Raw genomic sequence first — 57,671 nt, forward strand, 5'->3', positions numbered from 1 at the left:
TCTGTTTCAATTTTTGCAATTAGCATCATCCTACCCATTTTTATATTTAATGCGATTTTTATAGACGCTATAAGGGTAATGACAGCAGAAAGACAAATAGAGAATGCAGTAGAAGCAGCAATTAGATCAGCAATGTCAAATTATGATACTTCTGTAGCACAACACGGATTATTTGTTACAGACGACTCAGCTATTACAACATTCAATGAAGTTATGAATAAACAACTTTACTCTAGTGATGAGCTAAGTGGGTTCAATAATTTATCGCAAATCAATATAACAAGTTCTTCAGCAAACTTTCAACCGCAAACGGATATTCTTCAAAAAGAAGTTTTTGAATATCAGGTAAATGAATCAATGAAGTATCAAGCCCCCATTCAAATGGCTGGTGAATTTGCACAATTTTTAAAGTTAGCAAAATCTGATAAGTCTGATGTAGAAGAAATAGATAATGTCGAAAAATTTGTCGAAAATTTTGAAGAAATAATGGACTTAGTGAAAAAAAGAAATGATTTATTAAAAGATTACACTAAACGTGTTGAGCATCTAGAACGTGATACTACAAAAAAATATACCGATGATATTATTGGTAAAGAAACATCTGGACCAGCAGATGAAATACCAGAAAATATTCAAGCTAATATGAGTGATTTAACTAAGTATTTCCCTGAGTATGTGAAGCTGGTTAAGCAAGAAAATGAAGATGATGAAGATAAGGAATTAAGTAAAGAAGAAAAAGAAAAACAAGAAGAAGAATCCAAAAAATCAAAAAAAGAGATTGACTATTACGAAAAAGCGAGAAGTAAATTCAATGGTGAAGGTATTAAAAATTCTATTAAACTAATCGGAACTTATGAAACAGCAAAGGAAGATATACCTAAAGCTGTGTTTGGAGATGGTGGTACTTCAAAGAATCCAAAAAAGAACTCGGCAATGTATTATAATCAAGAAGCAAAAAAATTAATTGGTGACGATAGTGAGCTTTCTGAACTAAAAAAATTAATTTTAGAGGATTCGTTTTTTACATCCATAGAAAGTAGCTTTGAGGAAATGGATAAACTCTTTAAAACAGAGTCAACTAATTATAAAGGTATTACAGATTTCACTACTGCACGTAATTATGGGCTCTATGTGCAAGGCTCAATATTTAGTCTAACAACGGTCTTTGACACTGGCGCAGATACTCAGCTACCAAAAGTTTCTAAAACAAGTACAGAGGCATTGATAAAAGACATAAATGTAGAAATAAAGAAACTGACGGATGCATGGAAAAAATTTGAGGACTCATTAAAAGTCTATAATGAAAAAAATAAAGATGGTAAAGACATGGAAGATGCTGAAAAAGAGCAAGAAAAAAGTCTAGGCGATTTGTTTGATAAAATAAATTCTATAACAGATACTGCAAATCTTATTGGATCAGATCAAGAAACTTACAATACATTGTTAACCTATACTGAAAAATATATGGGTTCTAGTTCAGATGGAGAATTTTTACTTGAAAATAGTAAAAAGGATTTGTTCGCTCAAGCATTTGGTAAATTAAAAGAATTATATAGCTTACTTACTGACCCAAAACAGATAAGATCTGAGATATATATGAATGAATATGCAAAAGCTAACTTTTCAATGGAAAAACCTTATGAATTAACAGATCCACATAGTTATTCATATGATTCTAAAGCACTTCTTTATGTGGTTTATGGTCATTATATGCCTGGAGCAAATTATGTTCATTTTCTAATGGAAGTGATTGCAATTATGTTGGCATTAAATTTAATGGATAAACTGATGAATAATCCACTTAGTAGATTAGGTTGGGTTGGTGTTGCACTTGCTATAGGGTTGGCAATTTTAGATACGATAGATGACCTAAACGATTTTATTAATGAAAGATATAATTTCAAGTTCTTTAAAGGGAGAGCAAAAAATTTAAAAATGACCCCAAGTACTTTTGCATCCGTATTGTTCTCTGTTAGAACAATAGATTCCGGCTTTAATGCAAATAAAAGAATTAGAATTCTTTCAGGTATTTCAGAAAAAACAAGTGTAGACTTTACTGAGACAGGGAATACGATTCTTACAGGTAAAGCAACAGCTGAAGTAAAACTATTGTTCTTACCACAGCTATTTCCTGGTGAAGTAAGTGGAAATAGTAAAACGTTTGATGTATCAAAATATTATAACTATTAGTGAGGAGAAAAATTATGAACAAAAAATTATTACTTTTATTACTTAGTGGAGCATTATTTTTATCCGCATGTAATGACGAAGAATCTAACAATAATTCTGACAAAGAAACTACAAGTGAGGCTACAGAAGACACAAATAGTGAGTCAGAGGAATCGAATGAAGAAACAAATAATGAAGAAAAAGTGTTTGACATCGGGGAAACGATTGATTTAGAAAGTTATGAATGGGAAGTTCCTTATCAAGTGACTGTTAAATCAGTAGATGTTACTAGAGAATACAATGGTGAAGATATAAATGACTATATTATAAATGCTCATGAGGCAGATAACTTTTTTGTAGCTAAAACAGTTATAAAAAACACAAGTGATGAACCTATGATTCCAGGTGAGTATGTAGTACCAACACTTGGAAGAAATATGAATGGTAATGGTGAAGACTTTGTATTTGAATTATCTGAAGAACAGCTTTCAAAGGAACTTGCTTCAGGAGAGGAAATTGAATTGGATTTTGTATTCCTAGAGAATCTAGAAAGTGTTGAGGATCCTGACGGAAACTTATTTTTACACTTTGAAGGTTATACTGACAACCAAAAATCTTATGTAGTACCAACAAAATAACTTATGTAAATATCCATGTTTAATGGATGATTTATATCCAGGGGGTAAACATGGATATTCAATTTATTTTTTTAGCAATTTTTTTATTAGTAGTATTTTACTATGACGCATTTAAACAAGTGATTCCTAACTGGTTAAATGTTATAGGAGTCTTAGGTGGTTTAGTAATTAACTTATTAGTAGGAAGTATAGATGGGTTATTATTCTCATTTCTAGGTGGATTAGTTTGTGGACTAATTCTCCTAGTCCTTTATATTTTTAAAGCATTGGGGGCAGGGGATGTTAAACTCTTTATTGCAATTGGATGTATAAGCGGGGTGCTGTTTGGGCTATATGCGCTGATGTATTCAATTATATTTGCTGGTGTTATTGGTGTTCTTTATCTAATATTCACAAGAACAATTTTCAAACAAATAACTCTAAGTGTAATACACATGAAGGAAAGTCTCCAAAAAAAATCTTTAACACCAATGGATGAATTCAAAAAAAATGTTGCTACCAAGTTCCCATTTATTTATGCGGTATTACCTGGAGTAGCAGTTACATATTATTATATGATCATACTAGGAGGTAACTAATGAATATTGGTCCAATAGAATTTAGTAGTGAAGAAGATATTATAAAACTAAAATGTACAAACGTTGATTTGAAGATACAAGATCTAGAATCATTAGCATATAAAATGTTAGACCACAATGATATACCTCAGTTACTTCCAATAAATTTCAATAAAAAAAATCATCAGGTAAATATTGAGTACAATAAAAAAGGATATATTTCATTATCAGAATATCTTGAAAAAAATACTATAGAGTACTCTCGGTTTTATGAAATTTCACTAGCAATAATCAATGCAATAAAATCCGCACCAAATTATCTTTTAAACAAAGAGAAGTTTATTTTAGATCAATCAAAAATCTATTTAGGTAAATTAATGTCGGATGTTAGAATTTTATATGTTCCTATAAATGAGTATGATTCGAAAGAAAATGTTGAAATTTCATTTAAGAGGTTGATGTTCGATCTTTTAAAAAATGTAAAAGATATTTCTAACAGTAATTTCATAACACTAACAGAATTTTTAAAAGATGATAACTTTACGTTGGACAATTTTAGAAAGCTTCTTGTTGATGTATCACAGGGAATTAATACAATTACCAACTCTTACATTGATGAAAATGAAAAAGTTGATTATAAAACAGTTAAGGAACTACCTGCCCCTAGTAGAAAAGAAAAGTTATACTCATCTTTAATTGCAGCTATACTTATTGCCATTATTTGGAGTCAATTACCTACTGGAACTGACCTACAGCTAGCAATTGCTTTCCTATTAACAGTTGGGGTACTTGCTCTACTTTATGTTTATTTTAAAGTGTGGAGACCAGGTGTCGAAAAGATTGAAGTTAAAAAGAAAACAAAACCTAAAAAACAAAAAAATGTTGAGCCGTCTATAGATTTAAGCCCATTAGATTCAAAGGCAGAGCAAATTAGAGAAAAAGACTTTGATTCATTCTATTTTAATACAGAAATTGAAGCGTCTGTAGAGCCTAAAGAGTTAAAATCTGAGGTTACAGAAAATGAAACAGAACAAAGCCTAGTTGAAACAGAAGATTCATTTGTACTATCTGATAAAACAACCTTACTGGATGATGAAGAAGAATTAAAGAGAAACGTAAAAATGAATACTCTATCAGAGTCATACGGAAATTTATATGTAGGAGAAAGCAGAATCACTCTTCAAAATGATTTCGAACTCATTGGTCGAGAAAGACTCGAGCAAATGGTTTCTAAAGAATTTCCAACTGTTTCCAATAAACATCTAGAAGTAAAAAATGAAGAGAATAATATCTTTGTTAGAGATTTAGGATCAAGTAATGGAACTAAGAAAAATGGAGAATCTATAAAACCACTTACATTTTATAAACTTAGTGATGGCGATGAACTAACATTAGGAAATACTCTTGTTGTATTTAAAGTGGATGTGATGTAATGTACGTGGATAATATTGGTATTATTAATGCAAAGGGCAGGTTTAAAGAACAAAATGAAGATTATCATCTAGTAGTAAAAAATACTTTAAATAATGATAAAACTTCCTATTTTGCTTGTATTGCTGATGGTATGGGTGGTTATGATAATGCTAATGTTGCGAGTCACTTTGTTATTGATTCTTTAGAAAATTGGTGGAAAAACTACCTATCTAACCATACAAATGTAGATCATTTGATTAATGAATTGGATTCAGAACTAAGTAAAGAAATTAGTAAACTAAATCATGAATTAATCGAAAAAGGAAAATTGGAAGAGCTTAAATATGGAACAACACTTTCTATACTAATCATCATTGAAAATGTATATTTTGTATATCATGTTGGAGATGGAAGAGTGTATAGATATGATAGTAACTTGAAATTTGAAAAAGGTACAATTCCTTTAGATGAGAAAAATGGTTTGACGCAACTTACCCTAGATCACACTATATCTAATCTTAGTCAATATCCAAATGCAAATACTGGTACTTTGACACAATGTATAGGTGTAAAAGGAGAAGTGGATGTATTTCAGACATTTGGAACTTTCAATAAAAATACATTTTTTATTTTATGTACAGATGGAGTGTATAAAAGTTTTGAGAAAAGTGAGTTTGAACAATTCTTTAGTAGTGAAAAGACTGCTCAAGAAATTGTAGATAATGTGTATAATGAAATAAAAGATAGAGAGTTTACTGATGATATTTGCTTAATTATTATTAATGATTTAATAGACTAATATTGGGGGTGCCTCATTTGAATCTAGAACATAAAGACTTCAAAGTAATAAATCATATTACTGATGGAGGTGCCTCTAAAATATATAAAATTAATTATAATAATGAAATTTGTATTCTTAAAATTAGTAAAGATCAAAACTATATTAATCAGGTTCAAATAGATAATGAAATTGAGGTACACCAGTTGATATCTCATAATCATATTCCTACATTAAAAGGAACTCTAGTTATAGATGAAAGAAAAGCAATAATTTTAAGCTTTATAAAAGGCAATAACCTCGCTCATTTAATTGAGAATAAAAAAGTAAAGTTCAATAATGAAGAAACTAAAAAAATTATTTTAAACTTGGCTAATATTATTAAAGATTTTCACAGAGTAAAACCCTCAATAATTTTAAGAGATATTAAGCCTTCCAACATCATAATTAATGAAATGTTGGAAGTTTTTATTGTTGATTTCGGGATTTCTACAAATGGTATGACAAAAACTGCAAATAAAGCGTTTGGAACAAGGGGGTTTACAGCCCCTGAAGCTCATAACAACGGCGTCTATGGCATAACCTCTGATATTTACTCTATTGGCGCAACATATCAATTTATTGAAACAATAGAGAATCTAAAATCAACAAGAATTATTGATAAGTGTATGAAGCACAATGAGAATGAAAGATATCAAACTATCGATGAACTACTTATAGATTTAGAGTATGAAAATAAAATCTCATTATTCATCAAGAAAATAAAAAGCATATTCTTTAAAAGGAGTTAGACATTATGAAACGTATACTAGCAATGGTTATATTTTGCTTAATTTTAGCAGGATGTGGAAATAAGGCGGCCGACAACTTAACTTCTTATAAAGAAGCTGTTCTAAATGAAGATTCATCAGCACTTATTTCACTAGTAGAAATGGAGGATGAAGAGCTCACTGAGGATGAAGCAGAGGCGTATTTTAAACTTATCAACGAAATGTATTCTGAGGAAGAATTTACTGAGCTTGTTGATAAGGAAATAGAACGAATGGAAGCCAAAGCAAAGTCCGGTGAAATTAAACCAGATTCTGATCTTGGATTTGAATTTTTACTAATTGAAAATGACGGTGAAGTAGAGTTAGAGATTCCGAGATATAAGATTGGTCTAGATTTACCTTCAAGTACTTATCAAATTACTGCTGGAGTAAATGACTTAACAGTAGAAAATCCACATGGTAATAACTATCAGGAAATTGGCGTGTATGTTCCTGGTATATATAAAATTGAAGGAACAGCTACAAAAGATACTGTTGAAGGAGACTACAGTATTTCTATTGACTTTACAAAGCCACAAAATGAACGTGCGTCTATAGATGGTAATGTTTATAGCTTTAGAATTGATCAGGGTTATTCAAATACTACAATCAAAAAAGTATTTGTTAACGGTGAAGAAGTATCAAAAAATGAAAACGATATGTATAGTGTGAAACTCGAAAATAATACTCCTACAATAAAAACTATAATCGATTTTCAAGGAAAAGAAGTTGAGTCTAAAGAAGTTAAACAAGATCTAAAATATATTGGAATTAACAGTATACCTCTTGAAATTGATGAGTCCAAGTTACAAGAAGCAGAAGAGGATAATAAATCTAGTAAAGGTGTTGAAAACACAATTACTTCATTATTCGAGGGCACTGCAACAGGATTATCTCTAACTTCTGCTGATGCAGCTGTTAAAAAAGCGTTAATTAAGAATGATTTCGCAGATAATGATGTACATGCAGAATATGAGAAGTTAATAGATAAGTATGCAGAAAAAGGTGCAAAGTTCGAATTCTCAGTGCCAACAACTAAGAAATTAAGTGAAGATAAAAATGATTTCACATATGAAGTGTCTTCGGAACTAACTAAAGATGGAAAACCTGTAGATTCATTAAAGTTTGAAATGGAATTTGTGAAGAAGAACGATAAGATGCTTATTAAATCTGTCAAAGAAGTTGAGTAAAACTATAGCGCATGCCTAATTATCTTAGGTATGCGTATTTTTATCTTGTTATTATATAAATTTGGAGGTCTTACAGGCTTTAGTGCCTAAAGGGAAATTTTTGGATCTTCCGTGGAGAACGTGGTGAGTATGCGCTCGTCAGCTGCATGGTAGCTCCGGGCTTCGAGTTCGACAACTTTAAACTCAAAAGTATGTTTCCTTTTTTTCATACAAAAGCACCCCTTAAGTTGGATATTAAGTCCAACTTAAGGGGTGCAGATCAATGCGTTCTCTCTTACTTATTTTTTGTATATTCTTTAATAATCATGGTGTCATCTTTTTTAATAAATTTAAATGTAAAGTTATTGGTTTGTAAATGCTCATCGTTTTTAGTGATTTCAACTTCAACGTTATAAGTATAGTCTGAATGCTCACCGATAGGCTCTGCTTTACTTATTTCATAAGTAAATTTAGCATTTGTATCTGCAATTTCATTGATATAATTAATATAATTTGTATTTAACTCATCATCAGCAAATCGATGCTTGAGCATCATATTTCTATCTTTTTCTTTATTACTTAAAGCATTTTCTGATTGAACAGCTAATAGTTTGAGTGCCAAATCAATAGCGCGTTCATCCTTTATTTCTTGTTCTATATTAGCGAGAGATTCTTCTGGGACTTCCAACTCAAATATAGTTGTTTCAAAGAAATCAGGATTGAAATTAATAGGATCTAGCGTAAAATCTTTTCCTTTATACTCAGACATGACTTCAAGAACAACTTCTTTTGAATCTGACTTGAAATAGTAAATATTTTCATCATATTTAGTGTCAGTTATATCGTTCCCGTCAACAGAAACTGATTTTATGGGCAACCGTGTATTATCTAAATTAATTTCCACAGCGTACAGATCACCTGATAATGTCACACGCTCATCCGCATTCTTATTGAAATCAATATCAATAGTAAAGTTTACATCAGTGTCCCCTTTGTTCCCTTTACCACTATAGTTCATGATTATAGGTACAGATTTACCTAGAACTTTTTCATACTTATACGGTTGATTAACTGTCAGGTCATTAATACCAAATTTTACAGGAAACTGACCTTCTGGGAAATTAGTAGCAAGTTCGTACCTAGGAATTGATAAGCGAATGTCCTTGTTTTCAATTTTTGTTACAGTTAATAAGGAGTAATCATTCTGTTTTTTAGGTGAAAGTACCACTTCTTCTGTCCCTTTTTTTAGAGTATCAACAAGTTCTGTTAACTCTTTTGTTAAAGATTCCTCATCATATTGTTCGTGAATTAGCTTAAGATACCCCTCTGCTTCATCTTCAGTAAGTGGTTCGTCTTCCATTTCGATAATGTCAATTAAAGCTTCTGTGTCTTTCTCTAGAACTGCTGTTTTATATGTATCTATTTTTGTGTCATACGTATTACTACAACCTGCTAATATGAACACAAAACCCAATAATATTAGTAATTTTCTATACATATTTCCCTCCTGAAATGATATAAAGTTTAACCACACAAAGAAATCTACTTCTCTGTGTGGTTAGAAAATACATGTATCTTAAAGTTCTACAATTACACGATCATCTTCGGGATTGTTGAAGTTTATTTTTAGAGTGTATGGGAATTCCTTATCTTCATATCTTACTTTAGCTGTTGCCTTATATTCAGTAATACCAGGTGCAATTTTTCCAATGTGAATTCTTTTTGTAGTATCAGTCCATTCTTGAACCTCTAATGGGCCATACTGAATCGTATAGATACCTGGTGGGAATTCCGCAGTCACACTATATCTTGGAATGCGTACTTGTAGTTCCCCATTTCTAGTTTGGAAAGAAGCAATTTCGTATCTTTCCCCTTTTGTTGAAGACAACGAGCTACTGTTTGCATCATCTTTAAAATCATCAATAATCGCATCTATGGCTTCTTCAAATTCTTCTTCACTATAGTTATCTTTTATTAAAGCAAAATAGCCTTCAGCTTCTTCTTCCGTGAGATCAGTCATTGACATCTCCGCCATGTTAATAAGCGCTTCACTATCTTCATCTAAAACTGCTTTTTTAAAATCTTCTACTACAGCTGTTTCTTCACTGCTACCACAACCTGCTAATAAAAGAGTGAATCCTAGCAAAATAAGAAGTTTTTTAAACATAATTTTCTCCCTTCAGATTTAATAGATAAGCTAAATTTATCATATTATGTAAGTGGTTTCCATAAAATGTAGAAACTTTAACATAGAATTAATGGTACACATAAAACATTAATATTATAATGAAAAGAATAGTGAAATTTGGAGGTCATTCATGAAAACGAGTCAGTATTGGATTGATCATTTAAAGTTAGAGCGTCATGTTGAGGGTGGGTATTTTAGACAGGTGTTAAAGTCAGATTCTCATCACGGTGATCGTGCGCTCTACACGAGTATTTACTTTCTCTTAGAGCACGGCAATCCGTCGCATCTGCATCAATTAACTGCTGATGAGGTGTGGTATTACCATGCCGGGCATTCTCTCACTGTTCATACAATTTCTGAAAGTGGAGAATACGAGGCAATTAAACTCGGTACGGATCTCGAAAATGGTGAGGTTTTACAGGCTTTAGTGCCTAAAGGGACAATATTTGGGTCTTCTGTGGATAATGTGGGTGAGTATGCACTCGTCAGCTGCATGGTTGCTCCCGGGTTCGAGTTCGACGATTTTAAACTATTCACTCAAGATGAACTCATGGAAAAGTTTCCACAACACGAAGCGGTTATCAGAAAATACGCACTTAAAGAGATTGAATAAAAAAACTGCCGGAGCGATATCATCTCCGGCAGTTTTTTTAATTCTTCATAATTTCTTCTAAAAATCGACTCACACGCGTGAGCTCTAACGTATAGTTCTTAATGACGTATGGATTTTCAAGCATCTCTCTAATATTGTCGTCGATTTCACGCACAATATTTGGTGTCAGTGCTTCGCCTAGAAGTGCGTTGTTTTCATCGACGAGTGTGCCGACTTTATTCATAACCCCAACATCTGTCTTAAAGATCATAAACGTGTTTCTAACGATCTCAAGCATCTCATCCGGGCTTGTCGTCGCCACCTCGCGGTCGATTTCTTCTTTCAGGACACTTTCACTACGACGGGCTTCCTCTTGTTTACGTCGTTCTTCTGGGCTTACAATCGTATCTTGGAATCGGTCATCTCGCACAGTCTCTAGTACGTTCGGTATTCCAAATTCTAAGAGTTCATAATTCGATAGCATCGCAAAGCGCTTCGCAAATTCGTAAGATGAAATCCCGCGGTTCACGCTAGAATTGTCAGTACGATATTCTTCCGCTTGCACCATTACGGGTTGTGCAGCTAAAAATCCTTGGAGCAATGCTTCAGTCGTATTATCATTGATGCGCACTGTGCCCAGGTAAAACTCTACTTCGTCAGAGTCAATGTCTTTATCTTTTACAAGCATATACTGCATAATCCCTGAAGTATTGTTTGTTATAAAGTAGTTTACGATATATCCTTTTGGATCCATTCTCTACACCTCACTACTTACTTTAGAACTTACGAGACAGAATTTCAAAAGAAACGGTGAATGTTCTAAAATATGTCAGAAATAGAGAAAACCCTCACAGGAGAAGTGAGGGTTAGATGTAAGTTCTAGATGCATGTATCAATTTTGAAAAAGAGGTACCATAATTTATTTAATGCCAAGTGCAGCAGGTGCTTGGACGAGACCATTCCCATACCAGTTCCAGCTACCAAGATATTTGGCAGAGTTATTGACTCTATTTCTGAGCTCCTGTGCGCTCAGATAAGGATTTTGTTGTCTCATGAGGACATAGACACCAGCAACGTGAGGTGAAGCCATAGATGTACCTGTCATACTAGCGTACGTACCACCAGGCATTGTTGAATAGACATTGTATCCTGGTGCTGAAATCTCCACAGTATTACCTGTAGAAGAAGACCCTACGCGATTATTGTATTGATCGACGTTTGCTACTGCGATAACAGAATCATGACGTGCAGGATAGTCTACAGTATCGCCATAACCATTTCCGTCGTTACCCGCTGCAGCGACGATAATGATGCCTTTTTCGTAATAAGCATAGTCAACCATTTCGTGAATCGCTTGTGAATATGAATTCGATCCAAGGGACATATTGATGACTTGTATACCATTGTTGATAGACCATTCAATCCCTTTTGCAATATCAACGAAACTACCACGACCATCAGCTTTTAATACTTTAACAGCATACAAATCAGCGTGAGAAGCGACCCCAACGACACCGATGTTGTTGTTCAGAGCGGCGATAGTTCCAGCGACGTGAGTCCCGTGACCATTCGGGTCAATATAAGGATTCGCATCCGTCCCGTATGTATACGGAGAATATCCCCCAACAACACGTAGATCAGGGTGATTCGCATCAATTCCTGTATCTAAGACAGCCACTTTGACACCCCTACCGTTGTAGCCATAAGAATAAGCCTTCTCAGCTTGAACATTCTCTATGCCATAAGGAACCGTTTGAGCATTCGACTGATAAGACTCTTGGTTCTCTTCTACGTACTCAACGTGCGGATGTTTCTCAAGTTGAGCAAGCTGTTTATCCGTTAACTCCAATGCGTATAGGTTTAAATAATCAAACTTATAACGATCTTCTTTAGGAACATCATACTTTTCAAGCAATCCGTTGACAGCAGGACCATTAAACTTAACTAAATAAGTATCCTTGTGTTCGTCTGCTAATGCGTTAGGGACGATGAATAGAAAAGCCAGTGTAACCATTAGACATGTAACTATGAATCTTTTCATACAATACTTCCTTTCTTCATAAATTAGAATAATTGAGTGACAGGTAACGAGCCTTCAATGATAGGTTCTAAATCTATAATAAAATAGATTCCTAAAAATAATATGAACTTAGGTGTAAAACGTTTCATAGCTATCTCTCCCTTTTATATTTCTAATACTAATGATAAAGTGGGAATACACAATAGTTCGAAAATTTTCATATTTGAAAAATAGGAGGGTACAGATGACACAAGAAATGTACGGAAGATTACTTAAAGAGATTAGGTTATCCCGAAAAATGACATTACACACGCTATCAAGCGACATTATATCAGTCTCACAACTCTCAAAGTTTGAAAATGGAATAACAAATTTAACAATCGATCGCTTATTACTTCTCCTAGATAAGTTAAATGTTACCTACGAAGAATTTTTTACTGAAGCGAAAGCCTATCAGCGACCAGAAATAGAACGAGTAAGCGCGTTGATTTCCAAGAAGTATATAGAACAAGACGTTGAAGCATTAAAAACACTATATACAGAGCAAAATATGACTTATGAAAAGACTAACATTTATTTTTATAAATTAAATGCCATATTAGTAGCTTCTGTTTTAGAAGATCTAACAGAAGAAATATTTGTGACCAAAGAGATGAGAAATGAACTTGCGGAATATTTATTTGGTGTAGAAAGATGGAGGTATTACGAAGTTGTATTATTTGGCAACTCTATGCGTGCCCTGACGACTGACATGCTGAAGATTGTTACAACTGAGCTGATGAAATCACCTGTGCTGAGTGTACAAATCGCTAAAAGTAAGCAGATGAGAATTCAAATCCTATACAATGTGGCATTAACAATGATAGAAAAAAAAGAATTAGACTTCGCCAAACTACTTATAGAAGAAACGAGAAGTAGCCTTGAAAAAGATGAAACATTGATATTAGAACGCATAAAACTACATTACTTGAATGGATACTATATGTTTAAAAGTGGAAAAACTGAAGCGGGTAAACAATTGATGAAAGAAAGCATCAATACCTTCCAACTATATAACTGTATTCATCTTGCACAAAACTTTGAAGCGCACTACAAAGCGAGTATTCAGTAAAAAAGCTGAGTTTATGAAGGCGAGATGCGGCGAGCGGGACTTTATCTTTTAGTTACTGAGTGATTTTGAGTACTATCTCAAAGATAATGAGTATATCTTTTAGATACTGAGTGATTTTGAGTACTATCTCAAAGATAATGAGTTTATCTTTTAGATACTGGGTGATTTTGAGTACTATCTAAAAGATAATGAGTTTATCTTTTAGATACTGGATGATTTTGAGTACTATCTCAAAGATTAAGGGTTAAATTCAATAAAAAAGTGCACGAGACTCTATGGAGTAGTGTCTGCGTGAGATAACTACAGAGAGACCTCCTATATAATCAAGTGCGCTTTTTTATATTAGGTAAGGATTATCTACTAGCCTTTTTTATTTTCTGCATTCATTAACAAACACTTCAAATAGGCGATTTTTCGCTTCATCTTCAATATATTCCGGGTGCCACTGTGTACCAAGAATGAAATGATTCGTTGTACTTTCAATGGCTTCAATAATACCATCATTCGCGTGAGCAACAGCTTTTAAACCTTTACCGAGTTCTTTAACAGACTGGTGGTGGAACGAGTTGACGCGAATTTCCTCAGTATTATAAATTTCACCAAACTTAGAATCAGGATCAATTGTGACAGAATGAGACAGATGTTCGTTCATAGCTTTTTGAACATGCTGCATTGCAGACTTGCCCACTTGAGTCGGGATATCTTGGTAAAGAGACCCACCAAGCGCGACATTAACCACTTGTGCACCACGACAAATTGCGAGGATAGGTGTGTGTCTATCGATTAACTCCTTGACCAGCGCGAATTCAAAACCGTCGCGACCGGGCGAAATATCCTGGAGCTGTTGAAGCGGGTCCTCGTTGTAAAACACAGGATCCACGTCCAAACCGCCGGTAAAAAGCACACCGTCTATAGAAGAGACAAGATCCTTGATGGCAGTAGCATCCGAAGTCACAGGAAGAATGACAGGAATCCCGCCAGCCTCGATGATGCGATTGTAGTTACTTTTGTGGACAGAAAGATTCTTCTCATCCTCAAAATTTGTAGTAATACCGATAATTGGTTTCATGAGATCACCTGACTTTAATTAGTTATATTTATAATATACTAAATTTTCTTGAAGTATTCATAAGCTAGATTATACTTAAGCTAACGATAATACATAGAGAGGGAGTCATGACGTGGATAAATCACTTCTAAATTCCTATGAGAGAGGGTTTATTAATAAAAACTCTAATAAGCTAACGGTCTATCCTCCCGAACTGATTATAAATAATGAGCATGAAAACTTATTAACTCCAATTTTAGAGGAAATGGATAAGTGTCATGATTTTATGATCTCAGTAGCCTTTGTAACTGAAGGTGGGTTAGCGACACTTAAAGCAATGTTACTAAAATTAAAAGATAAAGGGATAAGTGGCCGTCTTGTAACTTCTACTTATTTAAATTTTAACGCACCTAAAGTGTTTAAAGAACTACGTAAAATAGAAAATTTAGATGTAAGAATTACTGATATAGATGGTTTCCATGCAAAAGGATATGTATTTAAAAATTCAGAGTATACTTCCATGTTCATTGGAAGTTCTAATTTAACCGACACTGCTTTGAAGAAAAATTATGAGTACAATGTAAAACTCACAAGTTTAGAAAACGGTGAGGTAATCCAGCACTTCTATCAAAAGTTTGAAGATCTATGGAAAACATCAAAAATTTTGGATGACAATTGGATACGTTCTTATACAGAAATCTATAAAGAAAATAAAGATAAAAACAACATGATCTCGATTGTAGAAGATCCATCAAGATACCAATATCATCACGTAGAAGAACAAATTATTTCACCAAACTTAATGCAGGCAAATGCGCTTGAATCACTATATCAATTGAGAGACTCTGGTGAACATAAAGGTTTAATCGTTTCAGCAACAGGAACAGGTAAAACTTATTTATCTGCATTTGATGTCATGGCTTTTAAACCTAAGAAAATGTTATTTATTGCTCACAGAGAGCAAATCCTAAAGAAATCTAGAGATGATTATGCTGGATTGTTAAAAGAGAACCATACAGATTTTGGTATTTATAGTGGAAATACTAAAAATACGGAGGCTAAATATTTATTTGCAACTATTCAAACAATCTCACAAGATCATCACTTAAAGCAATTTAGTAGAGATGAGTTTGATTACATTATTATTGATGAAGCACATAGATCAGCAGCTGGATCTTATACGAAAGTTCTTAATTATTTCAGGCCAAAGTTCTTACTTGGAATGACGGCAACTCCAGAGAGAACAGATGATGCAGATATCTTCAGACTTTTTGACTACAATATTGCTTATGAAATTAGATTGCAACAAGCGCTCGAAGCGGATATTCTTACATCGTTTCATTACTTTGGTGTAACGGACTTTGACGTTGATGAAGATAGTGACATCGATGAGTTATCGGAAGAAAGCCGAATTCAAAATATCGTTAATAAAATTAATTATTATGGACACTCTGGAGAAACGCTTAGGGGACTAATATTTACAGCAAATATTAAAGAAGCAGAGATGATTGCTAAAAGTCTTGCTAATTATGGGTTTAGAACAAAGGCGTTAACAGGTTCTACAAGTCCAGAAGAAAGAGAAGCAGCTGTACAAGATCTTGAAGATGGCTTCTTGGATTACATCGTTACTGTAGATATCTTCAATGAGGGTGTAGACATTCCATCAGTAAACCAAGTTGTAATGTTAAGGCAGACACAATCAGCAATTATATTCGTGCAACAACTTGGACGTGGACTTCGTAAACACGATGAGAAAGAATTTCTAACTGTAATTGACTTTATTGGAAACTATAAAAACAACTATCTCATTCCAGTAGCTTTGACAGGAGATAATTCATATAACAAAGACAACTTGAGAAAAAGTATTATTGGTAAAAATATTGTTACTGGAGCATCGACGGTTAACTTTGAAGAAGTGGCCAAAGATCGTATATTTAGGTCAATAACGAGTGCCACAGTAAACTCAATCAGACAGTTAAAATCAGCTTTTCTTAATTTAAAACACAAGATCGGTCATGAACCGAATATTTTAGAATTTTATGAAGACCCTGATACACCAGATCTTAAAGTAGTATTCTCTAAAGTAAAGCACTATCCAGAGTTTTTAAATAAGGTAGGGGAGAACAAACTGGAGTTACCAGAACGTTTTTCTAAAATTCTTCACTTTATTAGTCATGAAATTATTGATGGAAAAAGACTTGGGGAAGTAATTTTACTTGAGGAGTTAGTAAAAGGTGGTATCTCTATAAAGCACCTTCAGATGAGACTAGCCGCATTAAATTTACCATATTCAGAAAAAGACATAGATTCACTAAACCGTTACTTGGACCTTTCTTTCTTTACTTCACAAAATGTAAAGAAGTATAAGTATCCGCTTCTAGTGAGAAATGGAGATGAACTTCTCCCGGGAAATGAGTTAAAAGATATGTTGAATAATGAAAGTTTATCTTTACATCTTGAACATTTAATTCATATAGGCAAAAAGAATGCTGAGCATTATGACCGGACAAATCCGCTGACTCTATATAAGAAATATACGCGTAGAGACTTTTGTCGTTTGTTAAATTGGGATACAGATGAATCATCGACTATTTATGGATATAGAGAGAAGTATGATACTTTACCAATTTTCATTACGTATCATAAAGACAAAACAAAAGTAGACACTCAGTTATATGAAGATGAACTTTTAGATCCATATACATTACATTGGTTTACAAGACCAGGTACATTGAAGAGCAAAGAGATAGAAAGTTTGATAAAAAATCATGAACACCATGGCTTACCAATCTTTATTTTTATCAAAAAAGACGATGATGAGGGAACGGATTTTTACTATTTAGGGAAAGCAGATATTGATATCAAAACAATTACTGAAACAACGATGCCTCAAACAGGAAAAAACGTAGTAACGATGAATATGCAACTACAAAAACCAGTTAAACACGAACTCTATAATTATTTAGAGACTAAAATTGAAAGTTAAAACCAAGGAGTTATTTTTTGATTCAAACAGACTTAAGTTCTTTGCCGCTTTGGCGAACAGGAATAATATTTGTGACAGCTGCTATTTAATAATTCATTTTTTTAAGTATTTCATTATCTCTATACTAGTTGATTTTAATGAGGTTTTAATTAGAGATAGCGATGTTTTCATCTCTTTTCAAAGTTATAGATCACAAGCATGCTAATTGCAGAATTAAAATAAATTATTATTAGCAAATTTCTGAATTTAGATCTTGTGTAAAAGATCATTTAATGATCCAATAGATCTAAGGAGTGGATATTATGGCAATAATTGATTCAAATTTTAAGAGTTTAAAAAAATATTTTGCAGATGCACCTTACCATGTTCCAGAATATCAAAGAGGATATTCATGGGATAAAGAGCAACTGGATGATTTATGGCAAGACTTTATTCATTTACAAGAAGAAGAGAAATTGGAGAAACACTTTCTTGGTCAGGTTGTTATACATAATGATACCAAAGAAGATATCCGTAATATAATTGACGGTCAGCAAAGAACAAGTACAAGTATAATAGTTTTAGACGCTTTTAGAAGAAAATTTTATGAGCTTTCAAGTGAACAAAATACGGAAAGTTTAAATAATAAAATCAGGGATGTAATTGAAGAGATTATTGATGATTTTATTGGTAAGGAAACTTCAAGAAAAGATTCAACAAAGCTATTTTTAGGTGAAGCTGATAAAAAGTTTTTTAGAATATATATCCAAGAACCTATAGTGAGCAAGATTAAAGTTACCAAATCAAGTTTAAGTAACTCTGAAAAAAGAATCTTTGAAGCTAGTAATTTCTTCTTAGCAAAGTTAGAGGAACAAATTGAGGGTTTGTCGAGCAATGAAGAAAAGTATAATAAACTTGATAAGTTGTATGAGAGCTTTATCAACTCAATGCAAGTTATGTATGTAGAAACAAATAATTTAAATGAAGCTTTTATAATTTTTGAAACTCTAAATGCCAGAGGTAAGTCTTTAGAAACATCGGACTTATTAAAGAACCTTATCTTCAGCAAGTCCGGTGATCAGATTGGTGAAAATAAAAATGACTGGAATAGAATGCTAGATCAGTTAGGGAATTCTGATGCAACCAAATACATTAGAAGCTATTGGAATGCTAAGAAAAAGTTTGTTAGGAATTCAGGACTATACAAAGTTATTAGAGCAGAGATAAACTCTCAAAAAGCTGCTAATGACCTAGTATCGGATCTAGCTAAGTATGCAAGTTTATATTCTGCAATTGATAGACCAACTGAGTCTACATATTATAGAAATCCAAAAATTAATGAGAAGCTAAATGACATCAATGATTTAAACGCTAAAACATATTATCCTATTATGCTAGCTCTAGAGCTCAAGGACGCAAAAGAAGATGATGTCTTGAGAGTTCTGGATGCTATTGAAACACTAATTGTGAGAAACTTTGTAGTCTCAGGTAAAACAGCAAACTCATATGAAGTAAAATTTAGTAAAATTGCACAAGAATTTTATAATGGACAAATATCTTCGATACAAGAAATTTTAGAAGAATTGAGAAAAGAAATATTGTCAGATAGCGAATTCCGAAATAACTTCGAAACGTTCTCAATAAAACAAAAACCTGCTGTTCGTTATCTATATAGAAAAATTGCAAATCACAATGAAAAGGAAATTCAAGTTATTAGAGATAATAATAAAGTACACATCGAACATATAATGCCTGAAAAGAAAGGTGCATGGGAAATATCTGAAGAAGTACATGCAGAGTATGTAAACAGATTTGGAAATCTAACTTTATTAGGTGATGAATATAATAGATCGGCATCAAACTTGAGTTTTGATCGTAAAAAGGAAATATACAAAAAATCGAAAATTGGTATAACCTACGAGTTAAGTAAGCAATCTAACTGGACAATTAACGATATTGCGAATCGACAAGAGTATCTTACTGATACAGCTCTAGAGATTTGGAAAAAATAATTTTGTTTACCGGGTTTTTATCTTAAAAATCGAGCATAGCACAACATCACTTTCCTTTAATTCATCTCAATTCACCTCTATACTTAAATTAATAATGGTATAGGGGTGTTTTTATGAGTGAACAATTTTTTAAGCAAGTTGTTTATGTAGATAAACTGACTAATGGTGTGCTTGATCCGAATGTACCTATGAAGTTTCACGTGAAGAACGGTGGAACAATCGTTGCAAATACTGCTCCTGGGTGTTGGGGTCCTATGATTACTCCTGAGTTAAAAGGGGGTCATGAAGTGACTCAGCCGGTTTTTGTAGAGGGCGCTGAGGTCGGGGATGCCATCGCCATCCGCATTAAGTCTATCGAAGTGACATCTGTTGCTACGACTTCTGGTACGGACGCACCTGTCGAGGGTCGATTCCACGGTGATCCTTTCGTCGCTGGGTATTGCGAAACGTGTGACACGGAAAACCCTAAAACGATCGTCGAAGGTACAGGAGATGATTCTGTTAAATGTGCCGCGTGTGGGAATTCTGTTACGCCTTTCCATTTAACTCACGGATACACAATGGTGTTTAATGACGATAAAACAGTCGGAATTACGGTGGATGAGAAAGCAGTGAAGAAAATTACTGAAAATCCTAAGATGTACATGCATACTCCGGATGCGTCGATTCAAAACCCAGTTGTCTCGTTTGCAAAACACCAAATTCCAAATGTTCCTGCGCGTGTCATTCCTTTTTTAGGACAGCTCGGCACAACGCCGTCTAAGGCTTTCCCTGATTCTCATAACGCAGGGGATTTCGGGCAGTTCTTAATTGATGCACCGCATGGTTTTGGAATGAGTGAAGCGGATCTTTCTCACCGTACTGATGGTCATATGGATATTAACCGAGTACGAGAGGGCGCAATTTTAATTGCCCCTGTTAAGGTCGAAGGTGGCGGTGTCTACATGGGTGATATGCACGCAATGCAAGGGAATGGCGAGATTGCGGGCCATACAACAGACGTATCTGGTATTGTGCAACTCGAAGTATCTGTCATCAAAGATATAAATCTAGAAGGGCCAATTCTTTTACCAATCAATGAAGATCTACCCGCCGTTGCAAAGCCGTTCACTGGTAAAGAGTTAGAAGACGCGCGAACTTTAAGTGCAGAATGGGGTATGGAGGGTGCTGTTGAAGAAAGTTATCCGTTAAGTTTCATTGGAACAGGTGCGAATTTGAACGCAGCAACAGATAATGGATTAGAACGTGCAGCTAAACTGTTAGAACTTTCTGTTGAAGAGATTAAAAACCGCGCAACAATAACAGGATCCATCGACATCGGTCGAAATCCGGGCGTCGTCACAGTAACATTCCTCGTGCCAAAAATATTACTAGAAAAATTAAAAATCGGTAAGATTGTATCAGGGTTTTATGGGTAAAAATTTTTAAAGAGTAGATATCTTATCTACTCTTTTTTCATCATTTCTATAAATGCACGTACCGTGTTTAATTCTAAACTTTCTTTTTTATAATATACCCATGTTTTCCTATATACCTTTTCACCTTCTCTCTTTAGTGGAGATGTATATAGTCTAGAGTCTTTGATGCTCATCATAGGGACAATCGTGATTCCAAGACCACGCTTTACCATCTCTATACTTGTGTCTATCCGGTCAACCTGCATGGTGATATTCATAGGTGTATTGTATGTTTCTAACCACCATTTATCAATCGTTGATTTTAAATACGGATCTGTTTGATATTGAATATAGTTTTGTGATGGCAGTGCATCTAAATCAATTTTTTTTGTTGAAATTACCATCAATTCTTCTTTTGAAAGTAATATTTTTTCTCCTGTAGATTTTAAATCCCCTCTAATAAATGCAACGTGAATCGATTCGTCTTGGAGTTGTTCTAAAATATTAGAACTCCAACCTGTAACAAGTGACACTTCTACATTCCTATGTGCATTCATAAAAGCACTCAATTTATCTGGAAGTTCATAATGTGCATAGTTACTAGATGAACCTATACGTAGCGTACCGTATAATCCATTTTTCATATTATGAAGATGGTCTTTTAATGCTCTGTTTTTTATCTGCATTTCTCTCGCATAATGAACCAAATATTCTCCTTCAGGAGTAAACGTGATACCTTTGTTACCTCTATGTAAAATTTCGATATCGAATTCTTGTTCTAATTGTTTAATTCGGTAGGATAACGCGGGCTGAGATGTATACAGTTTTTTCGCAGCACGTGTAATATTCATTTCCTCATGTAAGACAGTCAACATGTTCCAGTCTTTTTCTTCCATAGTGCACCTCTGTCATAAAAATATTCTATTCATTTATATATAATATATATATTTTACTTATATCAATCAATGACATACGCTTAACATAACATATACAGAGGAGTGTATTTTGATGAATACATATGATTTAGTAGTAGTGGGTACAGGTAATGCTGCATTGTCTGCAGCTGTTTCAGCAAGTGAAAACGGTGTTAAAGTTTTAATGGTAGAAAAAGCAAAAGAAGATAATCGTGGTGGGAACTCTTTCTTCACGGATGGGGCTATTCGCTTTGCATACGGTGATTTAGATGGTTATAAGAATGTTATTTCTAATATTACGGAGAATGATACTATCGAGTTACCAAATTATACAGCAGAGGATTTCTATGATGACATGATGCAAGTAACTAAAGGTAAATCAAAACCAGAACTTGCGCGTCATCTTGTGAATAACTCCTACGACACAGTACAGTGGATGAAGTCACAAGGCGTTCGGTTTATCATGAACGAAAACCAGTACTTTGAAAAAGATGGTGTCAAAACATTCTGGGGTGGATTGCCATCAAAAACAGACCGTAAAGGGATTGGTCTCGTCGAGGCACTATTTAAAAAAGCAGAAGAAAACGGAGTTGAAATTTGGTACGATTCACCCGCAGTACGCTTAAAAACTGATGGAGATAAAATTACAGGAATTATTGTGAATAAGTCCGGAACAGAAACAGAAGTAGATTCTAAAGCCGTTATACTCGCATGCGGTGGATTCGAAGCAAATAAAGAGAAGCGTATTGAGAATCTAGGAAATGAATGGGCTGATGCAATCGTTCGTGGAACAAAACATAATACAGGTGACGGAATTTCGATGGCGCTAGAAGTTGGTGCTGTTAAAGCGGGTCAATATGATGGATGTCATGCGCACACCACTGATTTTAATGCACCTCGTTTTGGTGATTTTAATAAACCAGGTGATATTTATAAAAAATCATCGTATCCTCTTGGATTAATCGTTAATGTAGAAGGTGAGCGTTTTGTAGATGAGGGTGCAGATTTCAGAAACTACACGTATGCTAAATATGGAAAAGAAACACTGAAGCAGACAGGGCACAAAGCATTCCAAGTTTATGATAGTCAAGTGAGCCCACTCCTTAGAGTAGAGTATGAATTAGACGAAGCGACAAAATTCGAAGCAGATACGCTATCAGAACTTGCAGAAAAAATGGGTGTAAATAAGGAACAATTCTTGAATACAATAGAGTCATATAACAATGCGGTCCAAGACGGTGATTATGATCCATCAATTAAGGATGGGAAATCAACTGTAGGCATTACACCACCAAAATCTAACTGGGCATTAAAATTTGATAAAGCACCATTTTTTGCTTATCCAGTCACATGTGGAATTACATTTACTTTTGGTGGAGTGAAAGTCAATGATAAGACAGAAGTATTAAATAAAGAAGATCAGCCAATAAAAGGGTTATATGCTGCTGGTGAAATGGTTGGGGAGTTATTTTATCATAACTATCCAGGTGGATCAGGACTCATGTCTGGATCTGTATTTGGGAGGACAGCAGGGAATTCTGCAACACAATATATCAAACAATAGAATGGTCATCCTCTCGGATGACCTTTTTTATGTCTTTAAACTGATATAATGAAATAAATGTACACATAGGAGTCACGATATGCGGAGATTTTTAGATGTAGACTTAGAAACTAAAATAAATGGCATATTACTTGGATTTATTAGTTTAATTATACTGTCTTTATCTGCATTTTATTTATACCATTCGAGTACAGAGTATGTGGATAATGCAGAACGGATTACTTTGCAGTCTTCAAAGACTATATCATTTCTGCCAGGTATTTCCAGTAAGAATAATCTCATAGATACTGAAAGTATTGGCGTACATATGAACCAGTATGTTTATGACAACGACATAGACTTTATTGTGATACAAGATACAACCGGGAAGTATGTCTATCATCCAGATGTAAGTAAAATAGATGAACATGGGCCAATTAATCATGCAATGCGTGCACGTATTTTTGGTGCGTACTATGTAGAAGAGAGCACGTTTGATGAAAGAGATGCATTTATTGCCTATGCTCCCATCTACTCAGGAACTGATGTGCGGGAAATAGTTGGAATGGTCCAGGTGGGCTATTATAAAAGTAAGATTTATTCTGAAATTTATGAAACACTTGTTCAACTCTTACTTATTATTATTGTATTTATTTTAGTCAGTGTGTTTATAAGTCGTTGGTTTGCAAATTACATAAAATCAGAAACACTTGGTTATGAACCAAAAGAAATAACAACGATATTAAGAAATAGAGAAAATATATTCTCAGCTTTAAATGAAGGAATTATCTCCACGAATATAGATGGAAAAATTGAGTATAGTAATAAGGCTGCAAAAAAATTCTTAAATATTAGTCGAATGGAAACGGATCGTACGATTCAATCCTATCTACATGACAGAGCAATTGATGAAATAAAGAATAAAACGTTAAAAACGGATGTTCAATATTTTGAAACGAGCTATGGTGAAAAAGAGTTTATCGTTATCGTAAACAGACTATTTGAGAAAGCTGAACTAAAAGGTTTTGTATTCATCTTTAGAGATATGACTGAAAAAGTCGAATTAACCAATAAACTTCAAATTGTAGAGTCTTTATTTGATGACTTACGCGCACAAAGTCATGAGTATAAAAATAAATTACATCTAATTTCTGGTTTACTTGAGATGAAGAAATATCAACACATTAGAGACGTTCTAACGGTAGAGATGCAAGGAATCGATAATTATCATAGAAATCTTTTAGATATTGATGAAGATAAAATTAAGGCACTTATTCTTGCGAAAATGAACAGTGCAAGCGAGAAGAGAGTTGTACTCACGGTTCAAGAGGGCAGTCACATGTTCCGAGTGAAAAGCCAGAGATTCTTAAATGCATTATTAACGATTATTAGTAATCTTCTTGATAATGCCATTGATGAAGTGGCCTCACTTCCAGTAAAAGAAGTTATTTTTTATATTGGATATTATGATGATTGGCTTGAAATCATGGTGCAAGACTCAGGAAACCGTGTGATTGATACAGAAAAAATATTTGAAAAAGGCTATTCGACAAAATCAGAAGGTATTAACAGAGGGTATGGTTTATATAATGTGAAAACAAGTGTGGATGTAATAAACGGCTTTATTGATGTGCTATCTACAGATGAAAAAACAATATTCACTGTTGAAATACCGATATATAGAAAGAGTGAAAGTAATTGAACATTTTAATTGTAGAAGATGATTTTAGAATTGGTGAAATGTACAAAGAATTTTTAAAAGCAGAAACAGAAGCTAAGAAAATTGAATGTGTGATTAATGCAAAAGAAGCCTTGGAATATTTATCGGCAAATGAAGTGGATATCGTGATTATTGATATTTATTTACCAGATATGATGGGAGATACACTTGCTGAAGAAATACTGAAAAAGTACCCATTTATAAACTTCATTTGCATAAGTGCCAACCAAGACGCACAGATTATAAAGGATTTAATTAATCTTGGTGTGTTACATTACTTGATTAAACCAGTTAAACTCGACACTTTAGGTGAGATAGTGAATAGATTTATAAATATGAATAACGCTCTCTCTACGGAGAAAGAGTTAGAGCAATCGGAAATCGATCAATATTTCACAGTCAAGAAAACGATAGAGAATACAGATTTACCTAAAGGAATCGATCCAGTCTCTCTTGAAAAGATTCGAAATGCATTTGAAATTAAAGAAGAATGGGTATCATCTGAACTCGGACAAACACTCGGGACTTCAAGAACAACTGTGAGAAGGTATCTCGAGTACTTGCGAGAGATTGGTTACTTAAAAGTTACTCAAGAATTTGGTGATAAAGGACGACCTGAAAAAATATATAAAAAGTAAGTCCGTGAACTTTATGTTCTTTAATGACATAAAGTTCTTTATATTTTTAATTTTGATAGCGTTTACAACAGATAACGAATTAATTTAACATGGACTTAATCAAAAGAAAGCGAATTCAAGGAGGAAACACATATGAAAATCAAATTTAAATGGATGGCACTTGCAATGCTTTTAGCAACATTCATTATCAGTGGATGTAGTAGTAGTGGAGATGCAGAGTATCCATCCAAAAATATTGAGATTATTGCACCAGCAACACCAGGCGGTGGTTGGGATGCAACTGCACGAGCGATTCAAAACGTATTAGATAAAGAAGGTATTGTCGAACAAAACATGAATGTAGTTAACAAGCCAGGTGGCGGTGGAGAAGTTGGGTGGCAATATCTAAAAGGTAAAGATGCACATGATATTTCAGTTAACTCTAGCCTTGTAATTGCCAATAACTTACTTGGACAAAGTGAACTCACATATGAAGATTTCACACCTCTTGCAATCCTTGCAACAGAGTGGATTTCAATTGCGGTACCTGAGAAATCAGATATCGAAGATGGTATTGACTTACTAGACAGACTTAAAGAAGATCCAGCATCACTTACGATTGCAGTTGGTCCAGCACTTGGTAATAACGACCACTTATCATTTGTACGAGTAGCAGAAGAGTACGGTGTAGATGTATCAAAACTTCGTTTCCTTGTATATGAAAGTGGCGGAGATGTTTTAACAGCCTTACTTGGAGGTCACGTTGATCTTGCAACATTCTCACTTTCAGAATCACTAGAACAAAATGAAGCGGGTAATATTCGCGTTCTAGCAACTACAGCAGATGAGACAATTGATGGTATTCCATCATGGCAAGACCAAGGTATAGACTTTACTTTCCCACATTGGAGAGGTTTAATGGGCCCGCCTGATATGACTGAAGAAGAAATAGCATATTGGGATAATGCTCTATCAGAAATGGTTGAAACTGAAGGTTGGAAAAATGTGTTAGAAAACAACGGATGGGACAACTATTACATGAACAGCAAAGAAACAAAAGCATTCTTAGATGAACAAAATGAAATGTACAAAGAACTGATCGATAAAGCAGGACTCGGAAATTAAAAATCGATCTAAGTAGGTGAAGAGTAAATGAGGTTTATAATTCCTGGAGCTACAATTTTAATATCAATTGTGTATCTATTTTTAACATATAATCTCCCACAAGCTCATGTGGGAGATCCAGATGCAGCACAGAAATATCCATTATTAATTGGATATGCATTACTTGTTTTATCTGTTTTGTATCTCATTTCAGAACTGAAAAATGAAGAAAAAGTGAGAGAGGCATTCAGAATTTTTTCTGATAAAGAACTCACAATTAAAGTCATTGTTGTGCTAGCTCTATGTCTCGTGTACACATATATGTTTGAGCCACTTGGATTCTTGATTTCAACAATCATATTCTTGGGTGCATTATTGTTCTTAATTAATGGCGTAAAAAAATGGCTATTAAACATAATCATTGCTTTAGTATTCTCATTTGCAACTTGGTATGCATTTGCGGAATTACTGCAAGTGAGTTTACCGTAAAGGAGGATTACGATGGGAGTAGATTGGGGAAGTTTTGCAGAAGGTTTTTCTACAGCGATTCAGTTTGAAAACTTAATATTTATTGTAATCGGTGGATTGCTTGGAACAATCGTGGGAATGTTACCAGGACTTGGGCCAGCTACAGCAGTTGCAGTGTTAATACCTGTGACCTTCGGTATGGAGCCAACAAGCGCACTGATTTTACTTGGAGCAATTTACTACGGTGCAATGTATGGGGGTTCAAGAAGCTCAATACTTATCAATACACCAGGGGATGGTTCTGCGATAGCCGCTACTTTTGATGGTTATCCGATGACCAGAAAAGGGCAAGCCGGACAAGCATTGACTCTAGCAACATTAGCATCACTTGTTGGTGGTTTTATCGCTATGATTGGGTTTGTATTTTTAGCTCAGCCACTCGCACAGTTCGCATTAAAATTTGGACCAGCTGAATATTTCTTCCTACTGTTATTCACACTATCAGCAGTAGTTTCATTATCTAAAGGAAACATGTTAAAAGGATTTATTTCAATGTTCCTGGGACTATTGATTACTACAATTGGAATTGATTCTCAATCAGGTGTTTATCGTTTTACATTTGGTGTACCTCACTTAAGTGAAGGTGTCGACTTCCTAGTTGTAATTATCGGTATTTATGCAGTGGGAGAAGTTCTATATAATATTCTTTTACTAAAAGACGACTCATATAGAATTAAAGAAGATGTAGGAAATAAATGGATTACAAAAGAACAGTTTAAGCGTTCATTTTGGCCAGCACTGCGTCAGTCGCCTGTAGGATTCTTAATTGGTATTTTACCAGGTGCTGGTGGATCAATAGCATCGATGATCAGTTACTCAACTGAGCAACAATTATCAAAGAAAAGTGATGAATTTGGTAAAGGGGCACCAGAAGGACTTGCAGCACCAGAATCATCAAATAACGCAGCAGCAGTTGGTGCATTTATTCCACTATTAACGATGGGTATTCCTGGTTCAGGAACAACAGCAGTAATCCTAGGGGCATTAATTATGCTCGGTTTACAACCAGGTCCAATGTTATTCCAGAACCAACCAGAAGTTGTCTGGACATTTGTTAACAGCCTATTTATCGGTAATATTGCACTTGTTATCATGAACATATTATTAATTGGATTTTTAATTAAAATTTTAAAAACACCTGCTAACATTCTGTACCCAATCATTTTACTCTTAGCATTTATTGGGACGTATACGCTCGGGTATAGCACAATTGACTTCTTTATTCTCATGATTTTTGGTGTTATCGGATTATTTATGAAGATTTTAAATATCCCATCAGCACCATTAATCCTCGCAGTAATTATCGGAAATCAGTTGGAACAAAACTTTAGAATGGCAAGTGTGAGCTACGACAGTGTATTCGGTATGATGACAGCATCACCAATCGCAATTTTCTTTGTGATAATTACAGTATTATCTGTATTCCTACCGATGCTTTTAAACCGCTTAGCTCGTATAAAAAGATAATAAAGGGTGAATCGTAATGGCATGGTTTTTAGAAGAGACTAAGTCTCAAAAAGATCTTGCGGACATGTTTCTAAGCGCGTTAGAAATTAAGACGGCACACCAAATTGTAGGAGCTCATGATGGCATGAGCTCTTTATTAGCTAAAGAGGCAGGTTTTACACACCTTTACCTCTCAGGTGGCGCATTGTCGGCAAGTCTAGGTATACCAGATATCGGAATATTGACGCTTCAAGATGTTGTTTTGAAAGCTAGAGAGTTGATACGTGCATCTAATCTACCTCTTTTAGTAGATATAGATAATGGATTTGGTGAACCGTTGAATGTAGCACGTGCATGTTTCGAGCTTGTAGAGGCACGTGTAGCAGCTGTTCAAATTGAAGATCAGCTTATCCCTAAGAAATGTGGCCATTTAAATGGGAAGCGTATCATTTCAAAAGAAGACATGATGAAGAAAATTAAAATGATTAAGCAAGTGACGCCAAGCCTTGTCGTTGTTGCGCGTTCAGATGCACATTCTATAGAAGGTATAGATGATATGATTGATAGACTTAACGCATATGTTGAAGCGGGTGCAGATATCGTATTTCCAGAGGCGATGAAAACAATTGAAGACTTTGAATATGTTCGAAAGCGTGTGAATGCACCAATTCTAGCAAACATGACAGAGTTTGGTAAAACAGACTACATTCATGTTGATGATTTTAACAAAATTGGTATTAATTATGTACTTTATCCGGTTACATCCCTACGTGCAGCTTCTTTTAACACAAAGAAAGTGTATGAATATGTACGAGACAATGGTTCGCAACAGGGATTCTTAGATGAACTTCAAACACGTAAAGATTTGTATGATGTTTTACAACTTGATGCTTTTGAAGCGATGGACTCAAAAATTGATAAGACAATATTACCGACAGAATGAACAAAAAACAGGAAGTTTATAAATAAACTTCCTGTTTGGTTATTTTGCGATATATGTGTTTGTTTCAAGTATACTTTCGTATTTATTACGCGCAGGTGTATCTACGTATGTTATTTTAAATGAACTCAGATCATCTAGTGATTCTATAGTTGGAAGTTCACTAAGATTAATGACTGTACGTACTTCGTTCATATTTCTGGGTTGTGCAACATACCACGAAATGGTTAATTCTTCATAATCAAAATGGTAACGTAGTGTATAAAAATCTCCGAGTAAGTCTTCTAAATCCTGGACGGTATAATCATTATTCTGTAATTCCTCTATACTAAACTTCTTAAGTATATGCTGAAATGTCTCTTCATTTTCTTGAAGCTTGTCTTTATCATATAAATCTGTAAAGGATTCGCGGTACCTGCGTTCTATAGTACGCAAGTGATTGGTATTGTACTTTTTATTAAATTTTAGCAATACATATTCCTCTGGGCTATATTTAGCTTTACCATCATCATAATAAATCAAATCTTTGTTACTTGGTATTGTCCAACCCATTCTATATACATGTCGTGAAGCCTCTTTGATATCTAGTGTGTTTTCAAAGTTTTCATCAGTATACTGAGTATTGTCACTCGTTCTATTCGAGTGATTGTTAATAGCGGTCAAAAAGATATCATCTAATTCATTACTGTCATAGAAATTGTTATAAAAATCCTCAAGATAAAACGCATCAATGATATCGCCCGTGCTGTGAAAATTTAGAGTAGTATTGTCAATTTTATACTGATGAACCGTATTACCTTCTTGTAATGAAACGGAGCTAATTGTTTCATCTGGTTCATTGAATAGAGTGATCATATTGTCATATGTAATATCATCTATATCTACACTAATTAGAATGGACTCACTTCCTTCATTAATATAGTTATCAATTATTTTTAATCGTTCTAATAGGTCATCTTTTCCGGTGACATCAGAGGAATCGAATTTTTTAATTGCTTTCTTAAATTCTCTATTAGCAATAGCGTGCTGATTATTATGAAAAAGTTCATAAAAATAGCGTACTGGGCTAAAGAACACAATAATGATAACAATAAAAGAGATAATACCGAGTACAATCAATGTTTTCTTCATTACACTTACCCTCCCCGAAAATATTGTATTAATTTAATTTTAGCATATTAATATTTAAAACTTTGTTAAATAACTATAATGTAAATAATAGTAAATTATGAGGTGTAACTGAAGCGTTATTTAAAGGTTATATTGGTTATTGTAGCAGTAGTGTTCTTAGCTGGTTGTGCGAATTCCATCCGTCAGGTATCTGTGGATGACCCGGTAAAAATGGTACAGGACGAGGAGAGATTCGGATTGTTCTAGTGGTCATTGGTATTTTAACATTCATACGACCAGACATTATTTGGTTCTTTGAAGGTGGATATAAATATAAAGGTGCAGAACAATCACGTATGTATTCAGGGGTTAATATAACCAGAGGAATTATCGCTATTGGTCTTTCTCTTGTAGTTTTGTATTTCATATACAGAGCTTTAATTTTATAAACGCAAAAAAACAGGGTAGATACCCTGTTTTTTATTTCTATATTAAAATGGTCCGTACTCAATGAGTTGTGCGATCACTAAGAAGATTGCGCCAACTACGTACCAAATAATAAGTAATGGCCAAATAAATTTGATCCATTCATTGTATTTAATTTTTGCGATTGCAAGTGCTGCCATAAAGTAACCTGATGTTGGATAGAAGATGTTAGAAAAACCGTCTCCCATTAGGAAGGCCAGGACTGCTGTTTGTCTTGTCATATTTGTAAGGTCAACAAGTCCAATCATAATCGGCATCGTCGCCGCGGCTTGTCCACTTCCTGAAGGGATAAGGAAGTTAATTAACCCTTGAACGACCATCATTGCAACGGGTACTAATGTATCTGGTAACAGCGTCACAACCGAGCTCAGTGAGTTAATCATTGTGTCTAAAATCTGACCATCTGCGAGTACAATCGAGATCGCACGTGCTACACCCACAATGAGTGCGCCAAGTAAAATCTGATTCATACCATCATTCATTGACTCTGCAATTTTTGATGGTTTCAGGCCAGCAATCAGTCCTGAAATCACACCCGTTAAAAGATAAAATCCAGCAAGTTCAATGAAGTACCATCCTTGAGCAAAGATTCCATAGAACATAAATCCTAGACTCAGCAAGAAGAAAATACCTGCAATTAAAACACGTTTATTTGTTTTGGATGACATGAGTGCTTCATCTTTTAAGAATGATTCATTCTCATCTGGATTCGAAATCAGCGATCCGTTCGGATATTTATTCATACGTTTTGTATAGAAAATAACGAATAGGATACCAATTAAAAGCATAACGACGAGAATTAACGCGCGATATCCCATCCCTGAGAACAGCGGAAGTTCTGCAATCGTTTGTGCGGTACCTAAGTTAGCTGCAGGTGTGAGTCCGACAGTAAACCCAACGACTGTTGAGATTAAAATGGTTGCAGTCGCCGTTAAGCGGTCATACCCAAGCTTTAAGAATAGTGGAATGAATGCAGGTAAGAAAATGAGTGATGCTTCAATCATACCTGTCAGTGAAACCACCAGTGCGAGTGAAAATGCAATTACTGGTATAATAAGAACTTTCTTTTGTCCGAATGCTTTCATTAATCCATCAATCGCAAGATTAATAATTCCTGCTCTTTCTAATACCTTAAACATCGCTCCAATAGCGAGGATACCAAAAATGATTATAACCGTTTCTTGAATCCCACGTGGAATGGATGTCATAAATTCAAAAAATGTGACTGGGGATGATTCTACAATATGGAACGTATCTGGAATAATTTGTGTCACACCATCTACTTCTTCTCTATCGAATGTCCCAGATGGAATGATGTAAGAGAGAAGTGATGCTAGTCCGATGATTACAAAGAGTATCACATAAATGTGTGGCATTTGAAAATCTTTTTTATTTTTCTTGTTCTTCATCATAAAACCCCTTTCAATGATAGTTCATATTATACAGAAATTTAAATATTCAAACAATCATTGTTTGAATATTTAAAAAACACTCAATCCATTCTAAAGAATGAATTGAGTGTACAGTGCTTAGTTCATTTTATTTTTAAGTACGTTACGTTCACTGTCTGGGACATTATATACCCAAGTGCCAGTCAATTTCGTAAGAACAACCATCGCAATTACGATGAGTACAGATGCAATTCCTGCAATCATCCATTGTCCGCTAATTAAGAGTGCGGGGAAGGTCGACCAAATGGCAATCTCAGCAATATTTGTCGCTGGTGTCATCGCAGTATCTTCAATTGTACCTGATTTGTTTTCAGGGTCTACGATACGGAATAGTACGAAACCAATCGCAAATACTCCAGTGTAGTTACCGAATACGAAAATCGAACGTTCAAACCAATTATCCGTATTGTACGCACGACCGAACGGCCAGATAATAATGGCAACAAGGAAGATACCAAGTAACACAGAAAGGATAATTGGACCTGCATACGCAATTACAACGTCTAATTTAATTGCTGCAATACCGAAGAATACGAGGTAGTCTGTTGACGTTCCCGCGATTCGGTTGTTGATGTTTTTATCTACATACGTATATACAGGCGTTTTACGTAAACATAAGAATACAATTAACGCTACAAGGAACGCGACTGTGAAGTCTGGAATTCCTGAAAGTAGGTTCTCGCCAACCCAAGAGTTCAACATGTACGCGCCACCCGCGACTGCGAGTACTAAACCTAAGTGGAATGTTAAAGTATCGAGTGAAATGGGTGAAATCGTTTCGTTACCAAATGACTTACGTAACTTTTGTGGAATAAGTCCTGTCTTCATTTCTGGATCGATATTTTTGAAATCTTTAAGATATGCTGTTTGCCCTTTTTTAGCAGCGATATTGATGAGTAAAATACCACCGAATACCCCTGTTAAGATACCGATTGTCGCGAATGTCATCGCAATATCACGTGCTTCAGTCCAGCCGAGGTCATAAAACGTCTGTCCGACTGCAGCTGCTGTACCGTGTCCACCGTAGAATCCGGAGTGTAAGAGCATTGCAAATCCGTCATTTAGTGTTGGGAAAAGTGGCTTTAATACCCATATTGTAAAGAATAATGGCACCATAATCTGAAGACTCCAAGTGAGTACTTTGAAAATTTGATACCCTAAAATTCGTTTTGTTTGTTCTTTACCGCTACCTTTCGCTATTTCAAAGCCGTTAATACCTACGACTGTGAATACGAGAATAATTAAGAAACCTGCGTATGTACCGATGTTTTCAGTAAATGGTAGCCATCCAAGGACGTTCGGACCGAAGATTAAGCCTAAGAATCCAGCGAGTACACTAGCTGGTATGAAAAACTTTTGGAAAATTTTCAGTTTGGAACGCATGAGTTGTCCAATTAAAATTAAGACTGAAGCAATACCGAAGTCAATGAGTAAATCAGCGACTGTCATAAAAATCCTCCTCTATCTAATAACTTTAAAAATTTTGAAAACGCTTATATAGCTATTTTTTATAAAAAGCAAACCTTAGTATACCATTTAATTCATTATAACTTCTATAGTTTTTTGTGATTAAAAAGAGTATCATGAATAGTAAGTAAATCAATATTAGGAGGGTTTGTTTTGAAGGAAGCTTTATTAATTGTTGATATGAGTAATGACTTTGTGGCATTAGATGGCGGTTTGACTGTTGGGCAACCAGCGATTGACATTGTGCCATTTGTGCGCGACTTGGCGGACAGGTTTTTATCTGACGGAAAAACGGTTGTAATTTCGATGGACGCACACCAAGAAAACGATCCACACTTTGATTTGTGGCCAGTACATAACGTCGTTGGCACAGAAGGGCAGAAGCCGTATGGCGCCCTCGGTGAATGGTACGATAAAAACAAGGATCACGAAAACGTGCTTTACTCTGAGAAAGAAAACTACAATGCATTCTTCAAAACAGGGTTAGCTGAAGAATTGCGTGCACGCGGTGTAGAGACGGTTCATGTTGTTGGTGTTACAACAGACATTTGTGACTTCATGACAGTTGCCGGTGCTGATGCAGAAGGGTTTAAAACAGTCGTACATAAAGATGGTGTTGCAACATTCACAGACCTCGGAGACACAATGCTCGAACACATGACGCGCTGTTTCCATACGGAAATCGTGTAGAGGTGAGAATGTGGTGCCTGGAAAATACAGCGCAAGTCAATCGTAAGAGAGCGAGCGAGAGCTCTTTCTAGTGAGTGACGCGAATAGGACATGAAATTCTAGAATGTAGGATTACGTGTTCTATTTTTTTGTAGGATGCGACATGTAATTTTTGTTTTAGAGATTACATGTCGTGTTCAGGTCGTGGTTTTATCGAATGCGAGATACCGCACCTTGATTACGTTGTAATCAAGTCGTGGTTTCGTTGAAAGGGAGATTCCACACCCTGATTACGTTGTGATCAAGTCGTGGTTTTATCGAATGCGAGATACCGCACCTTGATTACGTTGCAATCAAGTCGTGGTTTCGTTGAATGGGAGATTCCGCACCCTGATTATGTTGTATTCAAGTCGTGGTTTTATCGAATGCAGGATTCCGCACCCTGATTATGTTGTAATCAAGTCGTGGCTTTATCGAATGCGAGATACCGCACCCTGATTACGTTGTATTCAAGTCGTGGTTTTATCGAATGGGAGATTTCGCACCCTGATTATGATCTAAACGTCCTGTGGTTTCCTGGAAACTCGAAATAGACGTGATGATTACGATCTAAACGTCACTTGGTTTGTTGAAAACCCAAATTAGACATGATGATTAAGGGCTAAACGTTATGTGGTTACTTGGAAACTCGAAATAGACGTGATGATTACGATCTAAACGTCACTTGGTTTGTTGAAAACCCAAATTAGACATGATGATTAAGGGCTAAACGTTATGTGGTTACTTGGAAACTCGAAATAGACGTGATGATTAAGAGCTAAACGTCACTTGGTTTGTTGAAAACCCAAATTAGACATGACGATTAAGGGTTAAACGCCCTGTGGTTTCCTAGAGACGCGTAATAGACATGATGATAAAGCCCATCCCCCGCGCGGTTCGTTAAAAACGAAGACTTTACATACCAATCGGATAGACACCCCATCACTCACGGTTCCGCCATATATTCCATGCTAACCATGCAACATAAACTACGGCGACTGCGATTATCGTGATGGTGACTCGCGTGGTATGGATGTGTTTATCTATTAAATAGAATGAGATGAGTGAGGTCTCGATCATCAGGAATAGAATTAGTGACTGGGCATATTTTTTCAAAAGCATGGGAGCCTCCAAAAATATTTTGTACGATTATCATAACAAATTCGCAAAAATTATGCCGAAATTCGAAACTTTTTTAATTTACAAACCCTTGATATGAGTGGGTTTTGTTTACGGATAAAAACTTTTTATACAATTCGGCTTTACTTTTGTCAAAAAGACTCGTATACTTTAGTTAAGTAATTTTTTCGTGATAGGTTAGTAATTTCGTTATAGAATTCTCTCCGATGATTTATGAAATAGGTTACAAATATTTGTGCAAAAGCACACGGAGGTATTCTTTATGAATAAAGGTACAGTTAAATGGTTCAACGCTGAAAAAGGTTTCGGTTTCATCGAAAGAGAAGACGGAGATGACGTATTCGTACACTTCTCAGGAATCAATGGCGATGGTTACAAATCATTAGAAGAAGGCCAAGCAGTAGAATTCGAAATCACTGAAGGTCAACGTGGCGAGCAAGCTACAAACGTTACTGCTCTTTAATTTTTAAAGACAGTACAGAAGAGTCCCAACATACGTGTTGGGACTTTTTTTATGTCTAATTTCGTAATTCTCATTAGTTATGTGGACAATTTCACAAAAAAATAGCACAATAATTATATATGAACAGAACGGGAGAGTGGGGTCATGAAACGCAGTTTCGTGATTGGTGCAACAATAATTTTGGTGATTGCTTTGGTTGTAATGGGCGTGAAAATCTCTCAGCACACAAAGTACGAGAACGTTTTTGAAGAAATTTACTCGATCACAAAGACGCAAGAGACAAACATTAAGTCGCATGAGGACAAAGTCTATACATATGAAGTTCTGGTTCCGAAAGAGGAATTGTCCAACGGAATCGACAGCACAGTGACGACGTTCCACTTTGAAGAGGACGAAAGACTCGAAACAGTGGTCGAAAAAGGTGACTCAAAACTTGTCGCAACGTATAAAAAAGGCAGCAATGAGCTAGTTCTGAACTTTACCGGTAATGAAGAAGATAAAAACACGCTACACGACGGATTCGAAAATGCGGTAGTTAAGAAGTGGTTCAAAGAGAGAGCGAGCAGATTTTCTCAGAATGAACTTGGAGAACTCGTTATCACAGAAACGAGAGAGTAAAAGGGCACACTTTACCAGTGTGCCTTTTTTGTTTTTATCTTTAAATGGAGTCAGTGGTGTTGTCAAATCAGGTTAAATAAGTGGTAAAATAATAAAGGAAACGAATACATATTGAGTTAGGAAGATGGATTTGAAAGAGTTAAAATTGAAAGTGGCACTCATTGCGGTGTCTGTGATGTTGCTTGCTGCGTGCACAAATAACGAGAAGAATGCTGAATTGAAAAACATACCTTTTGGGAATAAACAGAATGAACCAAAGATTACGGACGTTGCTGAAGACGATAAAGATAAAGAGACAGAGTCTAAAGACGAATCAGCAGACACAGATGAAAATAAAACGGAAGAAGCTGAATCTGACGATGAGACAGAAGAAGAAGTGAACGACAGAATGCCAAACGAGGAGAATGTCTACGATCAGTCAAGTATCTTAGCGATTGTGAACCGCGGAGAGACGCTAGATCCGACCTATGTGCCTCGCGACCTCGTGACAATAGAAGTCCCATACGTGAACGACATTCCGATGGTCAATCAATTGCGAAAAGAAGCGAGCGACGCGCTCACAAAGTTATTTGATGATGCATCGAAAAATGGCTACACTCTTTATGCTGTGAGTGGCTACCGTTCATACGATTATCAAGCGGAACTCTACGATAATTACGTTCTGTCACACGGTGAAGAAGTTGCACGCATGTTTAGTGCACCTGCTGGCGCGAGTGAGCACCAAACAGGATTAGCGATGGATGTTTCAAGTGAAGAGGTTGTTTATCAACTTGTAGATACGTTTGGAAACACGGATGACGGTGTTTGGGTGAACGACAACGCACACCGTTTCGGATTCATTATTCGCTATCCATACGGCAAGGACCATATCACGGGTTACATGTACGAGCCATGGCACCTGCGCTATGTTGGAACAGACCTCTCATACGAACTCTATGAATCTGGGCTCACGTATGAAGAGTACCTCTGGGAACAAGGGATTGACGTGAAAAATTAGTGGAAAACAGACGCAGAAGCGTCTGTTTTTTTATGGAGCACACCATGTTTTTATCAGCATAAATAAGGGGTATAGTATAGAAATAAATGATAGAGGTGAGGATATGTTAGCGTATGTTTGGGCAGAGGACGAAAGTCAATTAATTGGTAAGGATGATCAGCTTCCGTGGAGACTACCTGTGGATGTGAAGTTTTTTAAAGATGTTACAATGCGTGGAGATGTTGTTATGGGTCGCAGCACGTATGAAACGATTCCGAATCGTCCATTGAAAGATCGACGTAACATTGTACTCACGTATCAAGATGATTATGATGCACCGGGAGCAATTGTTGTGCATTCGAAGGACGAGATTTTGAAGTTGCATGAGGATTCTAGTGAGGATTTCTACATCATCGGTGGTGCAACGTTGTTTGAATTATTTAAAGATGAAGTTGAAGAATTGTACCGAACGGTAATCCATGACACTTTCGATGGAGATACGTATTTCCCAGGTGATTTCGATTATTCTAAGTTTGAACGTGTGAAATATTGGAGCGGGGTAGTGGATGATAAAAACAAGTATCCTCACACGTTTGAAGTGTGGAAAAGAGTGTGAAATTAATTCATGAACCGGTCATAAAACTCGCTTATAATGGTTAAGTGAGGTGATTGGATGTTTGAAGAAGCGAAGAAATTTATAGAGTTGATGTATGAGGAATGTGGTCTTACTAAGAAGAATGCCAGGCTATCTGAAATTGAAGCGGAGATTTTAGAGACTGGGATGTACACCCATACCACAGAGGAACTAGAATATGGTGCGCGTGTGGCGTGGCGCAATTCGAATCATTGCATTGGACGCCTATTTTGGGAGACGTTAAGTGTACGTGATCTTCGAGAGATTGATACACCGGAACAATTCATAGAAGAGATTGAAACGCATATTGTTGAGGCAACAAATGCTGGAAAAATTCGCCCAATGATTTCAATTTTTAGAAACGATTTTAAACTCGCGAATGAACAAATTTTACGTTATGCAGGTTATGATAATAAGGGTGATCCACGTTCTAGAGAAACGACGGAATTTATAGAATCACTTGGATGGAAAAAGAGTGAAGCAGATTTTAATCTCTTACCACTGACGTTCAAGTATGGTGGTAAGTGGCACGTTCATGATTATCGACCGGATGTGGTGACAGAAATTGATATCGAACATGAAGATTATCCGAAACTTAAAGCACTTGGTCTTAAATGGTACGCTGTGCCAATGATATCCAATATGACTTTAGAAATTGGTGGCATTGAATATCATACGGTACCGTTCAATGGTTGGTATATGGAAACAGAGATTGGTGTACGAAACTTCACTGACACGTATCGTTATAACAAGCTGAAACCGATCGCTGAGGCGTTTAACCTTGATACGAAGCGCACGGATTCCTATTGGCGCGACCGTGCACTTGTTGAGTTTAACTATGCCGTTTATCATTCATATAAAAAGAATGGTGTTTCGATGGTAGATCATATCACGGCATCTAAGCAATTTAAACTGTTTGAAGAAAAAGAAAAAAAAGCAGGACGAAAGGTTACTGGAAAATGGAGCTGGCTCGCACCACCACTCTCACCTTCCTTGGTTCATAACTACCATTATGGATTTGATGACATCGAAAATAGTCCGAAATTTAAATACAGCAATAAAAAATGTCCATTTTCTTAAGAGAATGTGTGATGCTTCTCGGAAACGGGTATGAAGAAAATTAAGTATAAAATTATATTTTACGAGATTATACTTGGTTGAATGATCTATCCAATAGGAGGAGTCCTTTATGACTGAATTAAAAAATCCGAAAACACAATTTAAAGCAGATTCGTTTATAGATCAGAGTCAAGACACACCAGCGTTACAATCTAAAATGACTCCCGTACCTGATACGGGTGAAGAGACGTATAAAGCGAGTGATAAGCTCGTAGGACGTAAAGCATTTGTTACTGGAGGAGACTCTGGAATTGGAAGAGCTGCAGCGATTGCTTTTGCTAAAGAGGGTGCAGATGTTGCGATTCAATATTTAAATGGTGAGGAAAAAGATGCGAATGAAGTAAAAGCATTTATTGAATCACTAGGTAGAAAGGCAGTTTTACTTCCATATGATTTAAGAGATGAAGGCGCGGCTACTGAACAAATTGAAAAAGCAGTTGAAGCACTTGGAGGCTTAGATATTCTGGTGTTAAATGCTGCGCAACAAATCGCACAAGAAAAATTAAGTGATTACACAGTAAAACAAATTGAAGACACATTTAAAATAAATGTGATCAGTCAGTTTGAATCCATGATTGCAGCAGAAAAGTATTTAAAACCAGGGGCATCTGTTATTATGACAACAAGTGTTCAAGCGTCTAGTCCCTCACCGCACCTCATGGATTATGCAGCAACAAAAGCATCGATTAGAAATTTAGTAGTGCATTTCTCTCAATACTTTGCAGATAAAGGTGTACGTGTGAATGGTGTCGCACCAGGTCCTATTTGGACACCGCTGCAACTTGACCATGGACAATTAGAAGGAGCAATTCCAGAATTTGGTCAAGATTCTAATCTTGGTCGTGCTGGGCAACCCGTGGAACTCGCGCCTGTTTATGTACTGCTTGCATCAGAAGAAGCAAGTTATATTACAGGCCAGATTTATGGTGTAACGGGTGGAGAGAATATAAACCTTTAAAAACAATATTTTATAAATTTTCAAAATATTATTGACACTCTGAAAAATATGCTTTATATTGAGTCTAACAAATAAATATTATTTCTTATCCAGAGAGGTGGAGGGACTGGCCCTTTGATACCTCGGCAACAAGCAGCAATGTGTTGTGCCAATTCCAGTAGCGTCAAGCTTGAAGATGAGAATAGATATAATCGTATTTACGATTCATTGACCTCTATTTTTATCTATATAAAAATAGGGGTTTTTTTATTTGAAAAACAATGGAGTGAGCATTTTTGATCGAGTTTATTGATGTATCAAAGCAATTTAATAGAAAAGGCGTCACGACAGACGCCCTAAAAAATGTGTCACTTAAAGTAGAGCCTGGCGAAATTTTTGGAATCGTCGGATTCAGTGGCGCAGGCAAAAGTACGCTAATCAGAATGGTGAATCGCCTTGAATCTCCAACAACAGGTGACGTTAAAATCGCCGGACAGTCACTCGAGAAATCGAATACGAAAGAGATTCGTACAATCAAGCGCGACATCGGAATGATCTTCCAGCATTTCAACTTACTCGATTCGAAGACCGTCTACAAAAATGTGGCGATGCCCTTAATCTTACAAGGCGTCGACAAGGGTGAAATTGATCGACGTGTCACTGAACTTCTAGACTTTGTTGGACTTGGAGATAAAAGTAAGAGTTACCCAGATGAATTATCTGGGGGTCAAAAACAACGTGTAGGTATTGCGCGTGCACTTGCAACGAACCCGAAAATTCTGCTCTGTGACGAAGCGACAAGTGCACTTGATCCTGAAACGACAACTCAAATATTGGAACTGCTAAAAGAAATTAATCAAACATACGGCATTACAATCCTACTTATTACACATGAAATGAGCGTTGTGCGTGAGATTTGTGACCGAGTGGCGATCATGGAAAAAGGTCGAGTTATCGAGGAGGGCACAGTATTCGATATTTTCTCTAATCCAAAAACAGACACAGGTAAGAGTTTTGTGAATACCGTCATGCATAATGAGGTTCCGGAATTCGTGCTTAAGTTACTTCATGAAAGTCCAGAAGAACGTCATATCTACCGTTTAAACTTTGTAGATGATTCAGCGGGTGAACCGGTGCTGAGTCAGGTGTCGAAAAAATTCGACGTTGAAACGAGTGTGCTGTTCGGAAATATCACGCAACTCCAAGATATACCCTTTGGTAACCTAATTGTTGAGTTTATTGGACAAGGGCGTGAAGTGGCGAGTGTGCTCAGCTACTTAGACAGTAGAAATATCATTTATAGTGAGGTGACTAGAGATGCTCGTTAGTACAGACAGAATAATCAGTTCAGTAATAGAAACGTTGCAGATGGTGTCCATCTCATTCATTTTTAGTATTGTGATTGGTTTGCCGCTCGGAATTTTATTATATGTGACAAGACGCGGTCAAATATTAGATCAACCCATTATATTTAATGTACTCAATATAATTATTAATATCTTTAGATCTGTACCTTTCATTATTATTTTAGTCGCAATTATTCCGTTCACACGATTTGTTGTTGGAACGTCAATCGGAACTGAAGCGGCAATCGTACCAATGGTCGTATACGCAGCCCCATATATTGCGCGTTTAGTAGAAAGTAGTTTACTTGAAGTGGATGACGGAGTGCTTGAAGCAGCAAATGCAATGGGTGCAACGCCGCTTCAAACAATTGTCCGATTCGTGCTGCCAGAAGCACTTTCAAGTTTAGTGATTAATTTCACTATTGCAATCATTGGGCTCGTCGGTGCATCAGCAATGGCCGGTGCTGTTGGTGGCGGTGGTGTGGGTGACCTTGCAATTACATACGGATACCAACGTTTTGATGGGGTCACAATGTTAGTTACAGTGGTGATTTTAATTGTCATGGTTCAAGGGTTACAAAGTTTCGGAAATGTACTATCAAAAACTATTAGAAGGAAGTAATAATATGAAAACAATGATTCGTTTAGCTTTAATTTTATCTATAACACTTGTACTTGCAGCATGTGGTGGGAAAGATAGTGAGAAAGTAAAAGTAGGTATCAGCGGTACGGACACATCAACGTGGGACTTCATTGCTGAAAAAGCAAAAGAAGAAGGCATAGAAATCGAAGTGATTTCATTCAATGACTACGTACAGCCAAATATTGCATTAGCTGAAGGGGAAATCGACATCAACGCATTCCAAACTGTTGCGTATTTTGATGAGTTTATTAAAGAACGTGACTTAGATTTAGTGCCAATCGGTACAACTGTTTTAGCACCAATGGGTATATATTCTAACAAAATTGAGAGTTTAGATGAGCTAGAAGAAGGCGATACGGTAGCATTACCGAACGACGTATCAAACCAAGGACGTGCGTTAATGCTTTTAGAACAAGCAGGAATATTAAAATTAGTGGACAACTATAATGGGTTGGATTCAATTGAGGAAGCAGTAGTTGAAAACCCAAAAAATATTAAGTTACAACCACTTGCACCAGCTCAAATTCCTAGATCTTTAGATGATGTGGATGCAGGCATCATTAATAACGGTATTGCGAGAGATGCTGGATTCAATATTCAAACAGACTCTATATTCTTAGAAGACGACACAGCAACACCATATGTTAACATCATTGCGACTAAACAAGAGAATAAAGATAATGAAACATACAACCGTATCGTAGAGTTATATCAAGACGAAGATACAAGTGAGTTTATCATTGAGCATCATAAAGGTGCGAGCATCCCAACAAAACTCCCATTGTCAGAAATTGGTTGGTAAAAATCAAAAGCTGTTACAACAGACTAAACGCACATCTGTGAGGATGTGCGTTTTTTCTTATAATAATCTTTCTATTAATGACTCTCTTGACTCATTGAGCAAATACATAGGTGGGATATCAAATATAGATTTTGCGCCGAATTGTCTAGCGTCCATGAATCGTTTCGCGGCTCTTGCACACGCAACTGCGACGCTCGCAGTAAACTCTGGATTCGAGTCTAAATCTAAAGTTGTCTTATACGTATGCGTATTGTCGCCCGTATATCCGCGACGGATTACATGGCCCCCATGTCTTAACTGAGTATGATTTTTATTATACTCACTCTCAGAAATAAAGTGAACCTCCGTTTCATATGGTTCAAAGTAGTCTGGCATCGTGATAATAGATTCGCGCACAATATCCGCATCCGCACCTTCTTCAAGGACCACATACACCACGCGATGGTGAGATGAAAACTTGTCGTACGACACGTCTCTGCCGTCCTCAATCTCTTTAATCATCTCGCTCGATGGCATCGTGTACTGTGCCGCAAGCTTCACACCATCAAGTCGACGCACCGCATCACTATGTCCTTGAGAAAGCCCTGGTCCCCAGAACGTATATGACTCACCGTTTGGCAGAAGCGCTTCACTATACAACTTCTGTACAGAGAATACGCCCGGATCCCAGCCCGTACCAATGATCGACACGTTCTCACCACCAGTCGCAGCCTCGTTCATGCGCTTAAAGTGGTTTGGCATATCGCGATGGTTGTCGTAACAATCCACTGTTGAAAAATTTTTCGCATACATATGCGCAGTCTCGGGAATGTCCGTTGCCGACCCGCCACACAAGATTAAAACATCAATATCGTTCGTTTTTTTCTCTAACGCATCCATGTGGTACGCTCTAGATGCCGTATCTAAACTGTCTGGATCACGTCTCGTAAATATACCGACGAGTTCTAAATCATCGTGGTACTGAAGCACCTTCTCCACGCCACGACCTAAATTTCCATATCCTACAATTCCAACTTTTGTTTTCATGTTATCCCTCCAACACGTCTGTAACTGTGTATAAACCTGGTTCTTTTTGTACTAAAAATTCAGCTGCTTCCAACGCACCTTTCGCGAAAATACGCTTCGAGAATGCCGTATGTTTTAGCTCAATAATTTCATCTTCACCGTAGAAGAATACGGAATGTTCGCCAACCGCTGTGCCTCCTCTTAAAGATGAAATCCCGACCTCATTTTGGTCGCGAGATTCATACATACCACTGCGTCCTTCCAGTTTATGAAGTTTCCCATCACGTCCATGATTCACTGCATCAAACAACATGTTTGCCGTGCCACTTGGCGCGTCTTTCTTAAATTTATGATGTGTCTCTGTAATTTCGATATCAAAATTCTTTAAAGTTCGTGCGATTTGTTCCGCGAGCTGCTCCATCACGTTGATGCCGAGACTGTAGTTCCCTGCATATACAATAGGCACGTTGTTTGATATGTCTTCGATTAAAGACACGTGCGCCTCACTGTACCCTGTTGTTGCTATCACAACGGGTACCTTGTTTTTTTCAGCAAAGTTGAGCATGTCTTCTAGTAAATCGGGTGTGGAGAAGTCGATAATTACATCCACGTCTTCTGTCACTTCTTTGAACGTTTCGTACACTGGGAAGTCTGACGCGCTTCGTCCAATTCCTGCGACAATCTCGCTACCTGCAAGGTCACTGACCGCACGTCCCATCTGTCCAGTTGCACCAACTAATAAAATATTCATACATCTCTTCCTTTAAATCAGGTTTAATTTTTGCATTTCCGTTTTAAGTCGTTCTGTGGTCGTGTCTTCTGCCACCGATAACGGCAAGCGTAGTTCCGGCGTCCCGAAACCTAAGAGTGACATTGCACGCTTTATTGGAATCGGACTTGCTTCTATAAATAATGTGTCGATAAACGGCAGTATCTTGAGTTGAATATCACGCGCCCGTTTAACGTCTCCTTTTAAGTAGGCGTGGCAGATCTCACTTGTCTCACGTGGCATCGCGTTTGCAACAACGGAGATTACGCCTTGCCCGCCCACAGACATGAACGGCAGAATGATATCGTCGTTGCCAGAGTAGAGTGCGAAGTCATCCGAGACAAGACGTCTTAAGTGTGACGTATAGTTTAAGTTTGCGGTCGCATCTTTCAAGCCAATGATGTTGTCGTGTTTTGAAAGTGCCACGATTGCTTCGACTGGGATGTCAACGTTTGTGCGGCCAGGAACCGAATATAGAATGATTGGCGCACTCGATGCATCTGCAATTTGAGTGAAGTGGTCAATGAGCCCTTGTTTACTTGCTTTATTGTAGTAAGGTGTCACTACGAGTAGGGCATCAACGCCCATGTCTGACACTTCTTTACTCCATAATGTGTCTTCACGTGTGTTGTTCCCACCTGTTCCTGCGATGACTGGAATTCTGCCATCGATTTTGTCTACTGTAAATTGAATTAATTCACGCTTTTCATCTTTAGAGAGTGTCGTTGCCTCTCCTGTTGTACCGATGACGACAATCGCATCAGTGCCTTCATTTAGATGAAATTCTAAAAGACGTGTGTACGTGTCATAATCAATATCACCGTTGTTTAAAAATGGGGTTACAATTGCGACTCCAGATCCTTCAAATAACATGTGTATATCATCCTTTTTTATATATTAAAAGCGTCTGCTAACAGCTCAATGACGCGTGTTGTGTTTTCTGTATCTACGACATATGAAATACTGATTTCTGATGTTGAGATTTCATAAAAACGAATGTCTTCTTCTAAGAAAATTTCAAATACTTTTGCTGCGATACCGACTTGATTTCTCATCGCTGTACCGACAATCGATACTTTGGAAACGTCTGTTTTCATGCGATAGTCAATTTCTTTTGACTCTAAAACATCTTCGATCTCATGTTTTGATGCTTCAGTAGAAGTGAAACTGATCTCTGTCTGATCGTTCACAATTGTTTGGCTGATAATATCTATATTGACGTTTCTCTGTGCGAGTTCTAAGAAACATTCTGTGATCTTTGCAGAACTTCCTGTTTTGTCACTCATTGAGACGAGCAGTACTTCATCTAATTTTGAGACGTTTGTCAGTGTTGTTTTTTCCATATCTTTTCCTCCTACAACGCGTGTCCCAGGTGTGACACCATCATTTAAACGAATTTCCATTTCTACACCGTATCGTTCGGCGATTTCTACGCTACGCGGTTCAATCACGTTCGCACCGAGATGCGCCATCTCCATGAGCTCTTCGTAAGTAACGACGTCGATTTTTTTAGCACCTTTATGAATTCTTGGGTCAGCAGAATATATACCGTCAACGTCTGTGTAAATTTCACACTTAGCACCGAGTTTCGCTGCGATTGCGACCGCTGAAGTGTCAGACCCACCGCGACCGAGAGTCGTAATGTCACCCTCAGGGTTCATGCCTTGGAATCCAGTAACGACGACAATGTGTTCTTCATCTAAGTGACGCTTCAGTCTTGTGACATCCACGTCTTCAATCTTATTCGAGCCGTGTTTTCCATACGAGTTGAATCCTGCTTGAAATCCAGTGAGTGATACTGCTGGAACGCTCATTTCGTTTAAACAAATGGAGAGTAGGGAGGCACTGACAATTTCACCAGTAGCAACGAGCATGTCCATCTCTCTTAAATTCGGACGTTCCGACAGATTATACGCTTTATCGATCAGGCTGTTTGTTGTCTTACCCATTGCGGATACGACAACGACGACGCTCATATTTTTCTTTCTCTGTTCAATAATTTGTGCGACTTCTTTTACTTTTTCTAAATCAGCGACGGAACTTCCGCCGAACTTCATGACAACTGTTTCTACGCTCATTCCATCACCTCATCGTTACGAATTAAATCTTCATATGTTTCGCGTCTGACAGCGACTTTTGTTTCTCCGTCCTTCACGAATACAACAGCCGGTCGTGTCATGCGGTTATAGTTCGAACTCATCGAGTACGCATATGCCCCAGTTGATGGTGTTATGAGTAAATCACCAGGAGCTGCTTCAGGGAGTTGCACATCTTCAATTAGCACGTCACCCGTTTCACATAGCTTTCCTGCGACTTTGTAGTGTGCAGAAGGTGCTTCATTCATCTTGTTTGCGAGATATGCCTCATATTTCGCTTCGTACATCGCTGGTCTCATGTTGTCGTTCATGCCGCCATCGACGAGCATAAACGTGAGGTCTTCTGCCATTTTTTTGATTGCACCAACCGTATACAGAGTTGAACCGAAGTTGTTTACCATCGAACGTCCAGGCTCGATTGATACGATTTTTGGTGAGATACCGTATTCCTGAAACACAGACTCGATGTGTGCTGTATATTTCGGTAAGAATTCTGTTAAATCAAGTGGCGTGTCTCCTGCTGTGTAATAGACGCCAAAACCGCCGCCTAAGTTGATTTCTTCGACCTCACGACCAAGTGCTTCCTTCAGCTGTTTCGCGTATTCCGCCATTTTTTTCGCTTCAAGATAAAAACTCGCATCATCAAAAATTTGTGAACCAATGTGACAGTGGATACCCACAAAATCGATTCTGTCATCCGCTTCAAGAGTCTTTATGAACGTCATAGTCTCGTCCTTATACATATTAAATCCAAACTTCGAATCTTCCTTAGTTGTCTGAATGTATTTGTGCGTATCAGTGTCGATATCTGGATTCACACGTACCATGACGCGCTGTGTTTTATCTTTTTCATTAAGTAATCCGTTCAACATCTCATATTCATATTGATTGTCCAAAATGATCGTGCCGACGTTTTCCTCAATAGCAAAATTTAATTCATCATAAGTCTTGTTATTTCCGTGAAAATAAATCTTTTTCGGATTAAACCCAGCTCGAAGCACTGTGAACAGCTCGCCACCACTCACGACGTCGATGAATAGGTTATTTTTCTTAGCGAGGCCCGCGATATAAAGGTTTAAGAACGCTTTTGATGCATAGAGTACGCGCGACTCAAATGTGTTTGACGAAAAATGTGTCGTAAACGTCTGCATCTGTGTTTCAATCGCCACCTCATCCATTACATAGAGTGGGGTACCGTAATTTTTACGTAACTCCTCTGTATTCACACCACCAATGTAGAGCGTGTTTTCTTTAACTTCCATCGTTCCAAATAATTTCATTCTTGTGACCTCCAAAAAATAATAAAAAAAACATGAATGCGTGAGCACTCATGTTTTAGTAAGGTGCCCTCAATGTAAGTGCACACCATAATAGGACTGGGCATCCTAAAATGACAGTACCATCCTTGTTCAGAAATGGTCCCAACGCTTTCGCATTTCGGCGGTAACTCCTTTCGTTTCCTACTGATAGTTCCCGCGGCCTCGACTTACATCGATCAATATTCAGTTAAGAATCAAGTACGATTCATGTTAAGTGTAAGGATAGCATTTAAAAAACAATCGGTCAAATGAATATTCAAAATATTTGAGTTAGTTTGATTTTATAATTTAATTTACCTATCCTTTTTTAAAAATATTCGATACGCTTAAGATATATTACGGATTACGTCAGATTTAAAAAGAGGGATAACTATGAAGCAACTGTCACTTAGAGGCACGCCTTATGAAATTGGATTGCAGCAGTCAGCTACGCCCTTTTAGTGAACTACGGACCTTATTAAATAATGAATGAGAATTTTTAAGTTTAAAAAAAGCGTAAGTGTGCATAAATGTGCATGCTTACGCTTTTTCGTACCCTTCATGGTAGAGCTTATTTACGTACTTATCATAGTCTAAGTCACTGGCAGTGAAGAGCACTGTCTCCCCAGTATCTGCATCAACTTTTTGAACGACATTCGTCATGCCAATCACTTCGTCCGCTTCAACAAATGTATCCGAATCAACAGATATAATATTATTAAATGCATCAATCCCTCTGTCTACGGCGTTGTCGAGCTTGTCTTTAGTGTCATCGAGATTTTCTTTAGACACTTCTTTGTGATGAACAAAATACGTTGTTCGTTCAATTTCAGTCACGACTGAATCATCGTGTGTTAATTTTACGACGAACGCTTCGTTCAGTTCAGGTTTAAAAGAAATAAATACATCGCTATTGTCATCCGAAGCGACTTCAGATTTTAGGTTATGAGCAGTCGCTAGAGCTTTTTCTTTCACGAGCTGAAATGGATCATGAATTACTGGATTGAGTAAATCCTCGGCGTAGCGTGTTTTACTCTTTTTAGGTTTTAGGTTTAAAAGCAGTACAAATAAGGTAACTGTAACTATAAGGAACACTGCCCATCCGAGTACGCTTTCTGGTAGGAATGATAGATTTGATAGTTGCATACTGTTCTCCTTTAATGGTTCTTTATGTATCTATACACTATTATTTAATTCCTTAAACGTGATACGATAATAGGAGGAGTGTAATTATTACATATCTGAGAGGGGAATTTTAGATGAGAAAATTTTGGATGGTCCTTCTGTCTTTATCTTTCATAACGCTTGTTGCGTGTTCTAATGAAGATAAAAACACGGACACTGCTGAGAAGTCAACGGACGAGAAGACAGAGGAAGTAGAGAAAGAAGAGACAACTGAGACTGAGGAAGAGTCTTCTGAATCGGAAGACGAGGCAACCGAGAAAGAAGAGAACAGTAAAACAACTGCGAAATCTTTATATGATGAGTCGAAAGCAACGACAAACATCATGAAGAAAGAAGCGACTAGCTTAAAAAGTTCAATCGAGATGAAACATGCCGATGACGTTTTACTTGAGCAAACACAAATTACTGAGGGTGAATACAGCACGCTTGGCGTAGAAAATGAAGAAGAAGCACGTGCTAAAATTAAAGAAATTGGTGATGAAGAAAAATATAAAGACCAAGAAGGTGTCGAGTACAAAGTAGAATACACAGACAACACGTTTATTGAAACGTTCAAAGTAGACTACACTGTCGCTGACCTTGGTGTGGTGTCATCACTGCCTGAAGGTACAAACTCAGAATCACAGTTTGTGAGCTATCAGTTAAGTGTCGACAACTTTAAAAAGCAAGGATACTACGTAGAAGGCGAACAAACGACTGAAGTATTCCGTGGCGAAAAAGAAGGGTACGTTTATGAAGTATCCATCTTACAAGACGGTAAAAACAAAGTCTTAAAACAGACAACATTTAACGAGCAAACATATGCATCACTCGACTTAGCAGACAAAGCAGCTGCAGAAGAACGATTCAAAGATACGGTTAAAGGTTACGAAGAGCTAAGTAAAGAAGACGGCGTGAACTTTGATATGAAATTCGAAGAAGATAAATTCACGGTAGACGGGGTTATCGACTACGAAAAAATTACTGACCTAGATAAAGTCCTTACAGCCATGGGAATCGACCCATCAAATGGACAAGCCAAAGAAGAAGCGAGAAACTACACAGTAACAGCGAACGGACTTCTATCGAATGGATTACAACATATTGAAACAAAGAAATAAAGAGTGAAGCGGATAGCACGCTTCCCTAGGGGACTAGGGAGGCGTGTTTTTTTGTTATCCATGACGGGATTCTGCCGGTAAACTTGAAGAGTTTCCGTTGTTAAACGTATTTCCGCCTCTAATCTTGATTTTAAGACATTAGCACGAAGATACACTCTAGATTGTTGCGGTAATCGTGATTTGGTAGACATTAGCGTGAAGATACTCTCTAGATCGTTGCGGTAATCGTGATTTGGTAGACATTAGCGCGAAGATACTCTCTAGATCGTTGCGCTAATCGTAATTTGAGAGACATTAGCACGAAGATACTCTTCAGATCATTGCGCTAATCGTGATTTGGTAGACATTAGCACGAAGATACTCTCTAGATCGTTGCGGTAATCGTGATTTGAGAGACATTAGCGCGAAGATACCCTCAACATCGTTGCGCTAATCGTGATTTGAGAGACATTAGCGCGAAGATACTCTCTAGATCGTTGCGGTAATCGTGATTTGAGAGACATTAGCGCGAAGATACTCTCTAGATCGTTGCGCTAATCGTGATTTGAGAGACATTAGCGCGAAGATACTCTTCAGATCGTTGCGGTAATCGTAATTTGAGAGACATTAGCACGAAGATACTCTCTAGATCGTTGCGCTAATCGTGATTTGAGAGGTATTAGCGCGAAGATACTCTCTAGATCATTGCGCTAATCGTGATTTTGGAGACATTAGCGCGAAGATACTCTCTAGATCGTTGCGGTAATCGTGATTTGAGAGACATTAGCGCGAAGATACTCTCTAGATCGTTGCGCTAATCGTGATTTGAGAGACATTAGCGCGAAGATACTCTCTAGATCGTTGCGGTAATCGTGATTTGAGAGACATTAGCGCGAAGATACTCTTCAGATCGTTGCGGTAATCGTGATTTGAGAGACATTAGCGCGAAGATACTCTCTAGATCATTGCGCTAATCGTGATTTGGGAGACATTAGCGCGAAGATACTCTTCAGATCGTTGCGGTAATCGTAATTTGAGAGACATTAGCACGAAGATACCTGATCTACACTACAGTTAATCCTAGTTTCCATCCATTTAGCTGTAGTGAACTGAAGTTGATCCTGACTATAAATGGTAATTTTTTATATTTAATGTCAGGATCATTAGTTTCCGAATACTCCGAGTATCCTTACTCTAATCATGATTCAGCAAGTATTAGTGGTAGGATACTAATTTTATCCTGCCTTTAATTGTAGTTACCAAGAGTTTAAGATAGGGATTCGGTTTTCATATTCAAATTTTAGATAAAAACAGCCTCTCAGTAAAACTTCAGAACCTAATTCAAATATCAAGTTAATTAGGTGACGAACAAAAAAACAGCCTCGGGTCTCAGACCCAAGGCTGTCTCTAACATCATCCACATCTTATGCGTTTGTTGTTTTTGTTTTCGCTTTTACAAGTTGTTTTTTATCTTTAAGATATTTTTCGATACCTTCTGACGCTCTGTATGAGAGTGCGCCGATTGTTGGTGTTGGGTGGTGTCCACCAAACTGAGGGAATGCTGATCCTCCAACTACAAATAAGTTGTCGACATCCCACATTTGTAGGTAGTTGTTTACTGCTGATGTTTCTGGGTCGTCTCCCATTACAACACCACCAGAGTAGTGTCCACCTGAGAATTCGTGATCGAATTCTTCTGGAATAGAGTCTTCTTTAATGTAGTCTGCACCCATTTTTTCCATGATTTCACGGCATTTTTCAACACCGAATTCCATAATTTCTTTCGTACCTGAACCGAATTTATAAGTAACACGAAGTAGTGGGTCACCATATTCGTCTTTGTACGTTGGATCAAGGTCTGTGTAGTTGTGCCAGTATGACATTGTGTTGTTTGTGTACCAAATTTGAAGTGCACGGTAAGCGTAGTTTAGAGATTCTTTCTTGTAATCTGCACCCCAGCTTGGTGTACCTTCTTTGATATTGTTTGAACTGCTGATCGCAGCGAAACCGTATTGACGTAACTCAATCGCACCGCCACCGATAAAATCAAGGTCTGTGTGGTCGAAGTTGTCTGCAGCGAAGTCTGTGATTGCTGCACCCATTGCTCCAGCTCCTGCGTACAGGTTGAATTTCTTGTTATCGAAGAATCCTTTAACACCTGCGAATGCGTTGTTGTATTGACCGTTGAAGTTACGACCAATGATACCTTTACGTGTTTCTGGATCGTATTGTTCACCGATTTCTGAAAGCATAAGTAGACGGTTGTTAGTGAATGCGAATGCTGCTAATACAACAACCTCAGCAGGTTGCTCGTATTCTTCACCTGTGTTTTCATCAACATATAACACACCTGTTGCTTTTTTAGTATCTTTGTCATAAAGCACGCGACGTACGTTTGCACGTGTACGAAGCTCAAAGTTATCGTGCTTCAGTGCTGTTGGAATAACTGTCGCAAGTGGGTCTGATTTAGCGCTGAAGTCACAACCGTGACGTGTACAGAATGAGCAGTACATACATGCGTTCAATTTTTCTCCGTCTGGGTTTTCATAGTTTTGTGACATGTTACCCGCAGCAACTTGGAAAGGTTTATGACCAAGTTCTTTACACGCATCTTTAAATAATTTTAATGATGGAGATTCTTTTAGCGGTGGATTTGGCCAAGGTTTGTTACGCTTTGGTGCGTTTGGATCTTGTTCACCTGAAATCCCCGCAGTGTACTCCCATTTCTCATAATAAGGTTCCATCTCCTCATATGTAATCCCCCAGTCTTGAAGGTTCATATCTTCAGGAATCTTGTCCTCACCGTAACGTTCAATTGTTTTTGAACGAATCTCGAATTCATATGGCCAGTATCTATATGTAGCACCTGCCCAGTGTACTGACGCTCCACCTAGGTTTGCACCAATCTGCATCTTCTTACGTGTACGAATAGGTAGAGCAGTCTCATCAAGTTCGTTTCTTGAAGTGACTGTATCTTTCTTAAGCTCTTGCATGATTTGGAATTGGTTGTCAAAACGAAGTTCGTCTTTCACTCCAATGTAATCTTCACGCTTGATATGTTCACCTTTTTCTAGACCAACAGTTTTCTTACCTGCTTTTGCCATTTCTGCAGCTACAATACCGCCGGCCCATCCCATACCAACGACTACTACGTCGACTTTATCTAGTTTTTTAGCCATTACATTTTACCTCCTTGGTATGTTCTTAAGCCTTGTGGCTCTTCCTCGTGGAAGTCAGATTCTTCAATAATTCCTTCCCAGCCCATACGTGGACCAGGATAACCCATCATTTTCCAACCTTCCATATTGCGGTTTCCGCCGTACGCTGGATCCGCGTAAACACCCCAAATTGTTGTGTCACGTAGCAGTTGGAAAAATACATCTGCACGTACACCGTTCATTTTTGCTGATTCATCGTTTGCTTCAAATTTCTTCAGGATTTCATCTTGATCTTTTGTATCAATTTCCCAGAAATTTCCGTCGAACTCATCATTTGCTATCTCGTTGATTTTATTTAGACCGAGCTTAAAGATTTCACCGCGATTGAGTTTTTCTTGTATACCGAATTTCGGCGTCTTTTCGAAATCGTGTGGCCCATCTGTGTAGTTTTTACCATTGAAGCCCCACCAACTATGACATTGTTTGTCGATAAAATAAGGAACACCAAGTGAGATCGCACCTGGACCTAGGTCATCTTCAGGGAAAATACGTTCTGCTGCAGCTGCTAATGTGTCGAAATCTGAATTTCTACTGAAGAAAACACGTGCGTCGGTAAGATTACCTTTCGTAGATTCTGGCGTTTCAGTTGTTCCGCCTTCACCGTGTGGTTCTTGATTTGCGTCACCGAAGTGAGTCACTACACCTCCGAGTAAACTACCTGCTAAAATACCGCCTGTAGCCACCCCAGTTGTTTTCAAGAAATCACGTCTTGAGAATTGTTTTTCGTTATTCTCAGGTGGTCTCTTTTCATCGTTTGACATTGAAATTACCTCCCCTTTATATGCATCAATGATTCTATACCCAAAATGAAATGAACCATATAGTAATAATTCTAACGAATTTCACAGTTTAGTCAAAATTTAATTACTCATTTAATCATAAAGATATTATAATTAAGTTTAAAAATAAAAATTCATAAATACGTGAAAATTGACAGTTCGATTTCGAGGTAGTATAATTATCTCGAGTTCGAATTAAATAGAGGTGTAGAAATGAAAGATAGAAATGAAACCTCGTTAAAAGCATTTATTGCATTAAAACGTACAAATGATGCCATTGATATTGCAATTCGTAAAGATATTAGAAAATATGGTTTGTCTGTCACGGAGTTTGCAGTACTCGAAGTGCTTTATACAAAAGGCCCGTTAACGATTCAAACGATTAGAGATCGTATTTTAATCGCAAGTAGCTCTACGACTTATGTCATAGAGAGACTGATTGAAAAAGGTTATGTACTTAAAGAACAAGATACTAAAGATAGACGTACGTATTATGCGGGCATTACAGATGAGGGCAGAAAAGTAATGGAAGACATCTTCCCGATGCACGCTGCAATGATTCAATCTTTCTTTGATTGTTTAGAAGAAGATGAATTAGAAACATTAAAAGAAGCATTAAAGAAAGTATCCGCTCGAGTATCAAACATCATATGATGCTTGAGCAAAATTTTTGCATTATATCTCGAATTCGAAATATAATGGATGTACAAACATAACATAAGGAGTAATTTTATAATGTCAAATGATTTATTAGGTATTCACCACGTAACAGCAATGACAGACGATGTAGTAAGAAACTATGAATTTTTTACACAAGTACTTGGAATGAGACTTGTTAAGAAAACAGTTAACCAAGATGATATTCACACATACCACACATTTTTCGCAGATGACGGCGGAAATGCAGGCACAGATATGACATTCTTTGATTTCCCAGGGCAACCAAAAGGTAAACCTGGCACAAACTCAATTTACAGAACGTCATTCCGTGTACCAAGTGATGCGGCTCTTGAATATTATAAAAATAGATTTGAAGCATTCGCTGTAAAACACGAAGACATTTCTGAAGTATTTGGCAATAAAGTCCTTAGATTTGAAGAAGCAGACGGCCAATTATTCCAATTGATTTCAGATGAAAACGATACTGGCGTAGAGCCGGGCACACCATGGAAAAATGGACCAGTTCCTGAAGAATACGCTATCTATGGTCTGGGTCCAATCGAAATCCACGTGTCATATTATGAAGATTTCTTAACTGCATTAAAACAAATTTATAAGATGAAAGAGATCCATAAAGATGATGAGTTTGCAGTATTAGAAGTTGGAGAAGGCGGAAATGGTGCACGCGTATTCCTTTATAACGACCAAGATTCTGAGGCAATCCAAGGATACGGAGAAGTCCATCACGTATCCTTCAGAGTAAAAGATGACGCAGCGATTGAAGAGTGGGAAGAGCGTTACAAAGGTATGGGTATTCCAAACTCAACAATTATTGACCGTTTTTACTTCAAAGCATTATACGCAAGAATCGGACATATCTTAATAGAGATTTCTACAGATGGTCCAGGATTCGCAACAGACGAACCATACGAAACGATGGGAGAATCTCTAGCTTTACCACCATTACTCGAACCAAAACGCGAGTACATCGAAAGTCAAATCAGAATGTTTGATACGACAACAAATTAAGGAGTTGAGTGTATGTATCCAATTTTAGGCACACATCACGTTTCGGCAATGACGGATGATATCGAACGTAACTATAAATTTTTTACAGCAATTGTTGGGATGAGACTGGTAAAAAAGACAGTCAACCAAGATGATCCAAGAACGTATCATGCGTTTTACTCAGACGATGTTGGGTCTATGGGTACAGACATGACGTTCTTCGATATTCCGGGTCAAAGACCTGGGGTAACAGGGAACAACTCTATATATAGAGCGTCTTTCAGAGTGCCGACTGACGAAGCACTTGAATATTTTAAGAAGAGATTCGAAGATCACGATGTAAAAGTCGATGAAATCACGGAGCTGTTCGGAAAGAAAATCTTAAGATTTGAAGAACCCGATGGAATGAAGTATTTCCTGATTTCAGATGAAAACGATCATTCAAAATTAACTGGAACTCCGTGGCAAGACGGGCCGGTACCTAAAGAGTATGCTGTTCACGCGTTAGGTCCAGTCGAAATTCACACGAAATACCACGATGTAATGGTAGAAACGCTCACAGAGCTATATGGTTTTTATCTTTCAAAAGAAGAAGGAGACTATGCACTTCTTGAGGTTCAGGATGGCGGAAATGAAGCGAGCATTATTTTAAAGAAAAGTGATGAGAAATCTGCAAGACCAGGATACGGTGAAATTCATCATGTCGCCCTAACAGTCGAAGATATGGATGCGTTGAAATATTGGGAAAACATCTATGAGTCTAGAGGAATGAATCACTCTGGAATTAAAGACAGATTTTATTTTGGTGCGCTGTATGTGCGCATTAAGCACATCTTGTTTGAGTTATCGACGAAGGGTCCAGGATTTATGACGGATGAGCCGTATGAAACACTTGGAGAAAACCTTGCATTACCCCCTTTCTTAGAGAAAAATAGGGCTCAAATAGAAAGAGATTTAAAACCATTTGAAACGAGGAGAAACTAAGGATGGAATATA

52 protein-coding genes, 1 pseudogene and 2 riboswitches (2 of these 55 cut by a window edge) are annotated in these 57,671 nt (G+C 36.9%); of the genes and pseudogenes, 36 read left to right on the forward strand and 17 right to left on the reverse strand.

Annotation, left to right across the window (positions count from 1 at the left end; genetic code table 11):
- From IEU51_RS06290 to IEU51_RS09435, 8 genes and pseudogenes are all read left to right on the forward strand, one after another.
- On the forward strand, positions 1-2,190 hold the 3' portion of the coding sequence (locus IEU51_RS06290; RefSeq protein WP_186085877.1) for a TadE/TadG family type IV pilus assembly protein. Its footprint begins 51 nt before the window's first position; only the last 2,190 of its 2,241 coding nucleotides appear in the window; its start codon lies off the left edge, out of view; its stop codon occupies positions 2,188-2,190.
- A 14-nt stretch (positions 2,191-2,204) separates the two neighbouring features.
- The gene (locus IEU51_RS06295) at positions 2,205-2,807 is read left to right on the forward strand and encodes a hypothetical protein (protein WP_186085874.1); all 603 of its coding nucleotides are present in this window, start codon (positions 2,205-2,207) and stop codon (positions 2,805-2,807) included.
- 50 nt (positions 2,808-2,857) lie between these two features.
- Positions 2,858-3,385 (forward strand): A24 family peptidase, encoded by a 528-nt coding sequence (locus tag IEU51_RS06300; RefSeq protein ID WP_186085871.1) that lies wholly within the window; start codon positions 2,858-2,860, stop codon positions 3,383-3,385.
- Positions 3,385-4,797 (forward strand): DUF6382 domain-containing protein, encoded by a 1,413-nt coding sequence (locus IEU51_RS06305; RefSeq protein ID WP_186085868.1) that lies wholly within the window; start codon positions 3,385-3,387, stop codon positions 4,795-4,797. The genes IEU51_RS06300 and IEU51_RS06305 overlap by 1 nt, the downstream gene beginning before the upstream one ends.
- Before the next feature lie 5 nt (positions 4,798-4,802).
- On the forward strand, positions 4,803-5,576 hold the full coding sequence (locus IEU51_RS06310) for a PP2C family protein-serine/threonine phosphatase (RefSeq protein ID WP_188349290.1): 774 nt from the start codon (positions 4,803-4,805) through the stop codon (positions 5,574-5,576).
- Between the two features lie 17 nt (positions 5,577-5,593).
- On the forward strand, positions 5,594-6,346 hold the full coding sequence (locus IEU51_RS06315) for a protein kinase family protein (RefSeq protein WP_186085862.1): 753 nt from the start codon (positions 5,594-5,596) through the stop codon (positions 6,344-6,346).
- Positions 6,347-6,351: 5 nt separating this feature from the next.
- Complete coding sequence (locus IEU51_RS06320; protein WP_186085859.1) at positions 6,352-7,554, forward strand: TcaA second domain-containing protein; 1,203 nt, start codon at positions 6,352-6,354, stop codon at positions 7,552-7,554.
- Positions 7,555-7,658: 104 nt separating this feature from the next.
- Positions 7,659-7,736 (forward strand): annotated as a pseudogene (locus IEU51_RS09435) (cupin domain-containing protein); the annotation flags it as partial.
- 92 nt (positions 7,737-7,828) lie between these two features.
- On the opposite strand, the gene IEU51_RS06325 reads toward IEU51_RS09435, so the two are convergent.
- A complete protein-coding gene (locus IEU51_RS06325; protein ID WP_186085856.1) occupies positions 7,829-9,031 on the reverse strand; it encodes a hypothetical protein in 1,203 nt (400 codons plus the stop codon).
- A gap of 78 nt (positions 9,032-9,109) precedes the next feature.
- Positions 9,110-9,700 (reverse strand): TcaA second domain-containing protein, encoded by a 591-nt coding sequence (locus tag IEU51_RS06330; protein WP_186085853.1) that lies wholly within the window; start codon positions 9,698-9,700, stop codon positions 9,110-9,112.
- A gap of 151 nt (positions 9,701-9,851) precedes the next feature.
- Here IEU51_RS06330 and IEU51_RS06335 point away from each other — a divergent pair, with 151 nt between their 5' ends.
- Positions 9,852-10,334 (forward strand): cupin domain-containing protein, encoded by a 483-nt coding sequence (locus IEU51_RS06335; RefSeq protein ID WP_186085850.1) that lies wholly within the window; start codon positions 9,852-9,854, stop codon positions 10,332-10,334.
- Positions 10,335-10,371: 37 nt separating this feature from the next.
- On the opposite strand, the gene IEU51_RS06340 is transcribed toward IEU51_RS06335, so the two are convergent.
- Entirely contained in the window at positions 10,372-11,067 is a 696-nt protein-coding gene (locus tag IEU51_RS06340; RefSeq protein ID WP_186085847.1) for a hypothetical protein, read from the reverse strand.
- A 165-nt stretch (positions 11,068-11,232) separates the two neighbouring features.
- Positions 11,233-12,354, reverse strand: coding sequence for a S8 family peptidase (locus IEU51_RS06345; protein WP_186085844.1), 1,122 nt, complete (start codon positions 12,352-12,354; stop codon positions 11,233-11,235).
- Positions 12,355-12,577: 223 nt separating this feature from the next.
- Between IEU51_RS06345 and IEU51_RS06350 the strand changes: the two genes are divergently transcribed.
- Positions 12,578-13,444: a helix-turn-helix domain-containing protein gene (locus IEU51_RS06350; protein ID WP_186085841.1), complete on the forward strand. Its 867-nt coding sequence runs from the start codon at positions 12,578-12,580 to the stop codon at positions 13,442-13,444.
- A 370-nt stretch (positions 13,445-13,814) separates the two neighbouring features.
- Here the strand turns inward: IEU51_RS06350 and IEU51_RS06355 are convergent, their stop codons facing one another.
- Positions 13,815-14,513, reverse strand: coding sequence for a gamma-glutamyl-gamma-aminobutyrate hydrolase family protein (locus IEU51_RS06355; RefSeq protein ID WP_186085838.1), 699 nt, complete (start codon positions 14,511-14,513; stop codon positions 13,815-13,817).
- A 112-nt stretch (positions 14,514-14,625) separates the two neighbouring features.
- On the opposite strand from IEU51_RS06355, the gene IEU51_RS06360 reads away from it, so the two are divergent.
- The 3 genes from IEU51_RS06360 (at position 14,626) to IEU51_RS06370 (ending at position 20,887) form a co-directional block, all read left to right on the forward strand.
- The gene (locus tag IEU51_RS06360) at positions 14,626-17,478 is read left to right on the forward strand and encodes a DEAD/DEAH box helicase (protein WP_186085835.1); all 2,853 of its coding nucleotides are present in this window, start codon (positions 14,626-14,628) and stop codon (positions 17,476-17,478) included.
- 302 nt (positions 17,479-17,780) lie between these two features.
- Positions 17,781-19,469, forward strand: coding sequence for a DUF262 domain-containing protein (locus tag IEU51_RS06365; protein ID WP_186085832.1), 1,689 nt, complete (start codon positions 17,781-17,783; stop codon positions 19,467-19,469).
- 113 nt (positions 19,470-19,582) lie between these two features.
- A complete protein-coding gene (locus tag IEU51_RS06370) occupies positions 19,583-20,887 on the forward strand; it encodes an acetamidase/formamidase family protein (protein WP_186085829.1) in 1,305 nt (434 codons plus the stop codon).
- A 26-nt stretch (positions 20,888-20,913) separates the two neighbouring features.
- Here IEU51_RS06370 and IEU51_RS06375 read toward each other — a convergent pair whose 3' ends face one another.
- Complete coding sequence (locus IEU51_RS06375) at positions 20,914-21,762, reverse strand: LysR family transcriptional regulator (protein WP_186085826.1); 849 nt, start codon at positions 21,760-21,762, stop codon at positions 20,914-20,916.
- A 112-nt stretch (positions 21,763-21,874) separates the two neighbouring features.
- On the opposite strand from IEU51_RS06375, the gene tcuA reads away from it, so the two are divergent.
- The 7 genes from tcuA to prpB all read left to right on the forward strand — a co-directional run bounded on the left by tcuA (position 21,875) and on the right by prpB (position 29,681).
- Complete coding sequence (gene tcuA / locus IEU51_RS06380) at positions 21,875-23,344, forward strand: FAD-dependent tricarballylate dehydrogenase TcuA (RefSeq protein ID WP_186085823.1); 1,470 nt, start codon at positions 21,875-21,877, stop codon at positions 23,342-23,344.
- Positions 23,345-23,423: 79 nt separating this feature from the next.
- On the forward strand, positions 23,424-25,025 hold the full coding sequence (locus tag IEU51_RS06385; protein ID WP_186085820.1) for a sensor histidine kinase: 1,602 nt from the start codon (positions 23,424-23,426) through the stop codon (positions 25,023-25,025).
- Positions 25,022-25,681: a response regulator gene (locus tag IEU51_RS06390; RefSeq protein WP_186085817.1), complete on the forward strand. Its 660-nt coding sequence runs from the start codon at positions 25,022-25,024 to the stop codon at positions 25,679-25,681. Before IEU51_RS06385 ends, IEU51_RS06390 begins: the two co-directional genes overlap by 4 nt.
- A 132-nt stretch (positions 25,682-25,813) precedes the next feature.
- Complete coding sequence (locus IEU51_RS06395; RefSeq protein ID WP_186085815.1) at positions 25,814-26,785, forward strand: tripartite tricarboxylate transporter substrate binding protein; 972 nt, start codon at positions 25,814-25,816, stop codon at positions 26,783-26,785.
- Between the two features lie 27 nt (positions 26,786-26,812).
- On the forward strand, positions 26,813-27,253 hold the full coding sequence (locus tag IEU51_RS06400; RefSeq protein ID WP_186085813.1) for a tripartite tricarboxylate transporter TctB family protein: 441 nt from the start codon (positions 26,813-26,815) through the stop codon (positions 27,251-27,253).
- 12 nt (positions 27,254-27,265) lie between these two features.
- Positions 27,266-28,759, forward strand: coding sequence for a tripartite tricarboxylate transporter permease (locus IEU51_RS06405; RefSeq protein ID WP_186085811.1), 1,494 nt, complete (start codon positions 27,266-27,268; stop codon positions 28,757-28,759).
- 16 nt (positions 28,760-28,775) lie between these two features.
- Positions 28,776-29,681, forward strand: coding sequence for a methylisocitrate lyase (prpB, locus tag IEU51_RS06410; RefSeq protein ID WP_186085808.1), 906 nt, complete (start codon positions 28,776-28,778; stop codon positions 29,679-29,681).
- A gap of 39 nt (positions 29,682-29,720) precedes the next feature.
- On the opposite strand, the gene IEU51_RS06415 is transcribed toward prpB, so the two are convergent.
- Entirely contained in the window at positions 29,721-30,809 is a 1,089-nt protein-coding gene (locus tag IEU51_RS06415) for a hypothetical protein (protein WP_186085805.1), read from the reverse strand.
- Positions 30,810-31,054: 245 nt separating this feature from the next.
- Here IEU51_RS06415 and IEU51_RS06425 point away from each other — a divergent pair, with 245 nt between their 5' ends.
- A complete protein-coding gene (locus IEU51_RS06425) occupies positions 31,055-31,237 on the forward strand; it encodes a hypothetical protein (RefSeq protein WP_188349291.1) in 183 nt (60 codons plus the stop codon).
- Between the two features lie 42 nt (positions 31,238-31,279).
- Here the strand turns inward: IEU51_RS06425 and IEU51_RS06430 are convergent, their stop codons facing one another.
- Positions 31,280-32,683: a YfcC family protein gene (locus IEU51_RS06430; RefSeq protein WP_186085799.1), complete on the reverse strand. Its 1,404-nt coding sequence runs from the start codon at positions 32,681-32,683 to the stop codon at positions 31,280-31,282.
- Between the two features lie 120 nt (positions 32,684-32,803).
- Positions 32,804-34,174, reverse strand: coding sequence for a sodium/glutamate symporter (locus IEU51_RS06435; protein ID WP_186085796.1), 1,371 nt, complete (start codon positions 34,172-34,174; stop codon positions 32,804-32,806).
- A gap of 171 nt (positions 34,175-34,345) precedes the next feature.
- Between IEU51_RS06435 and IEU51_RS06440 the strand changes: the two genes are divergently transcribed.
- The 10 genes from IEU51_RS06440 to IEU51_RS06485 all read left to right on the forward strand — a co-directional run bounded on the left by IEU51_RS06440 (position 34,346) and on the right by IEU51_RS06485 (position 43,578).
- The gene (locus IEU51_RS06440; RefSeq protein WP_186085791.1) at positions 34,346-34,882 is read left to right on the forward strand and encodes a cysteine hydrolase family protein; all 537 of its coding nucleotides are present in this window, start codon (positions 34,346-34,348) and stop codon (positions 34,880-34,882) included.
- Positions 34,883-36,302: 1,420 nt separating this feature from the next.
- Complete coding sequence (locus IEU51_RS06445; protein WP_186085788.1) at positions 36,303-36,503, forward strand: cold-shock protein; 201 nt, start codon at positions 36,303-36,305, stop codon at positions 36,501-36,503.
- 144 nt (positions 36,504-36,647) lie between these two features.
- Positions 36,648-37,121 carry a hypothetical protein gene (locus IEU51_RS06450; protein ID WP_186085786.1) on the forward strand — a complete coding sequence of 158 codons (474 nt, stop codon included), beginning with the start codon at positions 36,648-36,650 and terminating at the stop codon, positions 37,119-37,121.
- 130 nt (positions 37,122-37,251) lie between these two features.
- Positions 37,252-38,118 carry a M15 family metallopeptidase gene (locus IEU51_RS06455; RefSeq protein WP_186085783.1) on the forward strand — a complete coding sequence of 289 codons (867 nt, stop codon included), beginning with the start codon at positions 37,252-37,254 and terminating at the stop codon, positions 38,116-38,118.
- A 103-nt stretch (positions 38,119-38,221) separates the two neighbouring features.
- The gene (locus IEU51_RS06460) at positions 38,222-38,713 is read left to right on the forward strand and encodes a dihydrofolate reductase (RefSeq protein WP_186085780.1); all 492 of its coding nucleotides are present in this window, start codon (positions 38,222-38,224) and stop codon (positions 38,711-38,713) included.
- Positions 38,714-38,770: 57 nt separating this feature from the next.
- Complete coding sequence (locus IEU51_RS06465; RefSeq protein WP_186085777.1) at positions 38,771-39,811, forward strand: nitric oxide synthase oxygenase; 1,041 nt, start codon at positions 38,771-38,773, stop codon at positions 39,809-39,811.
- 109 nt (positions 39,812-39,920) lie between these two features.
- A complete protein-coding gene (locus IEU51_RS06470; protein ID WP_186085774.1) occupies positions 39,921-40,808 on the forward strand; it encodes an SDR family oxidoreductase in 888 nt (295 codons plus the stop codon).
- Positions 40,809-40,890: 82 nt separating this feature from the next.
- A riboswitch (SAM riboswitch) is annotated at positions 40,891-40,990 on the forward strand.
- 93 nt (positions 40,991-41,083) lie between these two features.
- Positions 41,084-42,115 carry a methionine ABC transporter ATP-binding protein gene (locus tag IEU51_RS06475; RefSeq protein WP_186085771.1) on the forward strand — a complete coding sequence of 344 codons (1,032 nt, stop codon included), beginning with the start codon at positions 41,084-41,086 and terminating at the stop codon, positions 42,113-42,115.
- A complete protein-coding gene (locus tag IEU51_RS06480) occupies positions 42,105-42,755 on the forward strand; it encodes a methionine ABC transporter permease (protein WP_186085753.1) in 651 nt (216 codons plus the stop codon). The genes IEU51_RS06475 and IEU51_RS06480 overlap by 11 nt, the downstream gene beginning before the upstream one ends.
- 4 nt (positions 42,756-42,759) lie before the next feature.
- Positions 42,760-43,578: a MetQ/NlpA family ABC transporter substrate-binding protein gene (locus IEU51_RS06485; RefSeq protein ID WP_186085750.1), complete on the forward strand. Its 819-nt coding sequence runs from the start codon at positions 42,760-42,762 to the stop codon at positions 43,576-43,578.
- 57 nt (positions 43,579-43,635) lie between these two features.
- Here IEU51_RS06485 and IEU51_RS06490 read toward each other — a convergent pair whose 3' ends face one another.
- From IEU51_RS06490 to IEU51_RS06515, 6 genes are all read right to left on the reverse strand, one after another.
- Positions 43,636-44,604: a diaminopimelate dehydrogenase gene (locus tag IEU51_RS06490; protein ID WP_186085747.1), complete on the reverse strand. Its 969-nt coding sequence runs from the start codon at positions 44,602-44,604 to the stop codon at positions 43,636-43,638.
- Position 44,605: 1 nt separating this feature from the next.
- Complete coding sequence (gene dapB / locus IEU51_RS06495; RefSeq protein ID WP_186085744.1) at positions 44,606-45,334, reverse strand: 4-hydroxy-tetrahydrodipicolinate reductase; 729 nt, start codon at positions 45,332-45,334, stop codon at positions 44,606-44,608.
- Positions 45,335-45,346: 12 nt separating this feature from the next.
- On the reverse strand, positions 45,347-46,225 hold the full coding sequence (gene dapA, locus IEU51_RS06500) for a 4-hydroxy-tetrahydrodipicolinate synthase (RefSeq protein ID WP_186085741.1): 879 nt from the start codon (positions 46,223-46,225) through the stop codon (positions 45,347-45,349).
- 17 nt (positions 46,226-46,242) lie between these two features.
- Positions 46,243-47,430: an aspartate kinase gene (locus IEU51_RS06505; RefSeq protein ID WP_186085738.1), complete on the reverse strand. Its 1,188-nt coding sequence runs from the start codon at positions 47,428-47,430 to the stop codon at positions 46,243-46,245.
- The gene (gene lysA, locus IEU51_RS06510) at positions 47,427-48,728 is read right to left on the reverse strand and encodes a diaminopimelate decarboxylase (RefSeq protein WP_186085735.1); all 1,302 of its coding nucleotides are present in this window, start codon (positions 48,726-48,728) and stop codon (positions 47,427-47,429) included. Before lysA ends, IEU51_RS06505 begins: the two co-directional genes overlap by 4 nt.
- A 71-nt stretch (positions 48,729-48,799) precedes the next feature.
- Positions 48,800-48,941, reverse strand: a riboswitch (Lysine riboswitch).
- 345 nt (positions 48,942-49,286) lie between these two features.
- Positions 49,287-49,892 carry a hypothetical protein gene (locus IEU51_RS06515; RefSeq protein WP_186085732.1) on the reverse strand — a complete coding sequence of 202 codons (606 nt, stop codon included), beginning with the start codon at positions 49,890-49,892 and terminating at the stop codon, positions 49,287-49,289.
- A gap of 113 nt (positions 49,893-50,005) precedes the next feature.
- Between IEU51_RS06515 and IEU51_RS06520 the strand changes: the two genes are divergently transcribed.
- The gene (locus IEU51_RS06520; protein ID WP_186085730.1) at positions 50,006-51,031 is read left to right on the forward strand and encodes a DUF1307 domain-containing protein; all 1,026 of its coding nucleotides are present in this window, start codon (positions 50,006-50,008) and stop codon (positions 51,029-51,031) included.
- 1,403 nt (positions 51,032-52,434) lie between these two features.
- Here the strand turns inward: IEU51_RS06520 and IEU51_RS06525 are convergent.
- Both IEU51_RS06525 and IEU51_RS06530 read right to left on the reverse strand, forming a co-directional pair.
- Complete coding sequence (locus tag IEU51_RS06525) at positions 52,435-54,189, reverse strand: GMC family oxidoreductase (RefSeq protein WP_186085727.1); 1,755 nt, start codon at positions 54,187-54,189, stop codon at positions 52,435-52,437.
- Positions 54,189-54,989, reverse strand: a complete 801-nt coding sequence (locus tag IEU51_RS06530) for a gluconate 2-dehydrogenase subunit 3 family protein (RefSeq protein WP_186085724.1) — start codon at positions 54,987-54,989, stop codon at positions 54,189-54,191. Before IEU51_RS06530 ends, IEU51_RS06525 begins: the two co-directional genes overlap by 1 nt.
- Before the next feature lie 231 nt (positions 54,990-55,220).
- Between IEU51_RS06530 and IEU51_RS06535 the strand changes: the two genes are divergently transcribed.
- The 4 genes from IEU51_RS06535 to IEU51_RS06550 form a co-directional block, all read left to right on the forward strand.
- The gene (locus IEU51_RS06535) at positions 55,221-55,661 is read left to right on the forward strand and encodes a MarR family winged helix-turn-helix transcriptional regulator (RefSeq protein ID WP_186085721.1); all 441 of its coding nucleotides are present in this window, start codon (positions 55,221-55,223) and stop codon (positions 55,659-55,661) included.
- 81 nt (positions 55,662-55,742) lie between these two features.
- Positions 55,743-56,696, forward strand: coding sequence for a VOC family protein (locus IEU51_RS06540; protein ID WP_186085718.1), 954 nt, complete (start codon positions 55,743-55,745; stop codon positions 56,694-56,696).
- A gap of 12 nt (positions 56,697-56,708) precedes the next feature.
- Positions 56,709-57,659 carry a VOC family protein gene (locus IEU51_RS06545; protein ID WP_186085715.1) on the forward strand — a complete coding sequence of 317 codons (951 nt, stop codon included), beginning with the start codon at positions 56,709-56,711 and terminating at the stop codon, positions 57,657-57,659.
- 2 nt (positions 57,660-57,661) lie between these two features.
- Positions 57,662-57,671 carry the 5' end (the start) of an alpha/beta hydrolase gene (locus IEU51_RS06550; RefSeq protein WP_186085712.1) on the forward strand. It continues 584 nt past the right edge of the window, so 10 of the gene's 594 nt are visible here — the first part of the coding sequence; it begins with the start codon at positions 57,662-57,664; its stop codon lies beyond the right edge, outside the window.

Source organism: Phocicoccus schoeneichii, from assembly GCF_014635565.1.
Lineage (GTDB): Bacteria > Bacillota > Bacilli > Staphylococcales > Salinicoccaceae > Phocicoccus > Phocicoccus schoeneichii.

What these genes read in the sequence shown, in the direction of transcription:
- IEU51_RS06535 (WP_186085721.1), top strand. Translation starts at nt 55,221, where the DNA reads ATGAAAGATAGAAATGAAACCTCGTTAAAAGCATTTATTGCATTAAAA.
- dapB (WP_186085744.1), bottom strand. Translation starts at nt 45,334, where the DNA reads ATGAATATTTTATTAGTTGGTGCAACTGGACAGATGGGACGTGCGGTC.
- tcuA (WP_186085823.1), top strand. Translation starts at nt 21,875, where the DNA reads ATGAATACATATGATTTAGTAGTAGTGGGTACAGGTAATGCTGCATTG.
- IEU51_RS06435 (WP_186085796.1), bottom strand. Translation starts at nt 34,174, where the DNA reads ATGACAGTCGCTGATTTACTCATTGACTTCGGTATTGCTTCAGTCTTA.
- IEU51_RS06350 (WP_186085841.1), top strand. Translation starts at nt 12,578, where the DNA reads ATGACACAAGAAATGTACGGAAGATTACTTAAAGAGATTAGGTTATCC.
- IEU51_RS06430 (WP_186085799.1), bottom strand. Translation starts at nt 32,683, where the DNA reads ATGAAGAACAAGAAAAATAAAAAAGATTTTCAAATGCCACACATTTAT.
- IEU51_RS06545 (WP_186085715.1), top strand. Translation starts at nt 56,709, where the DNA reads ATGTATCCAATTTTAGGCACACATCACGTTTCGGCAATGACGGATGAT.
- IEU51_RS06485 (WP_186085750.1), top strand. Translation starts at nt 42,760, where the DNA reads ATGAAAACAATGATTCGTTTAGCTTTAATTTTATCTATAACACTTGTA.
- IEU51_RS06300 (WP_186085871.1), top strand. Translation starts at nt 2,858, where the DNA reads ATGGATATTCAATTTATTTTTTTAGCAATTTTTTTATTAGTAGTATTT.
- IEU51_RS06405 (WP_186085811.1), top strand. Translation starts at nt 27,266, where the DNA reads ATGGGAGTAGATTGGGGAAGTTTTGCAGAAGGTTTTTCTACAGCGATT.
- IEU51_RS06395 (WP_186085815.1), top strand. Translation starts at nt 25,814, where the DNA reads ATGAAAATCAAATTTAAATGGATGGCACTTGCAATGCTTTTAGCAACA.
- IEU51_RS06470 (WP_186085774.1), top strand. Translation starts at nt 39,921, where the DNA reads ATGACTGAATTAAAAAATCCGAAAACACAATTTAAAGCAGATTCGTTT.
- IEU51_RS06520 (WP_186085730.1), top strand. Translation starts at nt 50,006, where the DNA reads ATGAGAAAATTTTGGATGGTCCTTCTGTCTTTATCTTTCATAACGCTT.
- IEU51_RS06525 (WP_186085727.1), bottom strand. Translation starts at nt 54,189, where the DNA reads ATGGCTAAAAAACTAGATAAAGTCGACGTAGTAGTCGTTGGTATGGGA.
- IEU51_RS06335 (WP_186085850.1), top strand. Translation starts at nt 9,852, where the DNA reads ATGAAAACGAGTCAGTATTGGATTGATCATTTAAAGTTAGAGCGTCAT.
- IEU51_RS06385 (WP_186085820.1), top strand. Translation starts at nt 23,424, where the DNA reads ATGCGGAGATTTTTAGATGTAGACTTAGAAACTAAAATAAATGGCATA.
- IEU51_RS06505 (WP_186085738.1), bottom strand. Translation starts at nt 47,430, where the DNA reads ATGAGCGTAGAAACAGTTGTCATGAAGTTCGGCGGAAGTTCCGTCGCT.
- IEU51_RS06450 (WP_186085786.1), top strand. Translation starts at nt 36,648, where the DNA reads ATGAAACGCAGTTTCGTGATTGGTGCAACAATAATTTTGGTGATTGCT.
- IEU51_RS06325 (WP_186085856.1), bottom strand. Translation starts at nt 9,031, where the DNA reads ATGTATAGAAAATTACTAATATTATTGGGTTTTGTGTTCATATTAGCA.
- IEU51_RS06460 (WP_186085780.1), top strand. Translation starts at nt 38,222, where the DNA reads ATGTTAGCGTATGTTTGGGCAGAGGACGAAAGTCAATTAATTGGTAAG.
- IEU51_RS06355 (WP_186085838.1), bottom strand. Translation starts at nt 14,513, where the DNA reads ATGAAACCAATTATCGGTATTACTACAAATTTTGAGGATGAGAAGAAT.
- dapA (WP_186085741.1), bottom strand. Translation starts at nt 46,225, where the DNA reads ATGTTATTTGAAGGATCTGGAGTCGCAATTGTAACCCCATTTTTAAAC.
- IEU51_RS06345 (WP_186085844.1), bottom strand. Translation starts at nt 12,354, where the DNA reads ATGAAAAGATTCATAGTTACATGTCTAATGGTTACACTGGCTTTTCTA.
- IEU51_RS06490 (WP_186085747.1), bottom strand. Translation starts at nt 44,604, where the DNA reads ATGAAAACAAAAGTTGGAATTGTAGGATATGGAAATTTAGGTCGTGGC.
- IEU51_RS06530 (WP_186085724.1), bottom strand. Translation starts at nt 54,989, where the DNA reads ATGTCAAACGATGAAAAGAGACCACCTGAGAATAACGAAAAACAATTC.
- IEU51_RS06445 (WP_186085788.1), top strand. Translation starts at nt 36,303, where the DNA reads ATGAATAAAGGTACAGTTAAATGGTTCAACGCTGAAAAAGGTTTCGGT.
- IEU51_RS06330 (WP_186085853.1), bottom strand. Translation starts at nt 9,700, where the DNA reads ATGTTTAAAAAACTTCTTATTTTGCTAGGATTCACTCTTTTATTAGCA.
- IEU51_RS06515 (WP_186085732.1), bottom strand. Translation starts at nt 49,892, where the DNA reads ATGCAACTATCAAATCTATCATTCCTACCAGAAAGCGTACTCGGATGG.
- IEU51_RS06400 (WP_186085813.1), top strand. Translation starts at nt 26,813, where the DNA reads ATGAGGTTTATAATTCCTGGAGCTACAATTTTAATATCAATTGTGTAT.
- IEU51_RS06340 (WP_186085847.1), bottom strand. Translation starts at nt 11,067, where the DNA reads ATGGATCCAAAAGGATATATCGTAAACTACTTTATAACAAACAATACT.
- IEU51_RS06375 (WP_186085826.1), bottom strand. Translation starts at nt 21,762, where the DNA reads ATGGAAGAAAAAGACTGGAACATGTTGACTGTCTTACATGAGGAAATG.
- IEU51_RS06480 (WP_186085753.1), top strand. Translation starts at nt 42,105, where the DNA reads ATGCTCGTTAGTACAGACAGAATAATCAGTTCAGTAATAGAAACGTTG.
- IEU51_RS06305 (WP_186085868.1), top strand. Translation starts at nt 3,385, where the DNA reads ATGAATATTGGTCCAATAGAATTTAGTAGTGAAGAAGATATTATAAAA.
- IEU51_RS06540 (WP_186085718.1), top strand. Translation starts at nt 55,743, where the DNA reads ATGTCAAATGATTTATTAGGTATTCACCACGTAACAGCAATGACAGAC.
- lysA (WP_186085735.1), bottom strand. Translation starts at nt 48,728, where the DNA reads ATGAAATTATTTGGAACGATGGAAGTTAAAGAAAACACGCTCTACATT.
- IEU51_RS06320 (WP_186085859.1), top strand. Translation starts at nt 6,352, where the DNA reads ATGAAACGTATACTAGCAATGGTTATATTTTGCTTAATTTTAGCAGGA.
- IEU51_RS06370 (WP_186085829.1), top strand. Translation starts at nt 19,583, where the DNA reads ATGAGTGAACAATTTTTTAAGCAAGTTGTTTATGTAGATAAACTGACT.
- IEU51_RS06365 (WP_186085832.1), top strand. Translation starts at nt 17,781, where the DNA reads ATGGCAATAATTGATTCAAATTTTAAGAGTTTAAAAAAATATTTTGCA.
- prpB (WP_186085808.1), top strand. Translation starts at nt 28,776, where the DNA reads ATGGCATGGTTTTTAGAAGAGACTAAGTCTCAAAAAGATCTTGCGGAC.
- IEU51_RS06415 (WP_186085805.1), bottom strand. Translation starts at nt 30,809, where the DNA reads ATGAAGAAAACATTGATTGTACTCGGTATTATCTCTTTTATTGTTATC.
- IEU51_RS06295 (WP_186085874.1), top strand. Translation starts at nt 2,205, where the DNA reads ATGAACAAAAAATTATTACTTTTATTACTTAGTGGAGCATTATTTTTA.
- IEU51_RS06465 (WP_186085777.1), top strand. Translation starts at nt 38,771, where the DNA reads ATGTTTGAAGAAGCGAAGAAATTTATAGAGTTGATGTATGAGGAATGT.